51 protein-coding genes (1 of these 51 running past the window's edge) are annotated in these 56,660 nt (G+C 71.2%); 26 read left to right on the top strand and 25 right to left on the bottom strand.

Annotated elements, in window-relative coordinates:
• Positions 1-146: 146 nt before the first annotated feature.
• From ACFZAM_RS26535 to ACFZAM_RS26550, 4 genes are all read right to left on the bottom strand, one after another.
• Complete coding sequence (locus ACFZAM_RS26535; RefSeq protein WP_391049805.1) at positions 147-2,510, bottom strand: glycosyl hydrolase family 65 protein; 2,364 nt, start codon at positions 2,508-2,510, stop codon at positions 147-149.
• Positions 2,507-3,250 (bottom strand): beta-phosphoglucomutase family hydrolase, encoded by a 744-nt coding sequence (locus ACFZAM_RS26540; RefSeq protein WP_355349243.1) that lies wholly within the window; start codon positions 3,248-3,250, stop codon positions 2,507-2,509. The genes ACFZAM_RS26535 and ACFZAM_RS26540 overlap by 4 nt, the downstream gene beginning before the upstream one ends.
• Positions 3,251-3,415: 165 nt before the next feature.
• Positions 3,416-4,072 carry a methyltransferase domain-containing protein gene (locus ACFZAM_RS26545; protein WP_391049808.1) on the bottom strand — a complete coding sequence of 219 codons (657 nt, stop codon included), beginning with the start codon at positions 4,070-4,072 and terminating at the stop codon, positions 3,416-3,418.
• A gap of 185 nt (positions 4,073-4,257) precedes the next feature.
• The gene (locus ACFZAM_RS26550; protein ID WP_391049810.1) at positions 4,258-5,295 is read right to left on the bottom strand and encodes an FAD-dependent oxidoreductase; all 1,038 of its coding nucleotides are present in this window, start codon (positions 5,293-5,295) and stop codon (positions 4,258-4,260) included.
• A 132-nt stretch (positions 5,296-5,427) separates the two neighbouring features.
• Between ACFZAM_RS26550 and ACFZAM_RS26555 the strand changes: the two genes are divergently transcribed.
• On the top strand, positions 5,428-6,408 hold the full coding sequence (locus ACFZAM_RS26555; protein WP_391049812.1) for an aldo/keto reductase: 981 nt from the start codon (positions 5,428-5,430) through the stop codon (positions 6,406-6,408).
• Between the two features lie 106 nt (positions 6,409-6,514).
• Here the strand turns inward: ACFZAM_RS26555 and efeU are convergent, their stop codons facing one another.
• The 10 genes from efeU to map all read right to left on the bottom strand — a co-directional run bounded on the left by efeU (position 6,515) and on the right by map (position 17,332).
• On the bottom strand, positions 6,515-7,372 hold the full coding sequence (gene efeU, locus ACFZAM_RS26560; protein ID WP_391049813.1) for an iron uptake transporter permease EfeU: 858 nt from the start codon (positions 7,370-7,372) through the stop codon (positions 6,515-6,517).
• 55 nt (positions 7,373-7,427) lie between these two features.
• Positions 7,428-8,834: an iron uptake transporter deferrochelatase/peroxidase subunit gene (efeB, locus tag ACFZAM_RS26565; protein WP_355349230.1), complete on the bottom strand. Its 1,407-nt coding sequence runs from the start codon at positions 8,832-8,834 to the stop codon at positions 7,428-7,430.
• Between the two features lie 120 nt (positions 8,835-8,954).
• Positions 8,955-10,097 (bottom strand): iron uptake system protein EfeO, encoded by a 1,143-nt coding sequence (gene efeO / locus ACFZAM_RS26570; RefSeq protein WP_355349227.1) that lies wholly within the window; start codon positions 10,095-10,097, stop codon positions 8,955-8,957.
• 256 nt (positions 10,098-10,353) lie between these two features.
• Positions 10,354-10,887: a GNAT family N-acetyltransferase gene (locus ACFZAM_RS26575; RefSeq protein WP_391049816.1), complete on the bottom strand. Its 534-nt coding sequence runs from the start codon at positions 10,885-10,887 to the stop codon at positions 10,354-10,356.
• 76 nt (positions 10,888-10,963) lie between these two features.
• Positions 10,964-11,953, bottom strand: a complete 990-nt coding sequence (locus ACFZAM_RS26580) for an alcohol dehydrogenase catalytic domain-containing protein (RefSeq protein WP_391049818.1) — start codon at positions 11,951-11,953, stop codon at positions 10,964-10,966.
• Complete coding sequence (locus ACFZAM_RS26585) at positions 11,950-12,828, bottom strand: ABC transporter permease subunit (RefSeq protein WP_391049820.1); 879 nt, start codon at positions 12,826-12,828, stop codon at positions 11,950-11,952. Before ACFZAM_RS26585 ends, ACFZAM_RS26580 begins: the two co-directional genes overlap by 4 nt.
• Positions 12,828-13,793 (bottom strand): sugar ABC transporter permease, encoded by a 966-nt coding sequence (locus tag ACFZAM_RS26590; RefSeq protein WP_355349217.1) that lies wholly within the window; start codon positions 13,791-13,793, stop codon positions 12,828-12,830. Before ACFZAM_RS26590 ends, ACFZAM_RS26585 begins: the two co-directional genes overlap by 1 nt.
• Positions 13,794-13,895: 102 nt before the next feature.
• The gene (locus ACFZAM_RS26595) at positions 13,896-15,260 is read right to left on the bottom strand and encodes an extracellular solute-binding protein (RefSeq protein WP_391049822.1); all 1,365 of its coding nucleotides are present in this window, start codon (positions 15,258-15,260) and stop codon (positions 13,896-13,898) included.
• Between the two features lie 213 nt (positions 15,261-15,473).
• Positions 15,474-16,235, bottom strand: a complete 762-nt coding sequence (locus tag ACFZAM_RS26600; RefSeq protein ID WP_188284604.1) for a DeoR/GlpR family DNA-binding transcription regulator — start codon at positions 16,233-16,235, stop codon at positions 15,474-15,476.
• A gap of 329 nt (positions 16,236-16,564) precedes the next feature.
• On the bottom strand, positions 16,565-17,332 hold the full coding sequence (gene map, locus ACFZAM_RS26605; protein WP_355349210.1) for a type I methionyl aminopeptidase: 768 nt from the start codon (positions 17,330-17,332) through the stop codon (positions 16,565-16,567).
• A gap of 87 nt (positions 17,333-17,419) precedes the next feature.
• On the opposite strand from map, the gene ACFZAM_RS26610 reads away from it, so the two are divergent.
• On the top strand, positions 17,420-17,698 hold the full coding sequence (locus ACFZAM_RS26610) for a helix-turn-helix transcriptional regulator (protein ID WP_355349207.1): 279 nt from the start codon (positions 17,420-17,422) through the stop codon (positions 17,696-17,698).
• Between the two features lie 143 nt (positions 17,699-17,841).
• Here ACFZAM_RS26610 and ACFZAM_RS26615 read toward each other — a convergent pair whose 3' ends face one another.
• Complete coding sequence (locus ACFZAM_RS26615; protein ID WP_391049825.1) at positions 17,842-18,450, bottom strand: redoxin domain-containing protein; 609 nt, start codon at positions 18,448-18,450, stop codon at positions 17,842-17,844.
• A gap of 606 nt (positions 18,451-19,056) precedes the next feature.
• On the opposite strand from ACFZAM_RS26615, the gene ACFZAM_RS26620 reads away from it, so the two are divergent.
• Both ACFZAM_RS26620 and ACFZAM_RS26625 read left to right on the top strand, forming a co-directional pair.
• The gene (locus tag ACFZAM_RS26620; protein WP_391049827.1) at positions 19,057-20,739 is read left to right on the top strand and encodes a xylosidase; all 1,683 of its coding nucleotides are present in this window, start codon (positions 19,057-19,059) and stop codon (positions 20,737-20,739) included.
• A gap of 287 nt (positions 20,740-21,026) precedes the next feature.
• On the top strand, positions 21,027-22,070 hold the full coding sequence (locus ACFZAM_RS26625; RefSeq protein WP_391049828.1) for a hypothetical protein: 1,044 nt from the start codon (positions 21,027-21,029) through the stop codon (positions 22,068-22,070).
• Between the two features lie 35 nt (positions 22,071-22,105).
• On the opposite strand, the gene ACFZAM_RS26630 is transcribed toward ACFZAM_RS26625, so the two are convergent.
• On the bottom strand, positions 22,106-23,074 hold the full coding sequence (locus tag ACFZAM_RS26630) for an alpha/beta hydrolase fold domain-containing protein (protein ID WP_391049830.1): 969 nt from the start codon (positions 23,072-23,074) through the stop codon (positions 22,106-22,108).
• A 260-nt stretch (positions 23,075-23,334) separates the two neighbouring features.
• Between ACFZAM_RS26630 and ACFZAM_RS26635 the strand changes: the two genes are divergently transcribed.
• From ACFZAM_RS26635 to ACFZAM_RS26650, 4 genes are all read left to right on the top strand, one after another.
• Positions 23,335-23,811, top strand: a complete 477-nt coding sequence (locus ACFZAM_RS26635; protein ID WP_355349192.1) for a MarR family transcriptional regulator — start codon at positions 23,335-23,337, stop codon at positions 23,809-23,811.
• 290 nt (positions 23,812-24,101) lie between these two features.
• On the top strand, positions 24,102-25,139 hold the full coding sequence (locus tag ACFZAM_RS26640) for a glycoside hydrolase family 11 protein (protein ID WP_391050051.1): 1,038 nt from the start codon (positions 24,102-24,104) through the stop codon (positions 25,137-25,139).
• 151 nt (positions 25,140-25,290) lie between these two features.
• A complete protein-coding gene (locus ACFZAM_RS26645; RefSeq protein WP_391049832.1) occupies positions 25,291-26,331 on the top strand; it encodes a polysaccharide deacetylase family protein in 1,041 nt (346 codons plus the stop codon).
• Positions 26,332-26,514: 183 nt separating this feature from the next.
• Positions 26,515-26,856, top strand: a complete 342-nt coding sequence (locus ACFZAM_RS26650) for a DUF5713 family protein (protein ID WP_355349186.1) — start codon at positions 26,515-26,517, stop codon at positions 26,854-26,856.
• A 94-nt stretch (positions 26,857-26,950) separates the two neighbouring features.
• On the opposite strand, the gene ACFZAM_RS26655 is transcribed toward ACFZAM_RS26650, so the two are convergent.
• On the bottom strand, positions 26,951-27,769 hold the full coding sequence (locus tag ACFZAM_RS26655) for a glucose 1-dehydrogenase (protein WP_355349183.1): 819 nt from the start codon (positions 27,767-27,769) through the stop codon (positions 26,951-26,953).
• An 87-nt stretch (positions 27,770-27,856) separates the two neighbouring features.
• Between ACFZAM_RS26655 and ACFZAM_RS26660 the strand changes: the two genes are divergently transcribed.
• Positions 27,857-28,708, top strand: a complete 852-nt coding sequence (locus ACFZAM_RS26660) for a helix-turn-helix domain-containing protein (protein ID WP_391049834.1) — start codon at positions 27,857-27,859, stop codon at positions 28,706-28,708.
• 32 nt (positions 28,709-28,740) lie between these two features.
• Here the strand turns inward: ACFZAM_RS26660 and ACFZAM_RS26665 are convergent, their stop codons facing one another.
• Positions 28,741-29,634, bottom strand: a complete 894-nt coding sequence (locus ACFZAM_RS26665) for a helix-turn-helix transcriptional regulator (RefSeq protein WP_355349177.1) — start codon at positions 29,632-29,634, stop codon at positions 28,741-28,743.
• 456 nt (positions 29,635-30,090) lie between these two features.
• Between ACFZAM_RS26665 and ACFZAM_RS26670 the strand changes: the two genes are divergently transcribed.
• The 6 genes from ACFZAM_RS26670 (at position 30,091) to ACFZAM_RS26695 (ending at position 36,261) form a co-directional block, all read left to right on the top strand.
• Positions 30,091-32,817, top strand: a complete 2,727-nt coding sequence (locus tag ACFZAM_RS26670; protein WP_391049837.1) for a ricin-type beta-trefoil lectin domain protein — start codon at positions 30,091-30,093, stop codon at positions 32,815-32,817.
• 299 nt (positions 32,818-33,116) lie between these two features.
• A complete protein-coding gene (locus tag ACFZAM_RS26675) occupies positions 33,117-33,881 on the top strand; it encodes a G1 family glutamic endopeptidase (RefSeq protein ID WP_355349171.1) in 765 nt (254 codons plus the stop codon).
• A 184-nt stretch (positions 33,882-34,065) separates the two neighbouring features.
• Complete coding sequence (locus ACFZAM_RS26680; protein WP_355349168.1) at positions 34,066-34,383, top strand: hypothetical protein; 318 nt, start codon at positions 34,066-34,068, stop codon at positions 34,381-34,383.
• A 136-nt stretch (positions 34,384-34,519) separates the two neighbouring features.
• The gene (locus ACFZAM_RS26685) at positions 34,520-34,855 is read left to right on the top strand and encodes a hypothetical protein (protein ID WP_391049839.1); all 336 of its coding nucleotides are present in this window, start codon (positions 34,520-34,522) and stop codon (positions 34,853-34,855) included.
• 93 nt (positions 34,856-34,948) lie between these two features.
• Entirely contained in the window at positions 34,949-35,452 is a 504-nt protein-coding gene (locus ACFZAM_RS26690; protein WP_391049841.1) for an N-acetyltransferase, read from the top strand.
• Between the two features lie 62 nt (positions 35,453-35,514).
• Positions 35,515-36,261: an RNase H family protein gene (locus ACFZAM_RS26695; protein ID WP_391049843.1), complete on the top strand. Its 747-nt coding sequence runs from the start codon at positions 35,515-35,517 to the stop codon at positions 36,259-36,261.
• 7 nt (positions 36,262-36,268) lie between these two features.
• Here the strand turns inward: ACFZAM_RS26695 and ACFZAM_RS26700 are convergent, their stop codons facing one another.
• Positions 36,269-37,399: a nitric oxide synthase oxygenase gene (locus tag ACFZAM_RS26700; protein ID WP_391050053.1), complete on the bottom strand. Its 1,131-nt coding sequence runs from the start codon at positions 37,397-37,399 to the stop codon at positions 36,269-36,271.
• Positions 37,400-37,735: 336 nt separating this feature from the next.
• Here ACFZAM_RS26700 and ACFZAM_RS26705 point away from each other — a divergent pair, with 336 nt between their 5' ends.
• Positions 37,736-38,164, top strand: coding sequence for a nuclear transport factor 2 family protein (locus ACFZAM_RS26705; protein WP_391049845.1), 429 nt, complete (start codon positions 37,736-37,738; stop codon positions 38,162-38,164).
• Positions 38,165-38,187: 23 nt separating this feature from the next.
• On the opposite strand, the gene ACFZAM_RS26710 is transcribed toward ACFZAM_RS26705, so the two are convergent.
• Positions 38,188-39,147: an NAD(P)-dependent oxidoreductase gene (locus tag ACFZAM_RS26710; protein WP_391049846.1), complete on the bottom strand. Its 960-nt coding sequence runs from the start codon at positions 39,145-39,147 to the stop codon at positions 38,188-38,190.
• Between the two features lie 56 nt (positions 39,148-39,203).
• A complete protein-coding gene (locus ACFZAM_RS26715) occupies positions 39,204-39,887 on the bottom strand; it encodes a TetR family transcriptional regulator (protein WP_391049848.1) in 684 nt (227 codons plus the stop codon).
• Between the two features lie 119 nt (positions 39,888-40,006).
• Between ACFZAM_RS26715 and ACFZAM_RS26720 the strand changes: the two genes are divergently transcribed.
• Entirely contained in the window at positions 40,007-41,002 is a 996-nt protein-coding gene (locus ACFZAM_RS26720) for an SDR family oxidoreductase (RefSeq protein WP_391049850.1), read from the top strand.
• A 13-nt stretch (positions 41,003-41,015) separates the two neighbouring features.
• On the opposite strand, the gene ACFZAM_RS26725 is transcribed toward ACFZAM_RS26720, so the two are convergent.
• Positions 41,016-43,007, bottom strand: coding sequence for a glycoside hydrolase family 76 protein (locus ACFZAM_RS26725; RefSeq protein ID WP_391049852.1), 1,992 nt, complete (start codon positions 43,005-43,007; stop codon positions 41,016-41,018).
• A gap of 386 nt (positions 43,008-43,393) precedes the next feature.
• On the opposite strand from ACFZAM_RS26725, the gene ACFZAM_RS26730 reads away from it, so the two are divergent.
• The 6 genes from ACFZAM_RS26730 to ACFZAM_RS26755 all read left to right on the top strand — a co-directional run bounded on the left by ACFZAM_RS26730 (position 43,394) and on the right by ACFZAM_RS26755 (position 52,031).
• Complete coding sequence (locus tag ACFZAM_RS26730) at positions 43,394-44,749, top strand: M20/M25/M40 family metallo-hydrolase (protein ID WP_391049854.1); 1,356 nt, start codon at positions 43,394-43,396, stop codon at positions 44,747-44,749.
• 182 nt (positions 44,750-44,931) lie between these two features.
• The gene (locus tag ACFZAM_RS26735; protein WP_355349249.1) at positions 44,932-46,386 is read left to right on the top strand and encodes a YfcC family protein; all 1,455 of its coding nucleotides are present in this window, start codon (positions 44,932-44,934) and stop codon (positions 46,384-46,386) included.
• A gap of 171 nt (positions 46,387-46,557) precedes the next feature.
• On the top strand, positions 46,558-47,598 hold the full coding sequence (locus ACFZAM_RS26740; RefSeq protein WP_391049856.1) for an alpha/beta fold hydrolase: 1,041 nt from the start codon (positions 46,558-46,560) through the stop codon (positions 47,596-47,598).
• Between the two features lie 123 nt (positions 47,599-47,721).
• Entirely contained in the window at positions 47,722-48,213 is a 492-nt protein-coding gene (locus tag ACFZAM_RS26745; RefSeq protein ID WP_355349138.1) for a DUF5709 domain-containing protein, read from the top strand.
• A 295-nt stretch (positions 48,214-48,508) separates the two neighbouring features.
• Positions 48,509-50,686, top strand: a complete 2,178-nt coding sequence (gene glgX / locus ACFZAM_RS26750; protein WP_391049858.1) for a glycogen debranching protein GlgX — start codon at positions 48,509-48,511, stop codon at positions 50,684-50,686.
• Positions 50,687-50,912: 226 nt separating this feature from the next.
• Positions 50,913-52,031: a P1 family peptidase gene (locus ACFZAM_RS26755; RefSeq protein WP_391049860.1), complete on the top strand. Its 1,119-nt coding sequence runs from the start codon at positions 50,913-50,915 to the stop codon at positions 52,029-52,031.
• A gap of 112 nt (positions 52,032-52,143) precedes the next feature.
• On the opposite strand, the gene ACFZAM_RS26760 is transcribed toward ACFZAM_RS26755, so the two are convergent.
• Positions 52,144-53,421 carry a glycosyltransferase gene (locus ACFZAM_RS26760; RefSeq protein WP_391049862.1) on the bottom strand — a complete coding sequence of 426 codons (1,278 nt, stop codon included), beginning with the start codon at positions 53,419-53,421 and terminating at the stop codon, positions 52,144-52,146.
• Between the two features lie 318 nt (positions 53,422-53,739).
• Here ACFZAM_RS26760 and ACFZAM_RS26765 point away from each other — a divergent pair, with 318 nt between their 5' ends.
• Entirely contained in the window at positions 53,740-54,015 is a 276-nt protein-coding gene (locus tag ACFZAM_RS26765) for a GlsB/YeaQ/YmgE family stress response membrane protein (RefSeq protein ID WP_391049864.1), read from the top strand.
• A 311-nt stretch (positions 54,016-54,326) separates the two neighbouring features.
• Positions 54,327-55,412 (top strand): substrate-binding domain-containing protein, encoded by a 1,086-nt coding sequence (locus tag ACFZAM_RS26770; protein WP_355348987.1) that lies wholly within the window; start codon positions 54,327-54,329, stop codon positions 55,410-55,412.
• Between the two features lie 127 nt (positions 55,413-55,539).
• Here the strand turns inward: ACFZAM_RS26770 and ACFZAM_RS26775 are convergent, their stop codons facing one another.
• Complete coding sequence (locus ACFZAM_RS26775) at positions 55,540-55,935, bottom strand: YkvA family protein (RefSeq protein WP_355348990.1); 396 nt, start codon at positions 55,933-55,935, stop codon at positions 55,540-55,542.
• Positions 55,936-56,282: 347 nt separating this feature from the next.
• Here ACFZAM_RS26775 and ACFZAM_RS26780 point away from each other — a divergent pair, with 347 nt between their 5' ends.
• Positions 56,283-56,582, top strand: a complete 300-nt coding sequence (locus tag ACFZAM_RS26780) for a WhiB family transcriptional regulator (protein WP_355348993.1) — start codon at positions 56,283-56,285, stop codon at positions 56,580-56,582.
• On the opposite strand, the gene ACFZAM_RS26785 is transcribed toward ACFZAM_RS26780, so the two are convergent.
• Positions 56,563-56,660: the final stretch of a RecQ family ATP-dependent DNA helicase gene (locus ACFZAM_RS26785; protein WP_391049867.1), read on the bottom strand. It continues 1,786 nt past the right edge of the window; 98 of the gene's 1,884 nt are visible here — the last part of the coding sequence; its start codon lies off the right edge, out of view; its stop codon occupies positions 56,563-56,565. The genes ACFZAM_RS26780 and ACFZAM_RS26785 overlap by 20 nt on opposite strands.

A 56,660-nucleotide genomic window follows, 5' to 3' on the forward strand; every position in this document is an offset into this window, starting at 1 on the left:
GCCCCCGCCGGTGCGGGGCGGTTGGCGTCAGCCGCGTCCAGAGGCTTCCCCACCCCGGAGCCGCCCCCTGCCTTGTCGACCACTAACGCGGGGGGGGGGCCCCCCCCCCCCCCGCGCCCCCACCCCACTGCGTTCCCCGGACGGCCCTAGCCGGGCCGCTGATTGCGGCGGCGCGGCGCCCGGCCCGGGGGCTGCGAGGGCTGCGGGCGGTGCTCGATCTCCGGCAGGTCGCGGCTGACCGGGTGCTCCGCGGTCAGCATGAAGGACTTCTCGTAGTGCAGGACCTCGATCGGCTCGCCCTCCGCGAGGGTGTACGTGGCCTCGCTCCTGGTGACCTCGACGTGCAGCCGGCGCCCGCGGAAGGCCAGCCGGAAGGCGATCCGGCTGAGCGCGTCGGGCAGCCGGGGCGCGAAGCGGATCGGGTCGCCGTCGAAGAGCCGCATCCCGCCGAGCCCCGACACCAGCGCCGTCCACGTACCGGCGAGCGCCGCGATGTGCAGGCCGTCGCGCGAGTTGTTCTCCAGGTCGCCGAGGTCGATCAGCGCCGACTCGCCGAGGTAGTCGTAGGCCAGTTGGAGATGGCCGACCTCGGCGGCGATGATCGACTGGCAGTACGCCGACAGCGAGGAGTCGCGGACGGTCAGCGGCTCGTAGTACGCGAAGTTCCGTACCTTCTGGGCGTGTTCGAAGGCGTCTCCGCGCAGGAACATCGCCAGCACCAGGTCGGCCTGCTTGACCACCTGCTTGCGGTACAGGTCGAAGTAGGCGTAGTTGAGCAGCAGCGGATAGTGCGCCGGATCGGTCTCGGCGAAGTTCCACACCTGGTGCCGGGTGAAGCCCTTGGACTGCTCGTGGACCCCCAGCTCCTCGTTGTACGGCAGGGACATCGCCGCCGCCGCGTCCCGCCAGGCCGCCGTCTCCTCGTCGGTGACGCCCAACTCGGCGGCCCGGCGCGGATGGCGCTCGGCGGCGTCCGCCGCCGCGACGAGATTCGCCTGCGCCATCAGGTTGGTGTACGCGTTGTCGTCGCTGATCGCGCTGTACTCGTCGGGCCCGGTCACGCCGTCGATGTGGAAGGCCCCCGCGTGGTCGTGATGACCCAGGGACCGCCACAACCTGGCGGTTTCCGCGAGGAGTTCGAGGCCGATGTTCTCCTCGAAGTCCCGGTCGCCGGTGGTCGTCACATAGCGCACCACCGCGTCGGCGATGTCGGCGTTGATGTGGAAGGCCGCCGTGCCCGCGGGCCAGTACCCCGACGCCTCGGCGCCGTTGATTGTCCGCCACGGGAACGCGGCACCGGCCAGGCCCAGTTGATGGGCGCGCTCCTGGGCCGCAGGCAGCGTGTTGTGGCGCCAGCGCAGCACCTCCGAGGTCGCGCGCGGCGCGGTGAAGGTCAGCACCGGCAGCACGGCCGTCTCGGCGTCCCAGAAGGTGTGACCGTCGTAGCCGGAGCCGGTCAAGCCCTTGGCGGGGATCGCCCGTTCCTCGGCCCGCGCACCGGCCTGCAGGACGTGGAAGAGCCCGAAGCGCACCGCCTGCTGGATCTCGGTGTCGCCGTCGACCTCCACGTCCGCCCGGTCCCAGAAGTCGTCCAGGTAGGCGCGCTGCTGCTCCAGCAGGCCGTCCCACCCGGTGTCGCGGGCGCCGACCAGCGCCGCGTCCGCCTGGTCGCGCAGCGCGGGCAGCGACCGGGTCGCCGACCAGCCGTACGCGACGAATTTCTCCAGCCGCAGCCGCTGCCCGGACTCCAGTACGGAGGTGATGGTGAGCCTGCTGACGTCGTCGTCGGACTCCGAGGAGACCTTCGTGGTCGCCTCGGGGCCGTCCACGCGGTGATCGGCGGCGGCGGCCAGCCGCAGTCCGCTGCGGGCCGTGGAGTGCACCAGCCGCAGCCGGGTGCCGGACGCGAAGTTCTCCTCCGGCACCAGCGGGTTCTCCAGCGCGGCGGCCCGCCGCGGGTCGCCCTCGCTGCGCGGCACCTCCTCGTTGGCCACCAGTTCCGATTGCACGACCACCCGCAGGCTGCCGTCCAGCGGCTCCACCTCGTACGCGACGGCGGCCACCGCGCGCTGCGTGAAGGACACCATGCGCGTCGAACGCACCCGCACCGCGCGGCCCGCGGGGGAGACCCACTCGCACACCCGGCGCAACACCCCGGCCCGCAGGTCCAGTTCACGCTCGTGCGAACGGATCGTGCCGTACCGCAGGTCGAACGGCTCGTCGTCCACCAGCAGCCGGATGATCTTGCCGTTGGTGACGTTGATGACGGTCTGCCCGGACTCCGGGTCGCCGTAGGCCGCTTCGGCGTACGGCAGCGGGTGCGTCTCGTGCAGCCCGTTGAGGTACGAGCCGGGCAGGCCGTTCGGCTCGCCCTCGTCGAGGTTGCCGCGCCAGCCGATGTGCCCGTTGGAGACGGCGAAGACGGACTCGCTCTGCGGCAGCACGTCCAGATTCAGTTCGGACTCGCGCAGGCTCCAGGGGGCGACCTCGTAGGCGGGGTCGGTGATCACGCGGTCACTCCGATCAGGTCGGCGAGATCCTTCACGACGGTGTCGGCGCCGTGCTCGCGCAGCGCGTCGGTCTGTCCGACCCGGTCCACGCCGACGACGAAGCCGAAGTGCCCGGAGCGGCCCGCGTCCATGCCGACCAGCGCGTCCTCGAAGACCGCCGCGCGGGCGGCGTCGAAGCCCAGTTCCTCGGCCGCGGCCAGGAAGGTGTCCGGGTGGGGCTTGCCCGGCAGATGCCGCTCCTTGGCGACAACACCGTCCACCCGTACGTCCAGCAGGTGCTCGATGCCCGCGGAGACCAGCACGTCACGGCAGTTCGCGCTGGACGACACCACCGCCGTGCGCAGACCCGCCGCCCGTACCGCCTCCAGATAGCGCACCGAGCCGGGGTAGGGGCGTACGCCTTCGGTGCGGATCTTCTCCAGCACGACGTCGTTCTTGCGGTTGCCGAGGCCGTTGACGGTCTGCCGGTCCGGTGGGTCGCCGTCCTCGCCCTCGGGCAGTTCGATGCCGCGGGCCTGGAGGAAGGTGCGCACGCCGTCGGCGCGCGGACGTCCGTCCACGTACGCGTCGTAGTCCGCCTTCGCGTCGAAGGGGCGGAAACCCTCGCCGTCCCTGTCCCGCAGGAAGTCGTCGAAGGTCTCCTTCCACGCGGCCGCGTGCACTAGCGCGGTCGGCGTCAGCACGCCGTCCAGGTCGAAGAGGCACGCTCGTACGCCATGGGGCAGTCCGATCTCCGTCATGCCGCACAGGTTCCCACTGATAGCCGACACCATGCCGACCAGGGGGTGAAGACCCCCCGTGTCGCCGAACGCCGGGCGGGCGGGAGGCGCGAAGTCCGCGACCCCGCCCGCGTCGCGCGTGTCGTGCGCCGGGTCCGGGTGCCGCCCGGCGTGTCGTGCGCCGGGTCAGCCGGACACGGGGAGCCTGCGGACCTTCACGGTGTTGTCGGTACGCGTGGTCGGGCGCCCGTCGGGGTCGTTCTGGATCCGCTCGTGCTCCGCGCAGAGCAGCACCTCCCACGCGCCGTCCGCCAGTTCGAGGCAGGCCAGCACCTCCTGCGGCGAGGGCAGATGCACCTCGGGGTGCGGGTTCTTCTCCCAGGCGGGGAAGCCCGAGTGGCCGACGACGAGCAGGACGCCGCCGGGCGCGACGGCCGCCGCCGCTGTCCGCAGGATCTCCTCGCGCGGCATCTCGCCCGGGGTGTGCAGGAATTGGGCCGAGACGAGGTCGAACGCGCCCTCGGGGAAGGACACGCCGAGGTCGTGCCGCTGCCAGTCGATCCGGTCGCCGACGCCCGCCTCCTCGGCGTGCCGCGCCGCGCGGTCGAGCGCGACCCCCGAGATGTCGGTGGCGGTGACCCGCCAGCCCTGCCGGGCGAGCCAGATCGCGTCGCCGCCCTCGCCGGAGCCCAGGTCGAGCGCCCTGCCGGGTGGCAGCCCGGCCACCTCGCGGACCAGGACCGTATTGGGATCGCCGCTCCAGATCCGCTCGCTCCCGGAGTAGCGGGCGTTCCAGAACTCCTCGCCCTGGAGTTCCTCGGTCGCCGGAGTGTTGTCGGTCATCGGCCTGTCCTTGCCCTTCGTGAGTCTTGTGATCTTCGTGGAGCGTGCCCGCACGGGCGTGTCGCCGTCGTCCGCGCGGTGGCGTCGGCGCGCCGTTCCCTTACGGGTCGGTGCCGTCCTCGTACCGCTGGAAGCCGTCCTCGTACCGCTCGGTGCCGTCCTCGTACCGCTGGGAGCCGCGCGCCCTACGCGGTCGGCGCGGCACCCGCCGAAGCGCGGCGCGCGGCCACCGCGGCCAGCGTCTCCTGCTCGGTCAGATCCGCGTTGATCGCCGCGGCGGCCCTGACACCCGCCGTGGCGCCGCCGATGAGGATCTCGACAGGTGAGGCCACATTGCCCGCGACCCAGACGCCCGGCACGGCGGTGGCGCCGGTCGGATCGGCCTCGACCCGGGTGCCGATCGGCACCCCGCCGATCTCCTGCTCGACCGTGGTCAGACCGAGGTCCGCCAGCAGATCCGTCCTGGCGTCCAGGCGGGTGGACACCACCAGCGCCTGGCAGGGGATCACCCGGCCACCGGCCAGTGTCATACCGGTGAGCCGGTCGTCGGTCACCTCCACGGCGGCCACCTCGCCCTCGACCACGGCGATCCCGCGGGCGGCCAGCCGCTCGTACTGCTCGTCGTCCGGCTCGGGCGCGGTGTGCACGAAGAGGGTGACGTCCTGGCTCCACTGCCGCCACATCAGCGCCTGGTGCACCGCCAGCGGGCCGGTGCCCAGCACGCCGATCGCCTGGCCGCTCACCTCCCAGCCGTGGCAGTACGGGCAGTGCAGCACCTCGCGCCCCCACCGCCCGGCCAGCCCCCGCACCTCGGGCAGCCCGTCCACCAGGCCGGTCGCCAGCAGCAGCCGCTCGGCGCGCACCGCTGAGCCGTCGTCCAGCCCGACGCGGAAGCCGCCGCCGTCGAGCCGCGCGGCCGACACGGCCCGGCCCTCGGCGGTCTCACCGCCGTAGCGGGCCACCTCCTCCCGGCCGGTGGCCAGCAGCTCCGCGGGCGTCGCGCCCTCGCGGCCCAGATAGTTGTGGATGCCGTCGGCGGGCGCGTTGCGCGGCTCGCCCGCGTCGATCACCAGCACCGAGCGGCGCGCCCGGCCCAGCGTCAGGGCCGCGCTCAGCCCGGCCGCCCCGCCGCCGACCACCACGACGTCGAAGCGCCGCTCCCCGGCCGCCTCCGTACGCGCCGCCGCCTGCCCGTTTCCGTTCCCGCTCACCTTGTCAGTCATGGTGACCACCTCCGAGCACGGAGCATCGGACACCTGACGTGCGGGCAGCAAACATTGTTGCCGGAACAGCAATATTGATCCGGGTCGGCCGGGGTACCCGTGGACAAGGGGACCACGACGCGAGGAGACGGCATGGAGTACACCCGGCTGGGCACGACGGGCCTGAAGGTGTCACGGATCGCCCTGGGGATGATGAGCTACGGCGACCCGGCCAACCGGGCGTGGATGCTCGACGAGGAAGCGTCCGAGCCTCTGGTGCGGCGGGCCGTCGAAGGCGGTGTGACGTTCTTCGACACCGCCGACATGTACTCGCTCGGCCGCAGCGAGGAGATCACCGGACGGCTGCTGAGCAAGCTCTTCGCCCACCGCGACGACTACGTGCTCGCCACCAAGGTCTGCCTGCCGATGGGACCGGGCCCCAACGACGGAGGGCTGTCCCGCAAGCACATCCTGGCGGGCATCGACGCCTCACTGCGTCGGCTCGGCACCGACCACGTGGACCTCTACCAGATCCACCGCTGGGACTACGAGACCCCCATCGAGGAGACGATGGAGGCGCTCGCCGATGTGGTCCGCTCGGGCAAGGCCCGCTACATCGGCGCGTCCAGCATGTTCGCGTACCAGTTCGCCACCGCCCAGTACACGGCGAAGGCGGCGGGACAGCCGCGCTTCGTGTCGATGCAGAACCACTACAACCTCGTCTACCGCGAGGAGGAGCGGGAGATGATCCCGCTCTGCCGGGAGCAGGGCGTCGGCGCCATCCCCTGGAGCCCGCTGGCCCGCGGCCTGCTCGCCGGATCACGCGGCAGGGACGGCGAGCGCAGGACCGTACGCTCCGGCAGCGACGCCTACGCCGACGAGCTCTACACCGAGGCCGACTTCGACGTGGTCGACGCCGTCCGCTCCGTCGCGGACGAACGCGGCGTGCCCATGGCCCGGATCGCGCTCGCCTGGCTGCTCAGCCGACCGGCCGTGACCGCCCCCATCGTCGGCGCCACCAAGCTCGCCCACGTGGACGACGCCGTCGGCGCGGTCGAGGTGACCCTCACCGACGACGAGATCGCCCGTCTCGAAGCGCCTTACGTCCCGCACACGATCCGCGGCCACCGGTGACGTCCGTCGGCCGCGCGCGGGCCCCGGCCACGGGACCGCACGCGGTCCCGGAGCGGGCCGGTGCCTGAGGTCAGCGCGCGGTCCCGGAGCGGGCCGGTGCCTCAGGTCAGCGCGCGGTCTCCGGCTGCGACGGCTCGGGGGAGACCCGCGCGGCCGGGGCGGGGCGACCGCCGGAGCGGCGGAAGAAGAAGTACAGCGTGGGCACGAGGTAGACGCCCCAGGCGCAGACCTGGAGCACCGTCGGGTCCGGCTGGAAGTTGAAGACGCCCTTGAGCAGGGTGCCGTACCAGCTGTCCGGCGGGATCGTGGAGCTGATGTCGAAGGCCAGGCTGTTCAGGCCGCCGATCCAGCCCGCCTCCTGGAGGTCGTGCAGACCGTACGCGAGCACACCGGCCGCGACCACGACCAGCATGGCACCGGTCCAGGTGAAGAACTTCGCCAGATTGATCCGCACCGCGCCCCGGTAGAACAGCCAGCCCAGGATCACGGCGGTGACCAGACCGAGCATCGCGCCGATCAGCGGACGGACGCCGTCGTCGCTCGACTGCACGGCCGTCCACACGAACAGCGCCGTCTCCAGGCCCTCGCGGCCGACGGACAGGAAGGCCGTGACGACCAGCGCGGTCGTGCCCATCGCGAGCGCGGCGTCCAGCTTGCCGTGCAGCTCGGCCTTCAGATGCCGCGCGGTGCGGCGCATCCAGAACACCATCCAGGTGACCAGCGCGACCGCGATGATGGACAGCGAACCGCCCAGCGCCTCCTGGGCCTTGAAGGTCAGCTCCGACGAACCGAACTGGAGCAGCGCGCCGAAGCCGAAGCTCAGCAGCACGGCGGCGCTGATGCCGGTCCAGACCGGCGGCAGGCTCTCGCGCCGCTCCGACTTGACCAGGTAGGCGATCAGGATGCAGACGATCAGGCTGGCTTCCAGGCCCTCTCGCAGGCCGATCAGATAGTTGGCGAACACGGCGGTACTCCAGGGGCCGGGACGGGTGGGACGCTGGTCGGGGGGAGGGGCGGGGTCAGCCGAGCAGGGACTGCCCCCACCATTCGCCGGATTTCCGGACGCCGGGCGGGCAGGCGAAGTGTGCGGAACCGACGTGCTGGATGTACTCGTTGAGCGCGTCGCTCGCGGCGAGCCGCCGCTGCAACGGGACGAACGCCTTACGGGTGTCGCGCTGGTACGCGAGGAAGAAAAGCCCCGCGTCCAGCCGCCCCAGACCGTCCGAGCCGTCGGTGAAGGAGAAGCCGCGGCGCAGGATCATCTGCCCGGCGTTGCTGTCCGGATGGGCCAGGCGTACATGCGCGTCCTTCGGCATCAGCCCGAGGTCGGGCGTGTCGCGCTCGCGCTGCTTGCCGTACGGCGCGCCCTCGCCCTTGGTGCGGCCGAACACGTCCTCCTGCGCCTGGAGGCCCTCGCGGTCCCAGGTCTCGATGTGCATACGGATCCGGCGCGCGACCAGGTACGAGCCGCCGGTCATCCAGTCGGGACCGTCCCCCGGCCCCGCCCACACATGGCCGTCCAGCGTCGATGTGTCGGTGCCCGACACATTGTGCGTGCCGTCCTTGAAGCCCATCAGATTGCGCGGCGTCTGCGCGTCCGGCGTCGTCGAGGACGTCTTGCCGAAGCCGAGCTGCGACCAGCGCACCGACACCTTGCCCATGCCGATCCTGGCGAGATTGCGGATCGCGTGCACCGCGACCTGCGGATCGTCCGCGCATGCCTGGACGCACAGGTCGCCGCCGCTGCGGGCCGGGTCGAGATTGTCGCCGGGGAAATGCGGCAGGTCGATCAGCGCCGCAGGGCGCCGGGCACGCAGACCGAACCGGTCGGTGCGCGTGCCGTCCTCGGCGACCTGCTCGAACAGACTCGGGCCGAAGCCGACCGTGAGGGTCAGCCGGGAGGCGGGCAGGCCCAGCGCCTCACCGGTGTCGTCCGGCGGCGCCTCGGCCGGCCCGTCCACCGCGCCCGTGCCGACCTCGCGTCCCGCCGTCATCGCGGCGGCTGCGCTCGTCCACTCCTTGAGCAGCGCGGCCAGCTCAGCCTTGTCGTCGGTGAGGACGTCGAACGCCGCGAAGTGCAGCCGGTCCTGGACGGGGGTGGCGATGCCCGCCTGGTGCTCACCGTAGAAGGGGACGGAGCCGTCGGAGGACGCGGAGCCGCCGTTCGTACCGCTGGTCACCGCCGCCGCGACCGAGCCGCCGCCCGCCGCGCCGAGGGCGAGTCCGGCACCGGCCCAGCCCATGACCGCGCGGCGGCTGAGCGCCCGGTGGGTACGGTCGTCCGCGGATGTGTCGGTGCTCGTGCTCGTGTCGGTATCCGTGCTCGTGTCCGCGGTCGTGCCCTGTGGGGCGGTCGAGGCGGGCTCGGCGCCCTCGGGGTCTGCGGGGGTGGACTCGGTGCCGCCGGTACCGGCTGCTTCGTCCATGAACGGTGGCCCTTCTATCGGTTCTGCGTCGTGCGTACCGCAGCCGTGACCCTCCCTGTGCGGGAGTGCCACGGCTCGGTGAGCTGCGGTTTCGGCGCCCGGGCAGCCGGGCGCCGAGGGTTACTTGGCGGGTGCGACAGCCGCGGCGAGCTTGGACAGCGGCTCGGCGAGCGAGTTGACCGCGTCGGAGAACGCCTTGCGCTCCTTCTCGGTGACCTTGTCGTACGAGACGAAGCCGTCGCCCTGCCGGTACTTGTCCAGCAGCGTCTGGATGTCGGCGAATTCGGTGTCCAGGGTCTTGGACAGCGCCGGGTCCTTCTCGGCGGCGACCGGCTTCAGCAGCTCGTACGCCTTGCGGGCGCCCGCCACGTTCGCGTCGAAGTCCGACAGGTCGGTGTGGCTGTAGCGGTCCTCCTCACCGGTGACCTTGCCGGTGGCGACCTCGTCCAGCAGCTCCTTGGCGCCGTTGGCCATGCTGGTCGGCGTGATGTCGGCGGTGCCGACCCGCTTCTGCCAGTCCTTGAGGTCGGCCACCAGCGCGTCGGCGAGGGTGCTGTCCTCGGGGGTCAGCTTGCCGTCGGCCCACAGCGCCTTCTCCAGCCGGTGCCAGCCGGTCCACTTCTGGCCGTCCTCCAGACCGTCCTCGCGGGTGTCGGTCTTCGGGTCGATGTCACCGAAGCTCTCGGCGACCGGCTCGGTGCGCTCCCAGCCGACCCGCGACGGGGCGAAGGCGGCCTTGGCCGCGGCCACGTCACCGGCCTTGATCGCGTCGGCGAACTTCTGCACCAGCGGGATCGTCAGGTCGGCCTGCTCCTGCGCGTACTTGCGGTACGAGGCGACGGCCTCGTCGAGCCGCGGGTCACCGGGCTTGGGCGCGTTGGCGCCGGTCACGGTGATCTTCTGCCGGATGCCGTCGCCCTTCATGCCCGGCTTGCAGGCCACCTCGTACGTGCCCGCCTTGATCTGCGCGGTGATGGTGGCGCTGGTGCCGGGGCCGATGTTCTCCCGCTCGGTGACGATGCGGTCGCCCGGCGCGTAGACGTAGACCTCGGTGACCTTGGAGCCCTTGTTGTGCACGTCCAGGCTGACGGAACCGGCGGGGAACTCCGTGCGCGAGACCTTGCAGGAGCTGTCGGCCGCGTCCACCCGTATCGCGCCGTCGGACGAGGCGTCGTTCTTCTTCGCGCAGCCGGTGACGGCGGCCGTGCCGAGGACGACCAGGGAGAGCAGGGCGACAGCGGAGGCTCTGGGCACGGCAGGCATGGGTCAACAACTCCACGGGCGGGAAAGGGGCGAAGACGACGACGGGTGTGCAGGCAGGGAAAAACACACGGTTTGCCTTAGGCAAGGCAAACCTTAGTGAAAAGCCTGTGACGTGTCCATGTGATCAGCGTCGCTCCCCGACAGGCCGACAGGCCGACAGGCCGACAGGCCGGCGGACCGGCGGACCGACTGACCGACCGGCGGGCCGACCTGGCCGACGGGCCGGCCGACCGATCCGGGCCCGGTCCTCCGCGGCTCAGGCCCGGTATTCGGTCAGGTCGATCGCGTGCACCCGCACCGGGCGGCCGGACACCGGGTGGGTCGTCGTGCGGTCCGGGACCATGCCGAGCTTGCGCATCACGTTCTCGGAGGCGTCGTTGCCGAGCTGCGCGATGCTGATCACGCGGTCGAGGCCGCGGTCCTGGAGGGCGAACTCCAAGGTGGCGTGAGCGGCCTCCGACGCGTAACCCTGCCCCCAGAACTGGCGGCCGAGCCGCCAGCCGATCTCCACCGCGGGCAGTACCTCGGGCAGGAACGTGGGCACGGACAGCCCCGTGAACCCGGCCAGTTCGCCCGAGGCGAGGAGTTCGACGGCGAAGAGGCCGAAGCCCTCGTCGTCCCACTCCTCCTCCCACCGCTCGATGGACTCCGCGGTCTGCTCCAGGTCGCGGGGCTGCCCGTCGCCGATGTAGCGCATGACCTCCGGGTCGGCGTTGATCTCGGCCATCGGCGCGATGTCGTCCTCGCGCCAGCGGCGCAGGACCAGGCGGGGCGTGCGGATCTCGGTCATGGCCCCATCCTGTCGAAGTCCGCGGCCGGGTCACAATCGGCTTCCCCGGCGGACACGGCCGCGGCGCCCGCAGGGCTCAGGGCACCACCTGGATCTTCCGGCCCTTGCCTGCCTTGAACCGCTCGAGCGCCGACGCGTAGTCGACCAGCGGCAGCCGGTCGCTGATGAAGACCTCCGGGTCGAGCACCCCGCCCGCGAACAGCTCGGCGGCCCGCTCGTAGCTGTGCAGGACGGCCATCGAGCCGGTGATGGTGATCTCCTGGTTGTAGATGCGGTACGGCTCGATCGTCGCGCGCGCGGCGTAGTCGGCCACGCCGAACTGGAGGAAGGTGCCGCCCTTGCCGACCCGGTCCAGCGCGTCCTGAATGGCCTGCGCGTTGCCGGTCGCGTCGATCACGACGTCCCAGCCGCGCGGGCGGGCGATCTCGTCCGCGTTGGTCGCCACCTGCGAGCAGCCGAGCGACGTGGCCGTGGTCAGCCGCTCCTCGTTGATGTCGACGACGTCGACGGTCGCGGCGCCGGTCCGCTTGGCCAGCTCCAGCATCATCAGGCCCATGGTGCCGGAGCCGTAGATCAGTACGTGGCTGGCCAGTTGGCTGCGCAGGATGTCGTAGCCGCGTACGGCGCAGGACAGCGGTTCGATCAGCGCCGCGTCCACCGTCCGTATGTGCTCGGGGAGTTTGACGCAGTTGGCGACCGGGGCGACGGCGAATTCGGCGGCGCCGCCGGGGACGGTCACACCGATCGCGGCCCACCGCTCGCACAGATTGCTCCGCCCGATCCGGCAGTAGTGGCACTCGTGGCAGTACAGCGACGGGTCGACCGCCACCTGGTCGCCCACGGCCAGCTCGCGGACCTCGGAGCCCACGGCGACGATCTCACCGGCGAATTCGTGCCCCGGCACGATCGGCAGGGTCGGGGCGAACTCGCCCTGGAGGATGTGCAGATCGGTGCCGCACAGACCGCAGGCCGCGACCTGGACCACGACGTCCCGGGGGCCGGGAGCCGGGTCGTCGACGGTCTCGATGCCGACGACACCGGGGGAGCTGATGACGGCTGCTTTCACTTGACGGCTCCAAGAGAGAGGCCCTGGACGAGCTTGTCCTGGGCGGCGAATCCGGCGGCCAGTACCGGCAGGGATATACAGACGGCGGCGGCGCACACCTTGGCGAGGAACAGGCCCTGGCTGGTGACGAATCCGGTGAGGAACACCGGCGCGGTACCGGCCACCACACCGGTCAGCACCCGCGCGAAGAGCAGTTCGTTCCAACTGAAGATGAACGAGATCAGCGCGGTCGCGGCGATCCCCGGGGTGACGACCGGGGCGATGATCCGTACCAGGATGGTCGGCAGGCCCGCGCCGTCGATCGAGGCGGCCTCCAGGATCTCCACCGGGACCTCGGCGAGGAACGAGCGCATCATCCACACCGCGATCGGCAGATTCATCGAGGTGTAGAGCAGGATCAGCAGCCAGATGTTGTCCAGCAGACCGGCGTTCTTCGCGATCAGATAGACCGGCAGCAGGCCCGCGACGGCGGGCAGCATCTTGGTCGACAGGAAGAAGAACATCACGTCGGTCCACTTGCGCACCGGCTTGATCGACAGCGCGTAGGCGGCGGGGAAGGACAGCACCAGTACGAGGGCGGTGGAAACCGCCGCCGCTGTCAGGGAGTTGACCAGCGGTGGCCACGGGCTGACGCCGGTGCCGGAGCCGAAGAACTCCCGGTAGCCGTGGAGCGTCAGCGACGCCCCGAGCTTCGGCGGGTTGGTCGCCGCGTCCTGCTCGCTGTGGAAGGAGGTGAGCACCATCCACGCGAAGGGCAGGAAGAAGACGATCCCGCAAAGCCAGGCCAGCAGGCCGAGCAGTGAGCGGTTGCGCCGCTCCTTGCGGGCGGCGGGTGCCGTACGGCGGCGGGCGGTGGTCACGGAGACGGTAGCCATCACCGGGTCTCCTCTCGGAACAGCGACGAGACGGTGCGCAGCGCGAAGGTGGCCACGATGATCGACAGGATGACCACGATGACGCCCGCGGCGGACGCCTGCCCGTAGTCGTGCGCCTGGTAGAAGGTCGTGTAGACGGTGTAGGGGAGGTTGGCGGTGCCGAGACCGCCGGAGGTGATGGTGAACACGGCGTCGAAGTTCTGCACCACGTACACCGACCCGAGCAGGGCCGCCAGTTCGAGATAGCGGCGCAGGTACGGGAAGGTCAGATAGCGGAAGATCTGCCAGGTGCCCGCGCCGTCCACCCGCGCCGCCTCGGCGATGTCCATCGGCCGGCTCTGGAGCCCGGCGAGCAGGATCAGCATCATGAACGGCGTCCACTGCCACACCAGCGACGCCTCGACGGCCAGCAGCGGGTGGGTGGACAGCCAGTCCGGCTGCGGCGCGTTGTCGCTGCCGAACAGCTTCCACAGCCAGTTGAGCGAGCCGTTGATCAGGCCGTACGACGCGTTGTACAGCGCGTGCTTCCACAGCAGCGCGGACGCCACCGGTACCACCAGGAACGGCGTGATGAGCATGGTGCGCACGATGCCCCGGCCGAGGAACTTCCGGTCGAGCAGCAGCGCGAGGCCGAGGCCGAGCAGCAGGCTGACCAGGACCACGGAGACGGTCAGCACGACCGTGGTGGTCAGGGCGTGGCGCAGTTGCGGGTCGGTGAACTCTTCCTTGTAGTTCTGGAGGCCGGCGAAACCGCGGTCACCGGGGTCGAGGGCGTTCCACCGCATGAACGAGATCACCAGGGTGCCGACGAACGGCAGTTGGGTGACCACGATCATGAAGACCAGGGCCGGCAGCAGCGGGGCCCGCCGGACCCAGGCGCCGGGGGAGCGGCGCGCGGCGGGCGGCGCAGGCTCTTGCTCGGTCTGCGGCGCGCGGATGCGTCTGGTGAGGGATGGGGTGCTCATGGTGTCAGTCGTCTCTCTCCGCTTCGCGCCCCGGGCCCGCCGCCCGGCCCCGTCGTGCGGGGGGCCGGGGGCGGCCGGGACCGTCGGGTGGGGCGGTGGCGGTCAGTTGCCCGCGTACTTGTCGGCGACCTTCTCTGCGAGCTTCTGGCTCGCGGACAAGGCGCTCTTCACGCTGGTCTGGCCCGCGATGGCGGAGCTGATCTGCTGCGAGACCTGGGTGCCCAGATCGGTGAACTCGGGGATGCCGACGAACTGGATGCCGGGCGCGGGCCGCGGCTGGATGCCCGGGTTCGTCGGGTTGGCCGCCTCGAGCGCGGTCTCGGTGGCCTTGGCGAACGCCGAGGCGGAGGCGACGTAGTCCGGGTTCTGGTACGTGGAGGTGCGCTTGCCGGCCGGGACCCGCGACCAGCCCAGTTGCTTGCCGACCAGTTCCTCGTAGCCCTTGCCCGACGCCCACGAGACGAACTTCCAGGCGTCGTCCTGGTGCTTGCTGGCCTTCTGCAGGCCCCAGGCCCAGGTGTAGAGCCAGCCGGAGCTCTTGGTCTGGTCGACCGGAGCGGGCGCGTAGCCGAGCTTGCCCGCCACCGGGGAGTCCTTGGCCTCCAGCGAACCGGCCGCCGACGTCGCGTCGTACCACATGGCGACCTTGCCCTGCTCCAGGTCGTTGAGGCATTCGGTGAACCCGGCCTGCGGGGCTCCGGCCTCACCGTGGGCGCGCACCAGGTCCACGTAGAACTGCGTCGCCTTGGTGAAGGCGGGGCTGTTGACCTGGGCCTTCCAGTCCTTGTCGAACCAGGTGCCGCCCATGGTGTTGACCACGGTCGTCAGCGGGGCGATGACCTCGCCCCAGCCGGGCTGGCCGCGCAGGCAGATGCCCTTCATGCCGGACCGCGCGCCGTCGACCTTCGCGGCGAGGTCCGCGACCTGCGCCCAGGTCGGGTTGGCGGGCATCGTCAGGTTCTTCGCCGCGAAGACGTCCTTGCGGTACATCAGGAACGACGACTCGCCGTAGAAGGGCTCGGCGTAGATGTCGTTCTTGTACGTCAGCGACTGCTGGAGCGCGGGCAGGATGTCGCTCTGCGCGAAGGCCGTGTCGGACTTGGTGTGCGCGGTGAGCGGGGCGAGCCAGCCGTTCTTGGCGTAGATCGGCGTCTCGTAGTTGCTGATGGTCGCGACGTCGTACTGGCCGGCCTGGCTGGAGAAGTCCTGGGTGATCTTGTCCCGGACGTCGTTCTCGGGCAGCACCGTGAAATTGACCTTGATACCGGTGGACTTGGTGAAGTTGGCGGCGGTGAGCTTTTGAAGGTCCTCCATCTGCGGGTTGTTGACCATCAGTACGTTGATGGAGTGACCGCCGGAGCTTCCGCCGGAGCCGCCGGCGCCGGAACAGGCCGCGAGCAGGGTGCCGCAGACGGCGAGGGCAAGCGGGGGCAGAAGGCGGGGAAGGCTTCTCGTTCTCGGTGTCATGATTCGTCCCTTTCATGACCGGGGATGAGGGTGGGTGGAGCGGAGTCGTGGTGCGGGAGGGCAGGGGGTAGCCCGGATCGGCGTACCGGGGAGGTGCGGAAGGCGGGGGGAGCGCCGGGACTGCGGGGGGGGGCGGGGCCTGCGGGGAGCTCGGAGATCGCGGGGGAGGTGGGGGGAGGGGAAGGGGGGAGCGGCGCGGGGCGGGCCCGCGGGTCAGACTCTGAAGACGCGGGGTCCCAGAAGTGCGTAGCGGTGCGCCTCGGCGCTGGACAGACCGGTGTCGGTGACGATCGCCTCGAAGTCGCCGACCTGGGCGAAGCGGCAGAAGCTGCTCGCGCCGAATTTGCTGTGGTGGCCCATGAAGATCCGGCGCCGGGAGACCTCCAGCGCCTTGGCCTTGACGTCGGCGACCACGGGATCCGGTGTGGTCAGGCCGAGTTCGCGGGAGATGCCGTTCGACCCGACGAAGGCCAGGTCGATGACGAAGCCCGCGAGCATGTCGCAGGCCCAGGAGCCGACGGTGGCCAGCGTCCGGGCCCGGACACGGCCACCGAGCAGCAGCACAGTGGTGTTGGCGGAGTCCGCGACGGCCGCCGCGGTGGTCAACGACGCGGTGACCACCGTCAGCGGCCGGTCGCTGGGCAGCAGCGCGGCGAGCAGTTGAGGGGTGTAGCCCTCGTCCACGAAGACGGTCTCCGCCTCGCCGAGCAGCTTGACCGCCTCGGCCGCGATCCGTCGCTTGTCGGCGACATGCAGCGTCACCCGCTGGGCGAGGTCGGTCTCGAACCCCGCGCCCTCGACGGGATAGGCGCCGCCGTACGTCCTGCGGACCAGACCGCGGCTCTCCAGTACGCCCAGATCGCGGCGGATGGTCTCCGGCGCCACCTTGAGATCGGCGGCCATCACGGTGACCTCGACCTGACCCTGGTGGCGCGCGAGCGCGAGGATCCGATGTTGGCGTTCTTGTGCTCTCACGGTCACCACCTGTCTCTTCGCCGGTCCGGGCAAGGCGTGCCCGGTTTTGCCCGTGGAAGAGTTATACCAACGCCACTTTGACAGGGACCGGCCCATAACGGACAACAAACTGCCCGGTGTTGCCCGGACCGGTCGGCAAGAGTGCCAGTTCAGAGGGTGTGTTGGCGATCAGGTGGTGTGGTGGTTGGCCATACGGCCCGTGGAAGTGCCCGTTTCGGACGACGGGCAGGCAACGGGCGGCCGCGGGGCACGCGGCGTGCGCCGGACGTGCGAGCGGCGGGCGGCCGACGGGTGGTGGACCGCGGGCGGGCGGCGGCGCCCGGGACGGATCAGACGAGCGTGAGGACGCGCGGGCCCTGCTCGGTGATCGCGACGGTGTGCTCGATGTGCGCCGCGCGGCTCCCGTCGACCGTGCGCAGCGTCCAGCCGTCCGGGTCCGTACGGTATTCGTCGCGCCCGCCGGACATCAGCATCGGCTCGATCGCGAGGACGAGCCCGTGGCGGAGCGGGAAGCCGCGCCCCGGCCGCCCGCGGTTGGGCACGTGCGGGTCCTCGTGCATCTGGCGGCCGATGCCGTGGCCGCCGAAGTCGGTGGGCATGCCGCAGCGCGCCGTGCGCGCCACCGCGCCGACCGCGTGCGAGATGTCGCCGAGGCGGTGGCCGACGACGGCCGCCGCGATGCCCGCGTCCAGGGCACGCTGGGTGGCGGCGATCAGCTCCACGTCCTCGGGCCGGGGCGTGCCCACGATGAAGCTGACCGCGGCGTCTCCCGCCCAGCCGTCGAGCACCGCGCCGCAGTCGATGCTCACCAGGTCGCCGTCGCGCAGCCGGTAGTCGGTGGGGATGCCGTGCACGAGCGCGTCGTTCACCGACGCGCAGATCACCGCGGGGAAGGGGGAGGGGGCGAAGGACGGCTGGTAGCCGAGGAAGGGGGACGTGGCGCCCGCCTTGTCCAGGACGGCGTGGGCCGCCGCGTCCAGGTCCCGAAGCGATACGCCGACGGCCGCCGCCTCCCGTGCGGCGGCGAGCGCCTGCGCCACGACGCGCCCCGCCTCGCGCATCGCGTCGAGCGCCGCGTCGGTCTTGATCTCCACCATGTGCTGTGACTCCTCGTCGTGCGGGCGGCCGGACTCCTTCCGGCCGCGGCCTCGCCCAATACTTATACCGGTATTAGTATCACGGGCATGGTGAGAACACCCCTGACCCCCGAGGAGCGCGCCCGCGGCGAACGCTTCGGCGCACTGCTCCGCGACGCCCGCGGCGACCGCAGCATGGTGGACGTGGCGGCGGCCGCCGGGGTCTCCGCGGAGACCCTGCGCAAGATCGAGACCGGCCGGGCCCCGACCCCGGCCTTCTTCACCGTGGTCGCCCTGGCGGCGGCGCTGGGCCTGTCCCTGGACGTGCTGGCCACGGCCTGCGCCCCGGAGGAGATCGGGGAGGCGGTGCGGGCACTGTCGGCGTGAGGGCGCGGGAGGTGCCGTGGGCGGGCGGTACGACGGGAGCCGGCCGGTCGTACGGCCTCAGGTGCGGCGGGCGCGCCGCTCGCCGTGCCGAGCGGACGCGCCCGGCGCCGCGGGGACCCGGCCGGTCCGTGGCGCGACGGCCGTCAGGCCGGGGCCTCGGTGGGGTCGGCCGGCGCCGTGGCCGCCGCCTGCGCCGCGTGCGCGAGCATTTCGTCCACCGACCACTGGTCGTACGCGTGCTCGCCGTACTTCGCCGCGACGATCCGGCCGTCCGGTGCGATCAGGAAGTCGGCGGGCAGACCGAGGCTGCCGCCGGTCGGCACGACCGGGGCCGTACGGTTGCGGCGCCGGACCGTGCCCCACATCGAGCTGCCGACCGCGCGCGCGATGGCGGGCCAGACCCGCGGATCGGCCACCGCGCGGATCGAGGTCTCGACCCCGAACTCGCGGTAGAGCGTCTTGTCCGGGTCGCCCACCACGGCGAACGGCAACTCGGCCTCGTACTTGAGCAGTTCCTCGTCGGGGGCGTGGAAGACCACGACCTCGTGGATTCCGGCGGCCCTGATCTCGTCGGCCCGCCGGACGAAGGAGCGCAGGTGCAGATTGCAGACCGGGCATCCCGCGAACCGCCGGAATTGCAGGTGCACCGGATATCCGGCCTCGGGAACGGCGACGGTCTCCCCGGTCATCGTGGTCAGGACGTGTGACGGGGCTAAATCCCCCGCGGTGAAGGTCGTTTCGGTCTTCCGCACCGGCTTGTCTCCTGTCGGTAAAGCGTCGAGAGGCATCGGGAGGCGTCGGGAGGCGTCGATTCGGCGGAGGTGCCGCGAAGGTACGGCAGCGCTGTCGCGGACGGGCGCGATGAGTGGCGACGCTGCCGCTGTCGAGAATAGTCGGCCGAGCGGCGGCGCGTCCGGCCGAACGCTGGGGCCGATTGTCAGCCGAGATATTTGACGATGCCTGACACTATCTGAATCATCCCCTCCGACCTTTCGTGCCCGATACGGACGTTCAACGCGCCTTTCCTGGGCGCCATTCGGGAGAATTCCGGAGGAACCGTCAATCAGGTCTAGACCCTTGACGCACCATTGGATTCAGCAGTTGAATCGACGCGTGCCCGATACCGCTTGTGCACGGAAGATCGGCGTGAAGGCGCGTGTCAAGGGACTGTGCGCGCCGGACCCCACCGCAAGTCAGCGTAATTCGAGCGGAATTCACCGGGCTGGCCGCGCGCGCCCCGCGCGGCCCACCACGGAACACTGAGTTCATCTGTTGAACAGGCCAACAGCATGAACCCCCACACTCAGTCCACCGATACGCCCGGCGGTCCCGCCGCGCGTCGCCGTTCGGAGTCATCCATGGCAGTGTCACGTCGCAAGTTCGTGAGCGTCACCGCGGCCGGTACGTCCGCCGCCGCCCTCGGCGCCCTGGGCCTGGCCGCGAGAGCCTCGGCGTCCGCCGTCTCCCCGTCCGCGTCGGCCGCCCCCGCCGCGAGCGGGCCGGGAGACGTGGTCGGGAAGGTCACGGTCGGCTATCAGGGCTGGTTCGCCTGCATCGGCGACGGCGCCCCGATCAACGCCTGGTGGCACTGGAGCCCCAACTCCAGCCAGCCCCCGTCGCCGTCCAACACCGGCATCGTCGCCTGGCCCGACATGCGCGACTACACCAAGACGTACCAGACCGCCTACGCGAATCTCGGCAACGGCCAGCCCGCCACGCTCTTCTCGTCCTACGACCAGCAGACCGTGGACACCCACTTCCAGTGGATGCAGCAGAACAACATCGACACCGCCGCGCTCCAGCGCTTCAACCCCGTCGGCGGCGAAGGCCCGACACGCGACGCGATGGCCACCAAGGTGCGCAGCGCGGCGGAGTCGCACAGCCGGAAGTTCTACATCATGTACGACGTCACCGACTGGACCAACATGCAGTCGGAGATCAAGACCGACTGGACCAACAAGATGAAGGCCCACACGGCCTCGTCCGCCTACGCGACGCAGAACGGCAAGCCGGTCGTCTGCATCTGGGGCTTCGGCTTCAACGACGACAAACGCCCGTGGGCGCCCGCGCCCTGCCTGGACGTCGTCAACTGGTTCAAGTCCCAGGGCTGTTACGTCATCGGCGGCGTACCCACCTGGTGGCGGACCGGCGACCGCGACTCCCGCGCCGGATTCAGCGACGTCTACCACGCGTTCAACATGATCTCGCCGTGGATGGTCGGCCGGATCGGCAACGTCTCGGACGCCGACAACTTCTACAACGTGGCGACCGTCCCCGACCTCGCCGAATGCGCCGCCCACGGCATCGACTACCAGCCGTGCGTCCTGCCCGGCGCCGTCACACTCCGCCAGCGCGCGCACGGCGACTTCATGTGGCGGCAGTTCTACAACATGTGCCGGGCCGGGGTGCAGGGCATCTACATCTCGATGTTCGACGAGTACAACGAGGGCAACCAGATCGCCAAAACCGCCGAGTCCCAGGCTTTCGTGCCGACCAACTCCGGGTTCCTGGCGCTGGACGAGGACGGCACGGCCTGCTCGTCGGACTACTACCTGCGGCTGACCGGCGACGGCGGCAAGATGCTCAAGGGCCAGATCGCCCTCACCGCGACCCGCCCCACCCAGCCGACGACCACCACACCGGGCGGCGGCACCGGTACCGTGATCAGCCTGCGCGCCCGCGTGAACAACAACTACGTGACCGCCGAGAACGCCGGAGCCGCGGCCCTCATCGCCAACAGGACCGCCATCGGCGCCTGGGAGCAGTTCGACATGACCGACGCGGGCGGCGGCAACATCGCGCTGCGCGCCCACGCCAACAACCGCTACGTCAGCGCGGGTTCCGGCAATCTCATCGCCGACTCCACCACCGTCGGCGCCGCCCAGACCTTCACCCTTATCCACAACTCCGACGGCAGCGTCAGCCTCCGCGCCCAGGCCACCAACCAGTACGTGACCGCCGAGAACGCGGGCGCCGCGCCGCTGGTCGCCAACCGGGCCGCCATCGGCGCCTGGGAGAAATTCGACCTGATCACCGGCTAGGCCCTAACGGCAGCGGCTCGCGCACCTGGCGCCTTTCTGCCCGGCACCGCCATCCCCGGGCAGGGAGGCGCCCCGCCATGTCCGGGCCCCGGCGGCCCGCGCGGGCGGACGGTCCGATTCCGCCCGCCGCGGCGGCGGAGTCCGGCCGACCCGTCGGGAAACCCTCCCGGCGTGGCGCGCGAAACAGGGTGGCCGATCGCCGGAGCAGGTGATCTGATGGACGTCGGGGACTGCCGACGCGGGGGCGCGGCGGCACCGAAGAGCCGGTCGAGGACAGGGGCGGGTCGATGTCGCAGGGGGATCCTGCCGGAGCGGTGCCGGAGTTGGAACCGCGGTCGGGCGCGGGGACCGACGAAGAGCACAAGAGCCAGTTGCTCGTACGGGAAGCGCTCTCGGTCATCGGCGCGGTCGTCCAGACGCTGATGGGACTCGTCGCCGACCTCCAGGCGTGGTGCGCGGTCCTGGAGCGCCGGGCGAATGAGGCGGTCGGCATCGACGCCCCGCCGCGGCGCAGGGAACTGGCCGACCACCAGGACCGGTTGGTCGCCGCGGAGTCCCTGCTGGCCAGAGCCCGCAGGGAACGAGAGGCGGCGGAGGAGCTGGCCGTCGGCGTCCGGCGGTCGGCCGTGGAGCAGGGCCGGGCCCGTACGCGACCTGGCCCGTCCCGCACCCCGGTCGTGGACGACGGTCCCGGCTCCGGGGCCGACGAGGGCTCCCGGGTGGGCGCCGCGATCGCCCGGCTGCGGGAATTCGACCTCGCGCTGGAGAGCGCCGACGAACAGCTCGAGGCGTACGACGCCCGGGCCGCCGCCGTACGCGTACTCGTGGAGCCCGGCCCCGAACCGGGTCCGGCCGACGACACCGCCGACGCCGTGACCGGATCGGCCGCGACGCCGAAGACGGCGGACGGCCGCGCGGACGGCTACTCGAAGGACGACCGGGAGACGGACGAGGCGGACCCGCCGGAGGACCGGAAGCCGCCGGCCCCGGTCTGGACGACCTGGTGCACCGTCCTGACCGGCTGCGGCCTGCTGCTCGCGGCCATACTGGCCGGCACCAGCTTCACCTACGCGCGCTGGGAGCACCCGGGCGCCGAGGCCGTGACCTGGTACGCGATCGGTGACCTGCTCGCCCTGTGCGTCGTCGTCTTCGTCGGCCTGATGGTGCTCGGCACCCTCGTGGAGCGCTACGAGCTGTCCACCCTGGGGGAGACCTCACTCGTCCTGGCGATCCTCCTGGTGGTGCCCGTGCTCGGGGTGGGGATGTGGCACCCCGAGGCGTTCGGCCATATGGGCATGTGGGGACGGTCGTTGGCGCGCTCGCTGGTGTGAGGCGCAGGCGAGCGCGTCGCGGGCCGCCGTGACGGTCAGTCGGTGCCGAGCGCTGAACGCAGCACGGTGACCGCCTGGTTGATCGCACCCTCCGCGGCCTGCGTGCCGCGCAGCGCGTTGAGCATCACGAAGTCGTGGATGATCGCGGGGTAGCGGGTCGCGGTGACGGCGACACCCGCCTGCCGGAGCTTGTCGGCGTACGCCTCGCCCTCGTCGCGCAGCACATCGGCCTCACCGGTGACGACCAGCGCGGGCGGCAGCCCGGTGAGCTGTTCCGTGGTGGCGCGCAGCGGGGACGCGGTGATCTCGGCGCGCTGCGCGGGGTCCTTCGTGTACTGGTCCCAGAACCACTGCATGCCGTCGCGGCGCAGGAAGTAACCGGTCGCGAACCGGTGGTACGAATCGGTGTCGAAGCTCGCGTCGGTGACCGGGTAGAACAGCACCTGCTGGACGAGCGGCACATCACCGCGCTCCTTGGCCATCAAGGTCAGCGCGGCGGCCATGTTGCCGCCGACCGAGTCACCGGCGACCGCGATGCGGCTCGCGTCCAGACCCTTGGCCGCGCCGTCGGTGACGACCCAGCGGGCGACGGCGTAGTTCTGCTCGATCGCGACCGGGTAGCGGGCCTCGGGGGACAGGTCGTACTCGGGGAAGACCACCGCCGCGCCGACACCGGCCGCCAGTTCGCGCACCAGCCGGTCGTGGGTGTGGGCGTTGCCGAACACCCAGCCCGCGCCGTGGATATAGAGGATCACCGGCAGCGTTCCGACGGCGCCCTTGGGACGGACGACGCGCACCCGTACGGACTCGGTCGGGCCGTCCTCGACGGTCACCCACTCCTCGTCCACCTCGGGCGCGTCGATCTCGCCGGACTGCACCTCGTCGACCGTCTTGCGGCCCGCCACGGGGCCGAGGTCGAACAGATACGGCGGGTTGGCCGTGGCGGCGGCGAATTCCGCGGCGGCCGGTTCCAGGACGGGTGCTGCGGGAGTGGACTCGGACATGACGGGGGCTCCTCGTGGGACGGAAGGGGAGGGACGGACGGTGTGGGCGTCGGCTCCGGGTGCGCTCCGGGCCGGCGCGTCGTGGTGGATCGTGCTCGGCCGTGCCCTGTCGTGCTCGGCAGGGCGAGCCGGCCACACCCCAGAAGACTAGGACACGATTAGCTCGTGTACAAGCTAATCGTGCGCGTTGAAATTGCCTCATGGTGAAGCTAGGCTGATCGGTCGACCCCGTCACCCGTCCCCGAGGAGGGCCGCCCCGCATGGACAGCACGGAAGCCGCCGACGCCGAGCCCGCGTTCACCCTGCTCCTGGACGACCAGCTCTGCTTCGCGCTGTACGCGGCCTCCCGTGCGGTCACCAGCCGCTACCGTCCGCTGCTGGACGAGCTCGGCCTCACCTATCCGCAGTACCTGGTGCTGCTGGTGCTCTGGCAGCACGGCGACGTCCCGATCAAGGATGTCGGCGCCGCCCTGCAACTCGACTACGGCACCCTCACCCCGCTGATCAAGCGGCTGGAGGCGGCCGGCCTGGTCCGCCGCGAGCGCAGCGCCGAGGACGAGCGCACCGTCCGCGTCATCCTCACCGAGCGGGGCGACGCGCTGCGCGACCGGGCCCGCGACGTACCCCCCGCGATAGGCGCGGCGATGGGTCTGTCGCCCCGGGAGACCGAGGCCGCCATGACCCTGTTGCGCCGTCTCGCGGACAACGTCTCGGCCGACCTCGCCCGCCGGTCGTAGACCTCGCGCCCGCACTCGGAAGGCTTTCCGAAACATTCGGGATTTCATCCCCTTGGGGATGATCTCGCGGGTCGGCGGTTTTGTGGGTCAACCAATTCCTCCGGCTATTGATGCGCGTCTGCCTGCGGGAATGGCTGGTGCCGTACGTCTGACTGGTTGCGAAGCTTTCGTAATCGATGCCGAAAGTGTTGACACGTGACGTGCTCCGCTCAACACTGTCGCGGCAGACGGTCCTCACGAGACGAGGAGGAAGCACGCACATGAACGACGCACCCGCACCCGCACCCGACATGAGCCGCAGACGGCGGCCGTTAGGGCTGCTCAGCCGTTTCCGGCTGCTCATCAGCGGCGCCTGCGCGATAGCGCTGGTCGGCGCGGCCGCGCTCATCCTGCCCGGCACCGCCAACGCCGACACGATCATCACGTCGAACCAGACCGGCACCAACAACGGCTACTACTACTCGTTCTGGACCGACGGCGGCGGATCCGTCTCCATGAACCTGGGCTCCGGCGGCAACTACAGCACCTCGTGGAGCAATGCCGGCAACTTCGTCGCAGGCAAGGGCTGGGCCACCGGCGGACGCCGGAGCGTCGCCTACTCGGGCAGCTTCAACCCCTCGGGCAACGCCTACCTGTCGCTGTACGGATGGACGACGAATCCGCTGGTCGAGTACTACGTCGTCGACAACTACGGCACCTACCGGCCGACCGGCACGTACAAGGGCACGGTCACCAGCGACGGCGGCACGTACGACATCTACGAGACGACACGGGTCAACGCCCCGTCGATCGAGGGCACCCGGACCTTCAACCAGTACTGGAGCGTCCGCCAGTCGAAGCGGACCGGCGGCACCATCACCACGGGCAACCACTTCGACGCGTGGGCCAGCCACGGGATGAGTCTCGGCAGCTTCAACTACATGATCCTCGCCACCGAGGGCTACCAGAGCAGCGGCAACTCCAACATCACGCTGGGAAGCACCGGCGGCACCACCGGAGGGTCGACCACGGGCGGTTCGACCACCGGCGGGTCCACCACCGGGGGCTCCACCGGAGGCGGGGGCAGTTGCACGGCCGCGCTGTCCGCCGGTGAGCAGTGGAGCGACCGCTACAACCTCAACGTCTCGGTCTCGGGCTCCAGTTCGTGGACGGTGACGATGAACGTTCCGGCGCCGGAGAAGATCATCGCGACGTGGAACATCAACGCCACGTATCCCAGTGCCCAGGTCTTGACCGCCAAGCCGAACGGCAGCGGCAACAACTGGGGCGTGACGATCCAGACCAACGGCGCCTGGACCTGGCCGACGGTCTCGTGCAGTCCGAGCTGACGCCGTACGCCGGTACGCGCGTAGCCCGTACGCCCGTATCCCCGGACCGCGTTGCCCGGTACCGCGTTTCCCGGCACCGCGTGTACCGGTACTGCGTGGCCCCGTCATCCCCCCACGGAGTTCGCAACGCCACCACAAGGAGGCCCCCCACATGCGAACCAGACCGCACATGTCATTGCGTTCCCTGATCACGGGACTTGCCGTCGCCGCCACGGCGGTGGCGAGCGTCGTCACCTTCACCGTCGACGCCACCCCGTCGCACGCCGCCACCTGCAACGGGTACGTCGGACTCACCTTCGACGACGGTCCGTCCAACGACCACACCCCGAGCGTCCTCAACGCCCTTCGGCAGAACGGCCTGCGGGCCACGATGTTCAACGAGGGACAGTTCGCCGCGTCCTATCCGTCCCAGGTCCAGGCCGAGATCAACGCGGGGATGTGGGTCGGCAACCACAGCTACACCCACCCCCACCTGATCCAGGAGAGCCAGGCACAGATCGACTCGGAGGTCTCCAGGACCCAGCAGGCCATCGCAGCGGCGGGCGGCGGCACACCGAAACTGTTCCGTCCGCCGTACGGCGAGACCAACGCGACCTTGCAGTCGGTCGAGGCCAAGTACGGTCTGACCCAGATCATCTGGGACGTCGACTCGCAGGACTGGAACGGCGCGAGCACCGACGCGATCGTGCAGGCCAACGCCCGGCTCACCAACGGCCAGATCATCCTCATGCACGAGTGGCCCGCGAACACGCTCGCCGCGATCCCGCGGATCGCGCAGGGCCTGGCGAGCCGCGGCCTGTGCGCGGGCATGATCTCGCCGCAGACCGGCCGCGCCGTCGCCCCCGACAGCGGCGGTACGAGCGGCGGCGAGACCGGCGGCACCACCGGAGGCACGACCGGAGGCACCACCGGGGGCGGTGGCGGGGGCAGTTGCACCGCGACCCTCTCCGCCGGTCAGCAGTGGAGCGACCGGTACAACCTGAACGTGGCGGTGTCCGGGTCGAGTTCGTGGACGGTGACGATGAACGTTCCGGCGCCGGAGAAGATCATCGCGACGTGGAACATCAATGCCACATATCCCAGTGCCCAGGTCTTGACCGCCAAGCCGAACGGCAGCGGCAACAACTGGGGTGTGACGATCCAGACCAACGGCGCCTGGACGTGGCCGACGGTGTCGTGCAGTCCGAGCTGACCTGAGCCAGCCCGCGACGAGCGGCGCCGGACCGCGCTGAGGCGCGGGCTCACGCGACCGGGGCGCGGCGGCCGACGGCCGTCGCGCCACCGGCGTTGTCAGTGGTGTGGTGCACGATCGGAGACGTCGGACATTCCACACTGGACGCGGGGCTGATCCAGGGCAGAAGGCGAGGGCGTCGCCATGACGATCACCAACCAGCAGGTCAAGGAACGGGCGTTCCTCGAGGTGCTGTACGAGGACGAGTATTTTCCCGACCACGTCCTCGACAAGGGGAAGGCCATCCTGCTGGACCTGTGCGAGCGGATCGAGGCGGAGCGGCCCGCGGACCTGAAGGCGCTGTACGCGCTGACGGCGGTCGCGACGGAGCGGTTCAACGCTCTGGAGGCGGAGTTCGACGCCGCGGGCAGCGAGATCGAGACCGTCGCACGGGAGGAGATAGGCGGGGACATCTGGTTCGTGGCGACGGCCTACGGCTTCGAGGACGCGGACGTCGAGGAACTGATCGCCGCCCGCGAGTGGTGACGGCCCGAGTGGCACCGCCGCCCGCCGCCCGGTGACACCCGCCGATAACCGGTGACACCCGCCGACGACCGGTGACGGCCGCGGGCCGCGCGGCTCAGGCCGCCGCGCCGCCGTCCACCCGCAGGACGGTGCCCGTCACGTAGGACGCGCGGTCGCTGAGCAGCCAGGCGGCGGCCTCCGCGATCTCGGCGGGGTCGGCGGCCCGGCGCAGCGGGGTGTGCGCCGTGATCCGGTCGAGCAGACCGGGGGACTCCGCCGCCCAGGCGTGGATCATCTCGGTCAGTGTGCCGCCGGGAGCGATGGCGTTGACGCGGATGCCCTCGGGACCGTATGTGACGGCGGCCGACTCGGTGAGGCTGTTGACCGCCCGCTTCATCGCGCCGTAGGCGGGCAGTTCGGGGTTGCCCCGCAGGCTGCCGACGCTGGAGTTGTTGACGATGGCGCCGGTCCCCGCGGTCGCCCGGATCGCGGCGACCTCGGCGGCCATCGCGAGCCACGGACCCCGGAGGTTCACGGCGTAGAGGCGGTCGAAGTCGGCTTCCGGTACCTGGTCCAGCGGGCCGGGTGACGCGTTCGTGGCGCCGTTGTTGAAGGCGACGTCGAGGCGGCCGAACCGCTCCACCGTACGGTCGACCGCCGCGCGTACGCTCGCCGCGTCGGCCAGGTCGCACACCACGTGGTCGGCGGTGCCGCCCGCCGCCCCGACCTGCTCGGTCACGGCCTTGAGCTGCGCCTCGGTACGGGCCGCGAGCATGACGCGGGCGCCCTCGCGGGCGAAGAGCAGGGCCGCGGCGGCGCCGATGCCGCGACCCGCGCCGGTGATGAGGGCGACCTTGTCCGCCAGCAGCCCGGTGGCGGCGCCGGTCGCGGTGGTGTCGGTGGTGGGTGTGTCGACGTTGGGTGTGGTGTTCATGGCATCGAGCGTGCGCCGGACCGCCGGGCGCAGCCAGGCACCGGCTGTACCTGGCTGCGCCCGGCGGCACGCGAGCACACTGGGGAGGTGGACAGACGAGAACTGGCCGACTTCCTGCGCAGCAGACGCGAGCGGATCACCCCTGCCGAGGTGGGGCTGCCCGCCGGGACCCGGCGCCGCACACCGGGGCTGCGCCGCGAGGAGGCGGCCCAGCTCGCCTTCATCTCGACCGAGTACTACACGCGGCTCGAACAGGCCCGCGGCCCCCGCCCGTCCCGCGAGGTCCTGGCGGGGCTGGCCCGTGCGCTGCGGCTGACGGACGTCGAGCGCGACCATCTCCACCACCTCGCGGGCGCCCCGCCGGGACCGCCCGCAGGACCCTCGCGCGAGGTGCGCCAGAGCATCCTCGACCTGCTGGACCGCCTGCCGCAGGCCGCGGCGACCGTGATGTCCGCGACCGGAGAGGTCATCGCCTGGAACGACCTGGCGGCGGCCCTCATGGAGGACTTCTCCGCCCTGCCGCGCCGCGACCGCAACTTCGTCCGCCGCGCCTTCCTCGGACCGCACCGGCAGGGCCAGCGGCTGTACGGAGTGTCGGACGTGGACCGTTTCGCGAGCAACGCCGCCCAGCGGCTGCGTACCGTCGCCGCCCGCTACCCTGACGACCCCGAGGTGACGGAGTTGGTCGCCGAGCTGCGGGCCGGGAGCGCGGAATTCCGCGAGCTGTGGGCCTCCCACGACGTGCGCAGCGAGCCCACCCTCCGCAAGACCTTCCAGCACCCGCTGGTCGGGCCGGTCACCGTCAACTGCGACGTCCTGGACATCACCGACCGGGACCAGCAGGTCGTGATCTACACCGCGACGCCCGGCTCGCCGTCCGAGGAGGCGCTGCGGCTGCTGTCCGTCATCGGCACCCAGCGCATGGACGTGACCGGCTGAAGCCACCGCCCGGCCGGGTGCGGGCCGGCGTGTCAGCCGAGCGGGTGCTCCTCAGCGGCCGATGCGGGGGTGTCACCCGCCGGGAGGTGGGACGCGGCCCACGAGGCGAGGAAGCGCAGGCCCTCGTGGGTACGGCTGCCCGGCTCCGCGGTCCAGACGATGAGCTGCTGGTCGGGGTCGGTACTCGCGGTCAGGGTGTCCCAGTCCAGACTGAGCTCCCCGGCGACGGGATGGCGCAGGGCCTTGGTGCCCACGCTGAGCGTGGCGACCTGATGGGTGGCCCACCACTGGCGGAACTGCTCGTCCTGCACGGACAGTTCACCGACCAGTTCGACGAGCCCCGGGTCGTCGGGGTACTTGGCGGCCTCCATCCGCAGCTGCGACACGCAGGTGCGCGCCACTTTCTCCCAGTCCGCGTAGAGCGATTTCATCGACGGATCGGTGAAGATGATCCGCACGTAATTCCGGTGCTTTTCCGGGATGGCCGAGAAATCGGTGATGAGCGCCGAGGCGAGCGAATTCCACGCGATGATATCCATGCAACGTCCCATGACAATGGCGGGTGTCGCACCGAGGTCGTCCAGAAGCCGTCGCAATTGCGGCTGGACTTTCTGCCGGGTGCGGCGGCGCGGTCGCACGAGTGTCTTCCCGGCCAGCCCGAAGAGGTAGTCGCGCTGGTCGTCGTCCAGTCGCAGCACCCGGGCCAGGGCGGCCAGCACGGACACCGAGGCATGGATACGGCCCTGCTCCAGGCGGGTGTAGTAGTCGGTGCTGATCGCGGCGAGCTGCGCCACTTCCTCCCGGCGCAACCCGGGCACCCGCCGGGGTGTGCCGGGGTCCGGCAGCCCCACGGTGCGCGGGCCGAGCTCGGCCCGCCGGGCCTTCAGGAACTCGCCCAGCTCATTCATGTGCGCGTCGCCGGTCATGCCAGCCATTGTCGCACCGGCGGCCGGCCGTGTGAGGGGGAGAGTTTCCTCCCCGGATGTCCTCCTCCCGTGAGCCGGCGCTCCCTTTTCGTATTCCCGTGAGGTATGTGACCACGGCCGTCGAACGGCCGCGGCGGTGAGACGGCCGATCTCCGGGGGCCGAAGGCCCTTTCTCCGGCCTACCGGGCCGCGCTGATCAACTCCCGCCTTCACCGCTCCCGCCTTCACCGCTCTCGCCTTCACCGCTCCCGTTCTCTCCGCTCACGCCCCCCGCTGATCCACTTCGAGCGCGGTGCGACGGCGCGGCCCGCTGACGACGACTGCCGACGTTTGTTTCTGTTTTCTTCGTTCGCCATATTGACCAAGAAGTGAACATGACAACACACTGAACGCCATCCCCCCACGGTGAAGGGTTCAGTCATGTTACGAACATGGAGATTTGCCCCGTTGTGGGTCATGGGGCTGCTCATCGCACTGCTGACCGTCGGCGTCGCCCCCGCGAACGCGGCCACCACCACGATCACGGTGGACGGGACACAGGGCGGCCGGACCTTCGACGGCATCGGCGCGATCAGCGGCGGAGGCGGGAACTCCCGGCTGCTGACCGACTACCCGGCCGCGCAACAGGCGCAGATCCTCGACTACCTGTTCAAGCCCGGCTACGGCGCGAACCTGCAACTGCTGAAACTGGAGATCGGCGGCGACGCCAACTCCACCGACGGCTCGGAACCGTCGATCGAACACGTCAAAGGCCAGATCAACTGCGATGCCGGATACGAATTCTGGCTCGCGGAACAGGCCAGGGCCCGCAATCCGAACATCGGTCTCTACGGCCTCGCCTGGGCCGCGCCCGGCTGGATCAACGGCGGCTTCTGGTCCACCGACACGATCAACTACCTGATCTCCTGGCTCGGCTGCGCCAAACAGCACGGCCTGACGATCAAGTACCTCGGCGGCTGGAACGAGCGCGGGCACGACGCCAACTGGTACGTCCAACTGCGAGCGGCGCTGAACACCGCCGGATACTCCGGTGTGCAACTCGTCGCCGACGACAGCGGCTGGGGGGTGGCCGACGACATGGCGAACAACGCGGCGTTCAACAACGCCGTCTCGATCATCGGCACGCACTACTCCTGCGCGGGCGGCGACGGCGGCAGCGCCGACACGTGCAGCAGCACCACCGCCGCGCAGAACAACGGCAAGCCGCTGTGGGACAGCGAGAACGGCTCGCAGGACATGAACACCGGAGCCCCCGCCCTGATCAGGGCCATCACCCGCGGCTACACCGACGCCAAGATGGTCAGCTACTTCAACTGGCCGCTGCTCGCCGCGATCTACCCCAATCTGCCGTACAACACGGTGGGCCTGGCCACCGCCAACTCGCCCTGGTCGGGGAACTACACCATCGGCGCCAGCACCTGGGCCACCGCCCAGGTCACCCAATTCACCCAGCCCGGCTGGAAGTTCATCGACTCCGCCTCCGGCTACCTCGGCGGCGCCGAGTCCAACGGCACCTACGTGACGATCAAGTCGAACACCACCTCCGACTACTCCACCGTGCTGGAGACCACGACCGCCACCGCCGCGCAGACCGTGAACCTCCACGTCCAGGGCGGCCTGTCCACCGGGACCGTGCACGTCTGGGCCACCCAGGTGAACGCGCCGAGCGCGGCCACCTCCTTCGTCCACACGCAGGACATCACCCCTTCGGGCGGCTCGTACTCCCTGACGCTGCAACCCGGTTACGTCTACACGGTCACCACGACCACCGGCCAGGGCAAGGGCACCGCCACCGGCCCGGCGGCGCACGCGCTGCCGCTGCCGTACTCCGACACCTTCGACGCCGTCGCCACCAACACCGAGGCCCGGTATCTCTCCGACATGCAGGGCTCCTTCGAGGCGCGGCCCTGCGCCGGCGGACGGACGGGGCAGTGCGTGCAGCAGGTGACACCGGTCAAGCCGATCGAATGGCAGGAGGACTCCGACGCGTTCACCCTCGTCGGCGACACGACCTGGTCGAATTACACGGCTGGAGTCGACGTCAACCTCCAACAGGCGGGCACCGTGACCCTGTTGGGCCGGGCGGGTACCCAGTCGCGGCCCCAGAGCCACCAGGCCGCCTACCAGTTGCGGCTCTCCAACACCGGAGCCTGGTCGATCGCGAAGAGCACCAGCTCGGGCAACCTCAGCACGCTGACGTCCGGCAGCCACGCCGCGCTCGCGCTCAACACCTGGCACACCGTGTCGATCGGCTTCTCCGGCGACCAGATCACCGCGACCCTCGACGGCGCCACCCTGGGCACCGTCAACGACGGCTCGTACGCCAGCGGCCAGGTCGGTTTCGGTGTCGTCGGCTACCAGACCGACCAGTTCGACAACCTCGCGATCACCCCGAAGGCCGCGGGCAACGTCAGCGGCTTCCTCAAGGACCGGCACTCCGGGATCTGCGCCGACGTGCCCGCCCGCGGTCAGGCCAACGGCACCGTGGTCACCCTGTGGGACTGCAACGGGGACACCAACCAGACCTGGACCGCCACCCCCGCCAAGCAGCTCATGGTCTACGGCACCAAATGCCTGGAGGCGGCGGGCGGCGGCACCGCGGACGGCACGGCCGTCGACATCTCCGACTGCACCGGCGCAACAGGTCAGCAGTGGAACGTCAACGCGGACGGCAGCGTCGTCAACGTCGGCTCGGGCAAGTGCCTCGACGTGACCGGCGCCGGCACCGCGAACAGCACCCCGCTCGAACTGTGGACCTGCAACAACGGGGCCAACCAGAAGTGGGACCGCGGCGCCGTCGCGGCCTCCCTCACCGGCCAGGACTCCGGCCGCTGCGTGGACGTGCCCGCCGCGAGCCAGGCCGACGGCACGAAACCCGCGCTGTGGGACTGCAACCGCGGCAATCAGCAGACCTGGACGTCCACCGCCACCAACCAGTTGACCGTCTACGACACCAAGTGCCTGGGCGCCATCGGCCACGCCACCGCGGACGGCACCGGCCTGGAGATCAACGCGTGCGACGGCAGCGCCGCCCAGCAGTGGCGGGTCCGCTCCGACGGCACGGTCGTCAACGTGGCTTCCGGCACCTGCCTGGACGCCGTCGGTACGGGTACGGCCAACAGCACGCCGTTGGACATCTGGACCTGCAACAACGGCGGCAACCAGAAGTGGGCGCGCAACTGAGCGATGCCGGAGGCCGGTTCTCGCAGGTCCGCCGCGCGTGAGGCCGTCCCCGCGTCCGACACCCGGACGCCGGGACGGCCCCTTTTCGCCCCTGTTCGAGTGCCGTAGAGATCAACTGGACATGCCCACAAGGCGACTTGGCGTGAGTTTTGCCGATCGTTTGATTCCGCCTGCACCTACGCGCCGCGCTTGTCAGCACACTGTCAAGCACCACTGGTGCCACGCACCCCTCAGGGGCCACACACCCCTCCGGTCGCGCCGGTGACACCTGTACCGCGAGACCCGCGAGAAGGAGCAGCATGTCGGCAACAACGCGCATCACCGCCGTATCCGCCGTGGCCGCAGCAGTCCTGTCCGCCCTCGCGACCGCGCCCTCCGCGGTCGCCTCGGCCGACTCATCGGTCCGCCTCACCCCCATGGGCAGCCACCGCCTGATCGGCCCGAACAGCCGCATCGTGCACAGCACCAGTTCCAACTGGGCCGGTTACGCGGCCACCGGCTCCACCTTCACCAGCGTCTCCGCGAGCTGGGTCCAGCCGTCGGTCACCTGCACCGGCGCCACCACGTACTCCTCGTTCTGGATAGGTCTCGACGGCGACGGCAGCAACTCCGTGGAGCAGACCGGCACCGAGGCGGACTGCTCCGGCGGTCGCGCCGTGTACTCCTCGTGGTACGAGATGTACCCGGCCTATCCCGTGAACTACTCCAACGCGGTGAGCCCCGGCGACCACTTCACCTCGACGGTCTCCACCAACGGCAGCGGCTCGTTCACGCTCACCCTCAGCGACACCACCAAGAACTGGACGAAGACCACCAAGAAGACGCTCCAGGGCGCCTCCCTGGCCTCCGCGGAGATCATCGCCGAGGCGCCGTCCAGCTCCACCGGCGTCCTGCCGCTCGCGCACTTCAGCACCGCGTCCTTCACCAACGCCACCGCCAACGGCCAGGCGATCGGCACCTACGGCCCCGACAAGATCAACATGGCCTCCGGCAGCACCACCAAGGCGACCACCTCCGCGCTCTCCGGCGGCAACGCCTTCAGCGTCACCTGGAACCACAGCTAGGGCCTCCGGACGCCCACCGCGCAGGTGACCGCGCCGTACGGATTCCGGCACCGCGCACGGCTCCTCCGTCCGGATGACCTACCCACGTCAGCCGTACCGCGAGGTGCCCGACACGCCGCACGCCGGCGGGCCGGGCACCTCGCGGGTGGGATGGCGGGCGGCGGAACGGGCAGACGTAACCCTCATGACCACCTATGTTGTGACCGTCCCCGGCACCTTCCTCGACGCGCCGACCGCCGAGGCCCGCTCGACGCTCGTCCGGGCCCTGCGCCCCGTCGACCCGCAGAGCACGGACTTCGGCGAGGACGAGGAGCTGGACATCCTGACGATGTACGGCGACTCCAGCGCCTTCAGCGTGCGTGTCGCGGTCGACGCCGACAATCCGCCCGCCGCCGAGGGGGCCGCGCGCGACCTCGTCAACGACGCGCTCGGCGTCGCGGGCTTCACCGAGGAGACCGCCCGGCTCGGCGACCCCGTCATCACTGGCATCGACGCGGAGTGAACGGGCCCGCGGGCGCGGCGGGCCGGTCCCCGACGACGGTCCGCCGCCGCTGTCCGCGCGCCCGCGGAACTGAGTACGGGAACCCACGCGCCCGCCACCGCCCGGCGGGCATGATCGTGGGCATGACCCGAGCCCGATGCCGCAGAGCCGCCCTCGTCCTCCCGCCGTCGCTGACCGCCGTGGCGGCGCTCGCGCTGACCGGCTGCGGCACGCGGACCGTGGACAGCGCGGGGGCCGAAGCGCCGTCCGGGCGGCCCACCGCGGCCGTCACCTCCGCCTCGGCCTCGTCGCCCTCGGCTACGCCCCCGAGTCGGTCAGCGTCTCGGCCTGCGGCTCCACCTATGTGGGCTTTGTCGTCGACTACAGCCCGATCTGCCTCAAGGGCGCGCTGAACACGGCCGTCACCGAGGTCGACGCCTTCGCCGGTTACGCCGACGGCACCGGCTGCCAACAGCCGCAGGGCGGTCACTGACCGCCGACGGGCCTTCGCGGACCGTCCGCCGCCACGTCGCGGCGGCGATAAATCCGGTGCGGTGCGACGTTCCACCGCGCTAGCCTCCGCCGCATGACCTGGCTGCCCGCTGACTTCGTCCACCCCGTCCGCGTCCCCGTGCCCGGCGGCCACCATCTGCGCCCGATCGCCGGATCCGACACCGCGCTCGACTACCCCGCGGTGATGGGCTCGCGCGACCGCCTCTGGTCGATCTTCGGCCCGGCCTGGGGCTGGCCGCCCGCCGACATGACGTACGAGGCCGATCTCGCCGATCTCGAACGGCACGCGACCGAGATCGCCGCGCACCAGTCCTTCAACTACGCGCTCTTCGACGACGCGAACACCGCGCTGCTCGGCTGTGTCTACATCGACCCGCCGGAGAAGGCGGGCGCCGACGCCGAGATCTCGTGGTGGGTGGTGGACGACCGGGTGGGCACCGACCTGGAGCGGGCGCTGGACGCCCTGGTGCCGCGCTGGATCGCGGAGGACTGGCCCTTCGAGCGCCCGCGCCACATCGGCCGCGACCTGTCGTGGAAGGAGTGGCTCGCCCTGCCGGACCACTCGCCCGAGCCGTAGCCCCCCTCACCCCTGCCGGGCGCCTCCTCGGGCCGGGGCCGTACGACCGTCCGCGGGCTGGCATGATCTCTGGCATGGCAGAACGCATCATCGCCGCGTGTGACGGGGCATCGAAGGGGAATCCGGGACCGGCCGCGTGGGCCTGGGTGATCGCCGACGGTACGGGGGAGCCCGACCGCTGGGAGGCGGGCCCGCTGGGCACGGCCACCAACAACGTCGCGGAACTCACCGCCCTGCTCCGGCTGTTGGAGACCGTCGACCCCGCCGTGCCGATGGAGATCCGGATGGACTCCCAGTACGCGATGAAGGCGGTCACCACCTGGCTGCCCGGCTGGAAGCGCAAGGGCTGGAAGACCGCCGCGGGCAAGCCCGTCGCCAACCAGGAACTCGTCGCGGGCATCGACGCGCTGCTCACCGGCCGTGACGTCGAGTTCACGTACGTCGCCGCCCACCAGGTCGACGGCGACCGGCTCAACGACTACGCCGACCGCGCCGCCAGCAACACCGCCATCACCCAGCAAGCCTCGGGCACCCGCTACGACTCCCCGCCGCCGCCCCGCAACCCCGACACCCCCCGCGCCTCGTCCGCCCCCAAGCGCAAGCCCTCCGGAAGCGGAAGCGGCAACGGCGGCGGGACCGGGACAGCGAGCGGCGCCACCGGCACCACGTCCGCCTCCTCGCGCACCCTCAACGCCAAATTCCCCGGCCGCTGCCGCTGCGGCCGCTCCTACGCCGCGGGCGAGCCGATCGCCAAGAACCCCGACGGCTGGGGCCACCCGGAGTGCCGCGACCAGGACGGAACGCGGTAGCGCCGGATCAGGCGTACGAGGCGCCGTCCGCCGCTTCCCGCGGGTGGCGGACGAAGCCGGGGCTGAGGACGCGGTCGTCGTAGGTGCGGTGGAAGACCGGGGTGGTGGCGCCGGACATGGGCGGGACGATCCAGGCCCAGTCGGCCTGGACCTCGCGGCCCTTGCGCCGTTCGCGGTCGAGGTGCTGGAGGAAACGTTCCGCCTCGGTGTGGTGGTCGGCCAGGGTGACTCCGGCGCGGTCGAAGGAGTGCAGGACGGCGCGGTTGAGTTCGACCAGGGCGCGGTCCTTCCACAGGGAGCGGACGCTGCCGGTGTCGATGCCGAGACTGTCCGCGACGCGCGGCAGGAGGTCGTAGCGGTCGACGTCGGCCAGATTGCGGGCGCCGATCTCCGTCCCCATGTACCAGCCGTTGAAGGGCGCGGCCCCGTAGCAGACGCCGCCGATCTCCAGGCACATGTCGGAGACGGCGGGGACCGCGTGCCAGCGCAGTCCCCACTGGGCGCTCCAGGGGCGCTCGGGGTGGTCGAGCGGCACGTGCAGGACGGCGTCGGAGGGCAGGTCGAACAGCCGGGGCTTGTCGTCGACGCCCTCGACGATCAGCGGGAGCACGTCGAAGGCGGTACGCGGGCCGCCGGGCCAGCCGAGCCGCGCCGCGAGGCCGGTGATGTCCGCGGTGCGCGGGTCACCGGTGACCGTGCCGTCGGCCGCCCGGTATCCGGCGTAGCGGATGAGCTGCTCGTTCCTGATCCGCGGGCCGCGCCGCTCGGGGGCGTCAGGGGCGAAGACCGAGATCAGCGGCCTGATCCGGCCGCCGTTGGTGGCGATCCGCAGATGCGTCGCGCACTCCTCGGCGATCTCCTCCGCCTCCGTGACGTGCCGCAGGTCGCGCACCTGCAAGGACCGCCAATAGAGCCGCCCGATGCAGCGGTTGCTGTTGCGCCACGCGACCCGCGCGCCGAACGCCAGCTCCGCCGCGGTGTGTTGATACGTGCCTGTGTCGCCGATCTCCGCGCGCACCGCCGTGAGCCTGCTGTCCAGGTCGCCCGCGGCGGGCTCCTCGCTGTGATAGAGCCGCAGGAACTCCTCGGCCTTGCGCCCGAGTTCACGCGCCGCCCTGAGCTTCGCGCGCCCCGCCATCACATCGACGGGGGCTGCCGGTGGCAGCGGCTCGCGCCCCGCGTCGTCCTGCCCTGCCGTGTCGCGCTGCCGGAGTCCCGGTCTGTTCAGGATTCTGAGTATCACAGGCACCTCGGATCGACGAAGGGCTGACCTCGATCGACGGTCCCGGAATTCACCCCCCGGTGTGACACGACCGTCGGCAGTGATCACAGTTGGCCGGACTCCGTCCGAACCGCGTCGCCTTCTGCCCGCCGACACGTCCGGGTCCGACCGCCGCCGGACCGTACGGCGCCGGTCGCGTGCGCACTACGTTGGCAGACCGGTCGGGACGGGCCCGGCCCGAGAGGAGTCCCGTTGCCGCTCACCACCGAGGACCGCGTCGCCGTCGCCGAGTTGATCCACCTGCACGGCCACCTCTTCGACGGCGGCGAACTCGACCGGCTGGACGAGCTGTTCACCGCCGACGTGGTCTACGACATGAGCGACTACGGCGGCGGAGCGCTCGTCGGCATCGCGGCCGTCCGGGAGGCGGCGCTCACGCTCGGCGACCGCAATCCCGTCGCCCACCACGTCACCAACGTCGTCATCACCGAACTGCCCGACGGCGCTGTCCGCGTCCGGTCCAAGGGCTTCGGCGTCAACACCGACGGCACGTGCGGGAGTCTGACGTACGACGACCGGGTGACGCGCGGCGCGGACGGCTGGCGGATCAGCCACCGTACGCTGCTGGCCCGGCGGATCCCGCTGAACGGCGTCGGCCGGGAGCCGGGACCCAGCGCCTGAGCCGACCCCCCTTCACCTCGGCGTCAGTCGAGGCGACGGACCGGCGCGCCCGCCAGATACGCCCGGATGTCCTCGACCGCCTGCCCGTAGTACGTACGGTAGTTGGCCTCGGTGACATAGCCGAGGTGCGGCGTGGCCAGCAGCCGGGGCGTGGAACGCACGGGGTCGTCGGCCGGAAGCGGCTCGATGTCGAAGACGTCCAGGCCCGCTCCGGCGATCCGGCCCTCGCGCAGGGCGGCGAGCAGCGCCGCCTGGTCGACGATCGCCGAGCGCGAGGTGTTCACCAGATACGCGGTCGGCTTCAGCAGCGCCAGTTCCGCCGCGCCGATCAGGCCGCGACTGCGCTCGCCCAGGGCGAGGTGGACGGAGACGAAGTCGCTGGTGGCCAGCAGCTCCTCCTTGGTGGCCAGGCGCGCCGCACCGACCTCGGCCGCCCGCTCGTCGGTCAGATTCCCGCTCCAGGCCACCACGTCCATGCCGAAGGCGAGCCCGACGGCCGCCACCCGCCCGCCGATCCTGCCGAGCCCGAGCAGACCGAGCCGCGCGCCGTGCAGGTCGGCGCCGACCGTCGTCTGCCAGGGGCCGCCCGCGGCGAGGTTGGCGCTCTCCGGCACGATGCCCCGTGCCAGCCCCAGCAGCAGCGCCCACGTCAGCTCGACCGGCGGGGTGCCGGCGCTCTCCGTACCGCACACGGTCACGCCGTGCTCCCGCGCGGCGGCGTAGTCGATCACCGAATTGCGCATCCCGGAGGCGATCAGCAGCTTCAGCCGGGGGAGCGCGGCCAGTACCGAGGCGGGGAAGGGCACGCGCTCGCGCAGGGTCACGACGATGTCGAAGTCGGCCAGGGCCGCGACGAGTTCGGCCTCGTCCGCGACATGATCGGGGAAGCCGACGACCTCGACCTCGTGGGTCAGCGAGGACCAGTCGGCGAGCGTCGTGGCGACGCCCTGGTAGTCGTCCAGCACGGCGCAGCGCAGTCGCATCTCGCTCTTCTCTCCGTCAGGGTGCGGGGGTCGAGGGCTTGGACGGTGTCCCGGCGCTACTCGGGCACGCGGCGTGCCTGCAGCCCGCTGGCCAGGACTTCCAGCGTCTCGCGGACCGTCGCGGCGAAGTCCAGCCGCAGCGCCTTGAGCGCCGGGTCGGCGTCATAGGCGGCCAGCATCGCCGCCGACGGGTGGGCGTGCGTCCACACGGCGCCCGTGACCATCACGGCCGCGCCCGCGTACCGCAGCGCGTCGCCCTCGCCCAGTTCCGGCACGTGCCGCCGCACGAGCTCGGCCAGCGCGTACACGTTCCGGACGGCGGTGCGCTTGTAGTCGGCGGCGACCTCGGGCGAGACATTGCGCTCCAGCACGGCGGCCTGGGCGCCGGTCAGGTCGCAGAACACCGGGCGGACCGCCAACGACCCGGCGAGGACGGCCGCCACCTGGTCGCCGCGATGCCGGGGCGGCGCGCCGGGGTCGACCTCGTCGTCCAGTTCGGGTCCGAGGTGCGCCAGCCACTCCCGGAAGGCGACGTCGAGCAGTTCGAGCAGCACGGCCTCGCGGGACTCGAAGTAGCGCAGCACATTCGACTTCGCCAGGCCGACGCGGCGGCTCAGCTCGTTGAGGCTGACCTCGGCCACCGGCATCTCGGCGAGCATCGCGGACGCGGTGTCCAGGATCGCCTGGCGGCGCTGGGCGCGCTGCTCCTCGCTGCGGGCGCGCTGGAAAGTCGTGGGCATGCCCACATTCTACGGACCTGCGGTCTGTTGTTATCGGACTGCCGGTCTGATAGCGTGGAACATAACAGACCACCGGTCCTTTATTGAGGTGTTCCGGCACGGACGCCGAAGGAGTCACCATGTATGTCGTCCCCGACCTGACCGGCCGGAAGGCCGTCGTGACCGGCGCCAACAGCGGCACGGGCAAGGAGGCCGCCCGCCGCCTCGCCGCCGCGGGAGTGCAGGTGATCATGGCCGTACGCACCCCGGAGAAGGGGGAGCGGGCCCGCGCCGAGATCCTGGAGCGGCACCCGCACGCCCGCCTGGAAGTGCGCCGCGTCGACCTCGCCGACCTGGCGTCGGTCCGCGCGTTCGCCGACGGCGTGCTCGCCGACCCCACCCCGCTCGACCTGCTGGTCAACAACGCGGGCGTGATGGCCCCGCCGACCCGGATGACCACCGCCGACGGCTTCGAGCTGCAATTCGGCAGCAATTTCCTCGGCCCGTTCGCCCTGACCGTCCGGCTGCTGCCCGCCCTGCTCGCCGCCACCGCGCCGCGCGTGGCGACCATGAGCAGCGGCACGGCCGCCTACGGGCGGATCGGCTTCGACGACCTCCAGCGGGAGCGGCGCCGCTACCGCCCGAATCTCTCGTACGCCCAGTCCAAGCTCGCCGACCTCATCCTCACCCGGCAGTTGGCCGCCCTCGCCGCCGACCGCGGCTGGAATCTGCTGAGCACCGCCGCCCACCCCGGCTACACCACCACCAACCTGCAAACCGCGGGCGCGAGCCTGGGCGGCGAGCCGTCACGGCTGCACAGGCTCGGCAGGCGGCTGGACTTCCTGCCCCGCCAAGGGGTCGAGCAGGGCACGGAACCGCTGCTGTTCGCCGCGGCCGATCCCGGAGCCGTCGCGGGCGGCTACTACGGCCCGGGCCGACGCCTCGGCCTGGTCGGCCCGACCACGACCGCGCGCATCACCCGCAGAGCGCTCGACCCCGCGACCAACGCCCGGCTGTGGGCGGCGGCCGAGCGCCTGACCGGTGTCACCGTGCCCGAGACCGCGCCGACCGGGACGACCGGGCCAGGGACGACCATCCGCGAGACGACCGCGCCCGCGACCCCGCCCGGACCCTGAGGTCCGCGCCGCCTCAGCCCGCCGCCAGCAGCGCGCTGAGCGCACTGGCCTGCGTACGCCAGTCGCGCACATTGGGATGGTCCGTGCTGCCCTGGCCCGACCAGCGCTCGCCGAGACGGTTGAGCGAATCGCGGTCCGCCGACCAGATCGAGTTGCCCTGGGTGATGGCGAAGCCGCGATAGGCGCCGCCGGTCGCGCCGTTGAGGTCCTGGAGGTAGCGCATGAAGACGCCCTTGAACTGCTTGGCGTTGTCGTCGCAGGTCGCGTTCAGCGCGTCGCACTGCTCGGTGAGCAGCCCCGAGGTGACCAGCGACGATGCCGCGACCGCGGCGTCGGCCAGTTGGCGCGCCTTCGCCAGCGCCGTACCGTCACCCGTGGCCCGCCAGATCTCCACCGCGGCCCCGATCGCCAGGCCCTGGTTGTAACTCCACACCGTCTGGCCGTTGTTGGCGCAGCCGCCGGTCAGCCCGTCGTTGACCAGCCCGGACGCGTTGATCAGACCGCTGTTCCTGAACCAGTTCCAGGACGTGGTCGCCCGGCCCAGCCAGGTCGTGTCCCCGCTGATCCGGTTGTGCAGCTCCGCGGTCAACCGCACGTACAGCCCGTTGGTCACCGCGTTCTTGTACGTCCGTTCGCGGTCCCACCACACCCCGCCCCCGCAGGTGCTCGTGTCCCACAGCCCGTTGACGTACGTGGCGATCGTGACGGCCTCGTTGAGATACGTGACGTTGCCGGTCAGGTCGTAGGCGTCGATCCAGGCCAGGGCCCACCACTCGGCGTCGTCGGTGGCCAGGCTGATGAAGTCGCCGTCGATCGGGTCGGAACTGCGGGCCCCGGCGGGGAAGGCGGCCTTGTTCACCTGGAAGGTGCGCGCCACCACCCACAGATAGCGGGTGTCGCCGGTCTGCCGCATGTAGTCGATCACCGTGCTGAGCGCCACCGCGGAATTCCACCAACTCGACGGCCAGTAGGCGGTGTTCGGGTCGTAGGAGTACATGAGGGCGTCGGCCGCCGCCGCGCTGCGGACCGTCGTCGGCCGCGCCCACGCGGTGCAGCTCCCGTTCTGGCCCTCGACGGCCCGGCCGCAGGCGCGCACCGCGCCGCCGTAGAGCTTGCCGAGCGGATCGGAGGTATTGAACTCCGCTGTCCTGGTGCCCGACGCGCCGGACGGCACGGATGTCCGCCCCTTCGACGATCCGTCGGGCCAGCTCGCGCCGCCGTCCCACGAGCGGTCGAGCCAGATCTCGTCGCCCGCGCCGCCGCCGGAGACCGTGCCCCAGGCCATCCCCGAGTTGTCCATGTGCAGCGCGATGGTCCGCCCGTTGAGCGTCGCGTCCGCCACCGGCCGGGTGTCACCGGTGCCCGTGGACACATCGGCGCCGTCGCAGCGCGCGGCACACACGCTCAGCCGCGCCCAACCCGTACAGCCCACGCCCTGCGCGTCACCGCACGCCCGCAGTACGGCGCGCCGGTGGTGGGTGGGGTCGTAGAGGTTGTACATCAGGGTGCGCGTGCCGGTCCAGGTCGACGGGATCGAGGCCCTGCCCAGCAGCCCGTCCCAGGTCGTCCCGCCGTCCCACGAGCGGTCCAGCCACACCGAGTCGTTGAGCTGTCCCGCGTCGATGGACGCCCAGGCCATGCCGTCGGCGTCCGAGACGTGCAGCGAGACCCGGCGGCCGTTGAGGGTCTTGTCCGCCACCGGGAAGGTCTCCTGCCCTGCCAGTGACGGGTCGCGGGTGTCGCAGTAGACCGCGCACACGGTCGTGGCGTCGTTCGGCGCGGCGAGCGCGACCGGCGACACCGTAAGCGACGGCTCCGCGGACGGCGGCTCCGTGGACGGCGGCTCCGTGGGCAAAGGCCCCGTGGACGACCGTCCCGTGTGCGACGACCCCGCAGCCGCGGAGGACGACGAGCCGCCCGCAGGCGAGGCCGACGCGATGCCCGGCTGCGCGGCCAGGACGAGCAAGGCGAGGAGAAGAACGCGCCACAACCACCGTCTGCTCACACGACACCCCTGTCCGGGACCGGGCGGAACGGGTCACGCCGCGCTCGACCGCGCGGCACGGCAACTCCGGTCGAAGCGCGGGCACTTCACCGTTTCTCACGTTGCAATTCCACATTGAGACAGCGTTGTCATGCACAGTCAACCCCTTGGGTCACCCGCGTCCCACGGCAACCGTCCGCCGCGGCCACCGTGGCCCGTTCGGCCCATTAACGGCTGCGCCTCACCCGGACAGTCGACAGAGTGCTCGAAAGGACCGTCATGGCCCTGACCGCACCGGGGATTTCGGACGGCAGGGCGCGTCGGACCACGGAAGCGATCGCACGAGAGCGCGACCGCGCCACGGAGCGGTCGGAAGACAGAGAACTCGGGATGAGGAGCACGCCGGTATGGATCTCGCCGCCACCGTCGACAGTCTGATGGAACAGCTCACCGCCGACCTGGTGCGGCTCGCCGAGATTCCCTCGATCGCCTTCCCTGGCTACCCCGCCACGGAGGTGAACCGGGCGCACGACCTGCTGGTCGAGCTCCTGAGGGACGCCGGGGTCGAGCACATCGAGCGGATCGACCTGCCCGACACCTCACCGGTCATCTACGCCGAGATCCCGCCGCCGACCCCCGACGCGCCGACCGTACTGCTCTACGGGCACTACGACGTCCAGCCGTCCGGCGACGAGTCGGCCTGGCAGTCGCCGCCCTTCGAGCCCACGCCCATCGAGGGCGGCCTGCGGGCCCGCGGCATCGCCGACGACAAGTCGAACGTCATGGCCCACCTCGGCGTCCTGCGCGCGTACGGCGGCCGGCCGCCGACCGGCGTCAAGATCGTGCTGGAGGGTCAGGAGGAGTACGGCAGCGCCTTCGACGACTACCCGCCGACCGACCCCGAGCGCTTCGCCTGCGACGCCATGGTCATCGCCGACATGGGCAATCTGCGGCCCGGCACCCCCACCCTGACCACGGGTCTGCGCGGAGTCGCCGAGGTCGTCGTGGAGGTGCGGACGCTCGCCGAGGCCCGGCACAGCGGCGAATTCGGCGGCGCCGCGCCCGACGCGCTGCTGGCCCTCATCCAGGCGCTCGCCTCGCTGCACGACGCGGCCGGTGACGTCACGGTCGAAGGGCTGCGCCGCGAGCCGTGGGACGGGGCCTCGTACACCGAGGAGGAGTTCCGCGCGCTGGCGACCGTGCCCGACGGCACACCGCTGATCGGCACCGGCAGCCTCGGCGAGCGGCTGTGGAGCGGCCCTGCCGTCACCGTGATCGGCATGGACACCCCCACCGTGGACGGTGCCGCTTCGGCCGTGGTGCCGTACGCGCGCGCCAAGCTCAATCTGCGCGTACACCCCTTGCAGGACCCGAAGGAGGCCACCGACGCGCTGGTCAGGCACCTGCGCGAGCACCGGCCCTTCGGCATCGAGCTGACCGTGACCCCCAGCGACGCGGGCCCCGGCTTCGAACCGGCCACCGACGGCCCCGCCTACCGCGCCGCCCGCACCGCGCTGCGCGAGGGCTGGGGCGAGGAGGCCCAGCTCGCTGCCAGCGGCGGCTCCATCCCGCTGGTCAACGGCCTCGCCAAGGCCGTACCCCACGCGGAGGTGCTGCTCTTCGGAGCCCAGGACAGCATGTGCAATCTGCACGCCCCCAATGAGCGGGTGCTCTTCTCCGAGCTGCGCGGCGCCGTCATCGCGGAGGCGGCCTTCCTCCGGGAGTACGCGGCGGACTTCCGCGCGGCGGGCGGGGCGCGGTGAGCGGCGATACGGCGCCCGGCGCCGACGCGGCCGATGCCAACGGATCCACCGCGTACCGGGACACCGGGACGGCGGGGACCGCGGACGGGGACTCCGCCGGCGGTTCCGGCACCGGCACCGCGGGTGACGGCGACCCGGGCCGACAGCCGCCCAAGAAGCACAAATTCACCTTCCCCAGCGCCCTGACCATCCTCGCCCTGGTCACCCTCGCGGTGTGGGCGCTGGCGTTCCTGATCCCGTCGGGCGAGTACAAGCGGAAGGACACGGGCGCGCCCATCCAGGGCACGTACCACCGTGTCTCGTCCGGACTGAGCTTCGTCGACCACCTCAAGGACCTGTTCCTCTCGCCGGTCAACGGCCTGTACGGCATCCAGAACGCCAAGACCGGCTTCGTCGCGCCCGACAACTCCGGTGACCTGTACGGCAGCGCGGGCGTCTTCCTGTTCGTGCTCGCCATCGGCGCGTTCATCACCGTGGTCTTCGCCACCGGCGCCCTGGACCGCGGCATCGCCCGCCTCGCGCACGCCCTGCGCGACCGCGGCGCGCTGCTCATCGCGGGCATCATGGTGACCTTCTCCGTGCTCGGCACGGTCGAGGGCTTCGCCGAGGAGACCCTGGGCTTCTACGGCCTGATCGTGCCCCTGATGCTGGCGCTGGGCTACGACCGCATGGTCGCCACCGGCGCGATCATCCTCGGCGCGGGCGTCGGCGTGCTGTGTTCCACGGTCAACCCGTTCGCGACCGGCGTCGCCTCGTCGGCCGCCGACATCTCGCTCGGCGACGGCATCGTGCTGCGCTTCGTGATGTGGATCGTGCTGACGACCGTGACGGTCGCCTACGTCGTCCGCTACGGCAAGCGGGTGCAGAAGAACCCCGACCGGTCCCTCGTCGGCTTCCTGCCCGGCGACCGGGAGCAGGGCGTCGACCGCGACCAGGAGCCGCCCGAGCTGACCGGCCTGCACAAGGCCGTACTGATGGCCGTCGGCCTGGTCTTCGCCTTCATGATCTTTTCGGTGGTGCCCTGGTCGAGCGCGCTGACCGGCAAGGCCGACGCGACCCCGTACGCCTGGGAACTGGACTGGTCCTTCGCCGAACTGGCCGCGCTGTTCCTGGTCGCCGCGGTGATCATCGGACTGGTCGGCCGCATGGGGGAGCAGAAGCTCAGCGCCACGATCATCCAGGGCGCGGCGGACTTCATCTCTCCCGCGCTGGTCATCGTGCTGGCCCGCGGCGTCACCGTGATCATGAACAACTCCAAGGTCACCGACACCGTGCTGCACTCCATCGAGGGCGTCGTCTCCGGCACGTCCAACTCGGTGTTCGGCATCATCGTCTTCCTGGTCAACCTGCCGCTGGCCTTCCTCATCCCGTCCACCTCGGGGCACGCCACCCTCGCCATGCCGATCCTGGCCCCGCTGGCCGACTTCGCCGGGGTCTCGCGCTCAGTCGTCGTCACCGCCTGGCAGTCGGCCAGCGGCTGGATGAACCTCTGGGTGCCGACCACCGCCGTCACCATCGGTGGTGTGGCCCTGGCCAAGGTCCGCTACGACCAGTACCTGCGCTTCATCTGGCCGCTGCTGGCCATCCTCTTCGTCATGATCTGCGGCTTCGTCGCCGTCGGCGCGGTCGTCACCTGACGCCCGGCGGGACGCCGTTTTGCCGGAACGGCAACGGAATTGGCCTGCGCTCCGGCCGCGCCCGCACACTCGCGGCAACGGCTCACGGCGTGCCGGGTCTTCCGGCCCGTGCACGACGTACGCCGCAGGTCAGACCGCCGCGAGCGCGGCCCGAAGCTCCGGGAGGAAGCAATGGCGCAGCCCACCCGTCCACAGCCGACCCGTCCGCACTCCGCGGCCACCGAGGACCCCGCGGCCGACGCGCGGCACCGGCTGGTCGACGTGCCCGGCGGCCGCATCCATCTGGTCGAGCAGGGCGCGGGACCGCTGGTCCTGCTCGTGCACGGCTTCCCCGAGTCCTGGTACTCCTGGCGCCACCAGCTTCCGGCCCTCGCCGCGGCGGGCTACCGCGCCGTCGCCGTCGACGTGCGCGGCTACGGCCGCTCGTCGAAGCCCGCGGAGCCCGAGGCGTACCGCATGCTCCAGCTCGTCGTCGACAACGTGGCGGTCGTCCGCGCCCTCGGCGAGCGGACCGCGACGGTCGTCGGCCACGACTGGGGCTCGCCCGTCGCCGCCAACTCGGCGCTGCTGCGGCCGGACGTCTTCACCGCCGTCGGCCTGCTCAGCGTGCCCTACGCGCCGCGCGGCGGCCCCCGGCCCACCGAGGCGTTCGGCGCGATCGGCGGCGACGAGGAGTTCTACGTCAGCTACTTCCAGGAGCCGGGTCGGGCCGAGGCGGAGATCGAACAGGACGTGCGCGGCTGGCTCGCGGGCTTCTACGCGGCGCTGTCGGCCGACACGATGCCCGCGGCGGGGGAGAGCGACCCGCACTTCGTACCGCCCGCCGCCAAGCTCTCCGACCGCTTTCCCACCGGACGGCTGCCCGGCTGGCTGACCGAGCGCGACCTGGACTTCTACGCGGGCGAGTTCGAGCGGACCGGACTGACCGGGGCGCTCAACCGCTACCGCAACGTCGACCGCGACTGGGCGGACCTCGCGCCCTGGGACGGCGCTCCGATCCGGCAGCCCTCGCTGTTCATCGGCGGCGACCTCGACGCCTCCACCACATGGATGGCCGGCGCCATCGACGCGTATTCGAGCACACTGCCCGGACTGGTCTCCTCGCACATCCTCAAGGGCTGCGGGCACTGGATCCAGCAGGAGCGCGCCGAGGAGGTCAGCGGCCTGCTGACCGACTGGCTGGCCGCGCTGCCCGCACCGCGCGAGGATTGAGGGGTACGCCGCACGGCCGCGGTGGGATGTCCACCGTTTCCGCCGCCGCACCACGGGCAGGCGACCGTCCGTGATGCCACCACCGGCATCGCGAATCCGCCGACCGACCAGGAAGAGGACAAGATGTCCGACCGCATGACGGACGACGGCATGGGGGACGACGTCTACCAGCCGGACGGGAGCGAGATCCAGGAGGACGCGGGCCCGCTGGAGCCCGAGGACACCCTGGTCGACCGGGGCGTCGAGGACGTCCTGGACGAGGGGTACTCGCCGCCCGAGCGGCCCTTGGCCGTCGAGCAGAACGGCACCACGGCCGAGGAGCAGCACGAAGGCGACTCGCTGGACCAGCGGCTGGCCAGGGAGCGCCCCGACACCCCGCAGTTCCCCGACGGGGACGGCCTCGGCGACGCCGCCGACACCGACGGGGAACTGCTCGACCCCGAGGCGGGCGACCTGCGCGCGGGCCGGCTGACCAGCCCGGAGCAGTGGGTGGACAGCCCGGTCCAGGACGGTGTGGCCGACGACGTCGGCATCGACGGCGGCGCCGCCTCGGCGGAGGAGGCCGCCGTGCACCTCCTGGACGACCCGGAGGCCCTGCCGGGCGACGACGCCTGACATCCCCCGGCGCCCGAACCCGGACTCCTGACCCCCGGCGCCTCCACCCTGCGACAGCCGAACCCCCTCGACAGCCGAACCCCCTCGACACCCGAACCCTCGCGACACCCCGAGCCCGACGCGGCTCGCGACAGCGACCTCCGGCCACCGCCGGAGGTCGCTGTCGTACGGTCCGCGACCGGTCCGCGCGGGCCTTCTGCGACCGTTCACTTCACGAACCCATGGCCTGAGATCAACGGGGTATGAGTGGGAGGACGTCGGATCGTCGCTCACGCAGGGTCGAGAGGGTCAGTGAATGCAGCAGTGGAACGGTCGTCCCTATCCGCTCGGAGCCACGTACGACGGCTCGGGCACCAACTTCGCCCTGTTCTCCGAGGTGGCGGAGAAGGTCGAGCTGTGCCTCGTCGATGACGCGGGACGGGAACAGCGCCTCACGCTGACCGAAGTGGACGGATTCGTCCGGCACGCGTATCTGCCGGGCGTCGGCCCCGGCCAGCGTTACGGCTACCGCGTGCACGGCCCGTACCGGCCGGACGAGGGGCATCGCTGCAATCCGGCGAAGTTGCTGCTCGACCCCTACGCCACGGCAGTGGAAGGCCAGGTCGACGGTGACGAGTCGGCGTTCGGCCACCGCTTCCACGCGCCCGAAGAGCAGAACACGATGGACAGCCTCGGTCACGCCATGCTGTCGGTGGTGACCGATCCGTCCTTCGACTGGGGGGACGACCGCGCGCCGGGTCACTCGTACCACGAGTCGGTGATCTACGAGGCGCACGTGAAGGGTCTGACGATGACCCACCCGGGCCTGCCGGAGCGAATACGCGGCACCTACGCGGGAGTCGGGCACCCGGCGGTCATCGAGCACCTGAAGGAACTGGGCGTGACGGCGATCGAGCTGATGCCGGTGCACCAGTTCGCGCAGGACGGCCATCTGCGCGACCGGGGCCTGTCGAACTACTGGGGCTACAACACCATCGGCTTCTTCGCGCCGCACAACGCGTACGCGTCGAGCGGGGTACGCGGCCAACAGGTCACGGAATTCAAGGAGATGGTGAAGGCCCTGCACAAGGCGGGCATCGAGGTGATCCTCGACGTGGTCTACAACCACACCGCCGAAGGCAACCACATGGGGCCGACGCTCTCCTTCCGCGGCATCGACAACGCCTCGTACTACCGGCTGGTGGACGACGACCCGCGGCACTACTTCGACACCACCGGCACCGGCAACAGCCTGCTCATGCGGCATCCGCACGTCCTCCAGCTCATCATGGACTCGCTGCGGTACTGGGTCACCGAGATGCACGTGGACGGCTTCCGCTTCGACCTCGCGGCCACGCTGGCCCGGCAGTTCCACGAGGTGGACCGGCTCTCGTCCTTCTTCGACCTCGTGCAGCAGGACCCGGTGGTCAGCCGCGTCAAACTGATCGCCGAGCCGTGGGACCTGGGCGAGGGCGGCTACCAGGTGGGCAACTTCCCGTCCCTGTGGAGCGAGTGGAACGGCGAATACCGCGACACCGTCAGGGACTTCTGGCGCGGCGAGGACGGCACACTGCCCGCCCTCGCCTCCCGGCTCACCGGCTCCTCCGACCTCTACGAGGACGACAACCGCCGCCCGCGTGCCGGGATCAACTTCATCACCTGCCACGACGGCTTCACGCTGCGCGACCTGGTCTCGTACAACGACAAGCACAATGAGGCCAACGGCGAGGACGGCAACGACGGCGAGAGCCACAACCGTTCGTGGAACTGCGGAGCCGAGGGCGAGACCGACGACCCCGGAGTGCTCGCGCTGCGCGCCAGACAGCAGCGCAATCTGCTGACGACGCTGCTGGTCTCGCAGGGCGTGCCGATGATCGCACACGGCGACGAGATGGGCCGCACCCAGCGCGGCAACAACAACGTCTACTGCCAGGACAACGAAACCGCCTGGGTGAACTGGACGTTGGACGCCGAGCAGCGCGAACTGTTCGACTTCACGCGCCGGTTGATCAAGCTGCGCGCCGAGCACCCGGTGCTGCGCCGCCGCCGGTTCTTCCGCGGCGACACCGGGGGATCGGCCGTCGCGGACGCCGTGTGGTTCCGGCCGGACGGCGGTGAGATGTGCGAGGAGAACTGGCACCGCGGCGACGCGCGCGCCGTCGCCCTGCTGCTGAACGGCGACGCCATCACCGAGTCCGACCCGAAGGGCGGCCGGATCTCCGACACGTCCTTCCTGATCCTGCTGAACAGCCACTACGAACCGCTCGACTTCGTGATCCCCGAACGCGAGTACGGCGGCCTGTGGCAGGTCGCCGTGGACACCGCGGCCGAGGCCGACGGCACCGACGAGTCCGAAGTGAAGGCCGGCGGCCGGATCCGGGTCCAGGACCGGGGCATGATCGTGCTGATCGCCGTGCAGCGGCCCACGGGCGGTCGCCTGCGGCGCGCCATCAAGGCGTCCCGCATGCCGAGACGGCGAGGAGCGCGCACCTGACACCGAGGCGGCAGTGACCGTCGATTTCACTCTTCGGTCAACTTGTTGCGTAAAAAACATTGAAGTTTACGTCGTTCTTCTGATGGGATACCCCTTGCTCCGGCGCGCCCTGACACGCGCCGGAGCACACCGACGTTCGGCCGCGGTCTCGTACGGTGAGGGGGCGGGCCGCGAGTACGCGGATGGCGCGGGCCCGCGTGATCGTGGCTACCTCACGGAGGACGACATGAGCGGCAGCGCACGGCCGGGTCCCGGCAACGGCCTCACCGACGTGGAGGGAGTGCGCGTCGGTCACGCCCAGCGGACCGGCGACGGCTGGCTCACCGGGACGACGGTGGTGCTGGCCCCCGAGGGCGGCGCGGTCACCGCGGTCGACGTACGCGGCGGCGGTCCCGGCACCCGCGAGACCGACGCCCTCGACCCGCGCAATCTCGTGCCGTACATCGACGCCGTGGTGCTCACCGGAGGCAGCGCCTTCGGGCTCGACGCGGCGGGCGGCGTGGTCGGCTGGCTGGAGGAGCGGGGCCGGGGCTTCCGGGTCGGCGGTCCCGGCCAGGTGGTGCCGGTGGTGCCCGCCGCCGCGCTGTTCGACCTCGGCCGCGGCGGCTCGTGGACGGCGCGACCGGGAGCGGAGACGGGCCTTGCGGCGGTACGCGCCGCGGCGGCGGCCCCGGAGGGCGCGCCGGTGCCGCAGGGCTGCGTCGGCGCGGGTACGGGCGCGGTGGCCGGCGGCCTCAAGGGCGGGGTGGGGACGGCCAGCACGGTCCTGGAGTCCGGCGTGACGGTGGCCGCGCTCGCGGTGCTCAACGCGGCCGGTTCCGTGGTCGACCCGGACACGGGCGCGCTCTGGGGCGCGAGGCCGGGCCCCGCCGCCGCGGAATTCGCCCCGTACGGCCCGCCCGTCGCGGCCGACGCCCTGGAGCGGGCCCGACGCCGTACGGCCGCCGCTGCCGCCGAGAACGCCGAGCGGCGGACCCACCCGCTCAACACCACGCTGGCCGTGGTCGCGACGGACGCCGTCCTCACCCGCGCCCAGGCGCGGAAGCTGGCGGGCACCGCGCACGACGGACTCGCCCGCGCCGTCCGCCCCGCCCACTCCCTGTCCGACGGCGACACCGTCTTCGCCATGGCGACCGGCCGCCGCCCCCTCGTCCCGCCGGGGACGGCCGACGCCGCCGACCCCGCCTTCGGCGTGCACATCGAGGCGGGCGCGATGAACGCCGTCCTCGAGGCGGGCGCCGACGTGCTCACCCGGGCGCTCCTGCACGCCGTCCTCGCCGCCGAGACGGTGGACGGACCGGGCGGCCTCTTCCTCTCGTACCGGGACGCGTACTACGGCGCCTGACGGCTTCGGCGCGGCTTCGGTACGGCTTCGGTACGGCTTCGGTACGGCGCGGGGGAGCGGTGGGGCTCCCGCCGCGCCGTACCGCGTACTCCGGCTTGCCGTCCCGGCGGGCTCAGGCTCCGTACGGGACCCCCGCGCGGGTCCTGGTCCTGCGACGGGCCGGACGGACCGCGCGCACCGCGTCCTGGTGCACCCGCTCGATGAGCGCGCCGTAGGCGGTCACCATGCGGGTCTGGCTGAAGCGCTCGCGGCTGCGGGCCAGCGCCGGGGCGAAGTCGGCGGCCAGCGCCGCCGCCCGCGACCAGGCCGCGGCGATCGGCTCGGCCTCCGCCGGGGTGAGGAAGCCGTGCCCGGCGACCAGCTCCGCGCAGTCCCCGACATCGGTGGCCACCGGCACCGCGCCGCACATCATGCCCTCGATCAGGCACAGCGGCGCCGCCTCACCCGACGACGACGTCAGCGAGACCACGTCCGCGGCGGCGTACACCGTCTCCATGTCCTGCCGCACGCCCAGCAGCGACAGCCGCCGCAGCAGGCCGGGAGCGTCACCGAAGGCGGCGGTGATGTCCGCGGCCAGCTCCGGGTTCTCCGCGGTCATCCCGGCGCCGCACATCAGGACGTGCGCGCCGGGGTCCCGCCCGAGATGGACCCTGGCCGCCCGCAGGAACAGCGGCACGTTCTTCATCTCCGCGTAGCGGGCCGCGAAGACCGTGACGGGCGCGTCCGCCGCGATACCGAGCGAGGACCGCGTCGCGGCCCTGCGGACCGCGTCGGGCCGGAACCGCAGCAGATCGACGCCGTTGGGGATGACGTGCATCAGCTCGGCAGGGATGCCCGCGGCCACGTACGCGGCCCTGGTCGACTCCGCGCAGCAGACGCAGGCCCGCACCCGGCCCGCCGCCACCGCGGCGCGCAGCGCGTCCAGCGCGGGGCCCTGATTCTCCGGATCGGACCTGTGCAGGCACACCACCACCGGCCGGTACGGCAGCCCGGCCTGATTGAGCAGCGCGAGCGGCTGTTCCTTGAGCGAGAGGAGTACGTCAGCCGCCGCCGTCGCCCTGGCGGTGGCCGCGAGCTCCGACCGGCTGAACACGCCGCCGCCGCTCTCGTGCCCGCCCTCACGGCTGCCCGCCTCGGCGTCCTCCCGGCCTTCGCCGCCGAAACGGTCGCGCAGGGCCGACACCGGTACACCCGCCGCCGTGAGCGCCCGGTAGCAGGCGTCCTCGGACATCGGCTGCCTGGTCGCCTCGCGGTGCATCTCACCCTCGATGCTCAGCACCGCGTGCCGCTGCGCGCCGCCGCTGAGACCGCGCACGACGTCGCTGTGCAGAATCCTCGCACCGCCGGAAAAGAAGCCCTCGTAGATCGACAGCACACGCAGTTCGTTCATGACGCGCACCCATCGCAGGTCCCGCTCTGCGGGAAATCGACAAACCTGGTTGACCAGCGGATTAGCCGCGATGGGACCACCTAAAACTTGCGCGCGTGTGAATTCCAGATTTCACGGAGTGACGCTTTCTGTAACGTGCGGTGCGGATATGGAAATATGCACACCGAGGGGCGCCCGGCGGCCGGGCGACAACCGTGCCGTATTCCACACGGCCGGACCGGGCGGCGTGCCCCGACTCCGGTGCCCGCGCCCGGTGTTGACCCCCGCGCGGTGCGCACTCGTGTGTGTGACCCGCGGGTCGCAGGGCAGACGGCCCCTATGGGAATCATCAGTTGGGTCATCCTCGGTCTGCTCGCCGGGGCCGTCGCGAAGATTCTGCTGCCCGGTCGCGATCCGGGCGGCCTGATCGGAACCACCCTGATCGGCGTCGCAGGGGCGTTCGTCGGCGGCTGGCTGTCCGCCAAAATCCTCGACAAGCCGGTACAGCACCACTTCTTCGACGCCGCCACCTGGGGCGCGGCGATCGGCGGGGCGCTCGTGCTGCTCATCCTCTACCGCATCTTCTTCGGCGACTCGCGGGACGCGAGGCGCTGACCACCGGTCACCCGGGCGCACGGCCGGAGGGCGGCACCCCCGCGATGGGGGTGCCGCCCTCCGGCCGTGCGCCCGGTCCTGTCGTGAGCGGTATGACACATATCCGACCCGTGAAAGCGCATTGCCCCGAACGCCCGGCTTCGGATTCACATGTTGTAGGCGTTGCCTCATGAGGCGACGACAGGAGAGCCCAATATCGATTCAATGAATCGATCCGATGTTTACTTCTTGACGTACGGAGCGTCACGAGAGTTGACTCGCCTGCACCCGGGTCGCGGTGTTGCGGCCCAGTCAGGGAGGGGCAACCGCGCATGAAGGCAATGACGCGACGGCTCATCGTCGGAACCGCCGCCGTTTCGCTCGCGCTCACCACCGTGGCCGCCTGCGGCAAAACCCATGACAAGTCGTCAGGCGGCGGCAAGGACAAGACGATCGGCCTGCTGCTCCCGGACACCACGACCACCCGGTACGCCAAATTCGACCGTCCCCTGATCGAGGCCAAGATCAAGGAACTGTGCTCGGACTGCAAGGTCAGCTACGACAACGCCTCGGCCGACCCGGCGAAGCAGGCGCAGCAGGTCAGCAGCATGATCGCCAAGGGCGTCAAGGTGCTCATCCTGGACGCGCAGGACTCGGTGGGCATCCAGTCCTCGGTGCAGGCCGCGGTCGACAAGGGCATCAAGGTCGTCGCGTACGACCGCCTCGCGCAGGGCCCGGTGTCCGCCTACGTCTCCTACGACAACGAGAAGGTCGGCGAGTTGCAGGGGCAGGCGCTGCTGGACGCCATGGGTCCCAAGGCCGTTCCCACCTCGAAGATCGTGATGATCGACGGCGACCCGGCCGACCCGAACGCCGCTGCCTTCAAGGAAGGCGCGCACAAGATCCTCGACGGCAAGGTGAACATCGCCTACGAGCAGTCGGGTCTGTGGAAGGACACCGTCGCCAACCAGAAGGTCACCGCGGCGATCACCCAGCTCGGCAAAGCCGCCATCGCCGGTGTCTACTCCGCCAACGACGCCATGGCGGGCGGCATCGCCACCGCCCTCAAGGGTGCGGGCATCAACCCGCCGCTGACCGGTCAGGACGCCGAACTCACCGCGATCCAGCGGATTCTGGCGGGCACTCAGACCAGCACCGTCTACAAGGCGTACAAGCCGGAGGCGGACGCCACCGCGCAGATCGCGATCGACCTGCTGAACGGCAAGGACGTCAAGTCCGTGGCCGACGGCACCGCCAAGAGCGGTTCCGGCCAGGACGTCCCGGCGAAGCTGCTGGACGCCATATCGGTGACCAAGGAGAACATCAAAGACACGGTCATCAAGGACGGTCTCTACACCACCGCCCAGATCTGCACCGCCGAATTCGCCCAGGCGTGCAAGGACGCCGGCATTCAGTAGGAGACGCTTCGAGCGGGACGCGCATCCGACGGATGACGCGTCCGGCGAGAAACCTCCGGCAGCGGTTTCGACCGGCCGGGTCAGGGGTGCGTACCGCGTACGCCGTATCCCTCGGCCCGGCCGGTGGTCACACCGCCGAACCCTTCGGGGGCAGCGCGCCGCCGCGCGGACCGTCGGACTCCCAGCTCACGAAGCGCCCCGACTCGCGGACCAGACCGGTCATGAACCACAGCACCACCGCCGAGTCGTCCGTCCACCCGAGAACCGGGATGACGTCCGGGATCGCGTCCAGCGGCGAGACCACGTAGATCGCCGCCAGGACCGTGAAGGCCAGCAGCTTGGCGCGCGACAGGCCCGGATAACGGCGGTGCAGAACCGCGCTGACCAGACGCGGTGTCGCCACCAGCCGCCGGAACAAGCCCGGTTCGCCCGGGCGGCGCGTCTCGCGGTACAGGCCCCACGCGGAGCGGCCGGTGCGCAGCGGCACGGGCGCCCTGCTCGGCTTGCGGTCGCTTCTGGCCATGGCGGCGGCTCCTTCGGCGTACGGACGGACATGGATACGGGGCGAGGCCGAGTGGAGACCTGACGGCCTCCGGTCGGGCGGGGACCTCACGGCCTCCGGTCGGTCGGGAACCTCCCGGCCTCACTGTCACCGCCTACCCCCGATCCGGCCGTGCGTGACGCCGCCACGCCCGACGGGAGGCGTCCGAGAGCGAATCGGGTCATCGGGTTGTCGGATGTCCGTAAGGCTTCGGGCGCCGCCGCCCTCACAAACTCCTCACGTTGAGCGCCGACCGCCTGGGCAGGCGAGTACCCATGGGCCCGGTACGTGGGCCCGACACTCCGCACCCGACGAAAGGCGGTGTCTCCGTGAGCTGGCAACACCAGGCCGCATGCCGCACCGAGGACCCCGAACTCTTCTTCCCCGTGGGCAACGCCGGACCGGCCAAACTCCAGGTGCAGAAGGCCCAACGGGTCTGCGCGGACTGCCCGGTCAGGGAGACCTGCCTGAGCTACGCCCTCGACATGGGCGAAAGCCTCGGCGTGTGGGGCGGCACCAGCGAGGAGGAACGCCGCACCCTGAAACGTCGGAGGTCTCGGCAGCAGGCCGCGGTGGCCCGCGCGTCGGCGGGCACCGCGGAGCCGCATGTCACGCACCGCGCCCCTTGACCGGCGTCAGCAGATCCCGCTCCAGGACGACGGACAGCGACAGGGTCCGGTATCCGGCGGATTCGAAGAGCACGGTGA

The organism is Streptomyces sp. NPDC008079 (genome assembly GCF_042957385.1).
GTDB lineage: Bacteria > Actinomycetota > Actinomycetes > Streptomycetales > Streptomycetaceae > Actinacidiphila.

Excerpts from the sequence above, each read along its gene's own strand:
- ACFZAM_RS26595 (WP_391049822.1), bottom strand. The coding sequence starts at position 15,260 with ATGACACCGAGAACGAGAAGCCTTCCCCGCCTTCTGCCCCCGCTTGCC.
- efeB (WP_355349230.1), bottom strand. The coding sequence starts at position 8,834 with ATGGACGAAGCAGCCGGTACCGGCGGCACCGAGTCCACCCCCGCAGAC.
- ACFZAM_RS26745 (WP_355349138.1), top strand. The coding sequence starts at position 47,722 with ATGTCCGACCGCATGACGGACGACGGCATGGGGGACGACGTCTACCAG.
- ACFZAM_RS26670 (WP_391049837.1), top strand. The coding sequence starts at position 30,091 with ATGGGGCTGCTCATCGCACTGCTGACCGTCGGCGTCGCCCCCGCGAAC.
- ACFZAM_RS26740 (WP_391049856.1), top strand. The coding sequence starts at position 46,558 with ATGGCGCAGCCCACCCGTCCACAGCCGACCCGTCCGCACTCCGCGGCC.
- ACFZAM_RS26730 (WP_391049854.1), top strand. The coding sequence starts at position 43,394 with ATGGATCTCGCCGCCACCGTCGACAGTCTGATGGAACAGCTCACCGCC.
- glgX (WP_391049858.1), top strand. The coding sequence starts at position 48,509 with ATGCAGCAGTGGAACGGTCGTCCCTATCCGCTCGGAGCCACGTACGAC.
- ACFZAM_RS26635 (WP_355349192.1), top strand. The coding sequence starts at position 23,335 with ATGGACAGCACGGAAGCCGCCGACGCCGAGCCCGCGTTCACCCTGCTC.
- ACFZAM_RS26650 (WP_355349186.1), top strand. The coding sequence starts at position 26,515 with ATGACGATCACCAACCAGCAGGTCAAGGAACGGGCGTTCCTCGAGGTG.
- ACFZAM_RS26625 (WP_391049828.1), top strand. The coding sequence starts at position 21,027 with ATGTCGCAGGGGGATCCTGCCGGAGCGGTGCCGGAGTTGGAACCGCGG.
- ACFZAM_RS26640 (WP_391050051.1), top strand. The coding sequence starts at position 24,102 with ATGAGCCGCAGACGGCGGCCGTTAGGGCTGCTCAGCCGTTTCCGGCTG.
- ACFZAM_RS26755 (WP_391049860.1), top strand. The coding sequence starts at position 50,913 with ATGAGCGGCAGCGCACGGCCGGGTCCCGGCAACGGCCTCACCGACGTG.
- ACFZAM_RS26545 (WP_391049808.1), bottom strand. The coding sequence starts at position 4,072 with ATGACCGACAACACTCCGGCGACCGAGGAACTCCAGGGCGAGGAGTTC.
- ACFZAM_RS26695 (WP_391049843.1), top strand. The coding sequence starts at position 35,515 with ATGATCTCTGGCATGGCAGAACGCATCATCGCCGCGTGTGACGGGGCA.
- ACFZAM_RS26585 (WP_391049820.1), bottom strand. The coding sequence starts at position 12,828 with ATGGCTACCGTCTCCGTGACCACCGCCCGCCGCCGTACGGCACCCGCC.
- map (WP_355349210.1), bottom strand. The coding sequence starts at position 17,332 with ATGGTGGAGATCAAGACCGACGCGGCGCTCGACGCGATGCGCGAGGCG.
- ACFZAM_RS26715 (WP_391049848.1), bottom strand. The coding sequence starts at position 39,887 with ATGCCCACGACTTTCCAGCGCGCCCGCAGCGAGGAGCAGCGCGCCCAG.
- ACFZAM_RS26575 (WP_391049816.1), bottom strand. The coding sequence starts at position 10,887 with ATGACCGAGATCCGCACGCCCCGCCTGGTCCTGCGCCGCTGGCGCGAG.
- ACFZAM_RS26590 (WP_355349217.1), bottom strand. The coding sequence starts at position 13,793 with ATGAGCACCCCATCCCTCACCAGACGCATCCGCGCGCCGCAGACCGAG.
- ACFZAM_RS26645 (WP_391049832.1), top strand. The coding sequence starts at position 25,291 with ATGCGAACCAGACCGCACATGTCATTGCGTTCCCTGATCACGGGACTT.
- ACFZAM_RS26760 (WP_391049862.1), bottom strand. The coding sequence starts at position 53,421 with ATGAACGAACTGCGTGTGCTGTCGATCTACGAGGGCTTCTTTTCCGGC.
- ACFZAM_RS26770 (WP_355348987.1), top strand. The coding sequence starts at position 54,327 with ATGAAGGCAATGACGCGACGGCTCATCGTCGGAACCGCCGCCGTTTCG.
- ACFZAM_RS26540 (WP_355349243.1), bottom strand. The coding sequence starts at position 3,250 with ATGACGGAGATCGGACTGCCCCATGGCGTACGAGCGTGCCTCTTCGAC.
- ACFZAM_RS26720 (WP_391049850.1), top strand. The coding sequence starts at position 40,007 with ATGTATGTCGTCCCCGACCTGACCGGCCGGAAGGCCGTCGTGACCGGC.
- ACFZAM_RS26665 (WP_355349177.1), bottom strand. The coding sequence starts at position 29,634 with ATGACCGGCGACGCGCACATGAATGAGCTGGGCGAGTTCCTGAAGGCC.
- efeO (WP_355349227.1), bottom strand. The coding sequence starts at position 10,097 with ATGCCTGCCGTGCCCAGAGCCTCCGCTGTCGCCCTGCTCTCCCTGGTC.
- ACFZAM_RS26685 (WP_391049839.1), top strand. The coding sequence starts at position 34,520 with ATGCCGCAGAGCCGCCCTCGTCCTCCCGCCGTCGCTGACCGCCGTGGC.
- ACFZAM_RS26765 (WP_391049864.1), top strand. The coding sequence starts at position 53,740 with ATGGGAATCATCAGTTGGGTCATCCTCGGTCTGCTCGCCGGGGCCGTC.
- ACFZAM_RS26655 (WP_355349183.1), bottom strand. The coding sequence starts at position 27,769 with ATGAACACCACACCCAACGTCGACACACCCACCACCGACACCACCGCG.
- ACFZAM_RS26550 (WP_391049810.1), bottom strand. The coding sequence starts at position 5,295 with ATGACTGACAAGGTGAGCGGGAACGGAAACGGGCAGGCGGCGGCGCGT.
- ACFZAM_RS26690 (WP_391049841.1), top strand. The coding sequence starts at position 34,949 with ATGACCTGGCTGCCCGCTGACTTCGTCCACCCCGTCCGCGTCCCCGTG.
- ACFZAM_RS26630 (WP_391049830.1), bottom strand. The coding sequence starts at position 23,074 with ATGTCCGAGTCCACTCCCGCAGCACCCGTCCTGGAACCGGCCGCCGCG.
- ACFZAM_RS26700 (WP_391050053.1), bottom strand. The coding sequence starts at position 37,399 with ATGGCGGGGCGCGCGAAGCTCAGGGCGGCGCGTGAACTCGGGCGCAAG.
- ACFZAM_RS26710 (WP_391049846.1), bottom strand. The coding sequence starts at position 39,147 with ATGCGACTGCGCTGCGCCGTGCTGGACGACTACCAGGGCGTCGCCACG.
- ACFZAM_RS26620 (WP_391049827.1), top strand. The coding sequence starts at position 19,057 with ATGGCAGTGTCACGTCGCAAGTTCGTGAGCGTCACCGCGGCCGGTACG.
- ACFZAM_RS26675 (WP_355349171.1), top strand. The coding sequence starts at position 33,117 with ATGTCGGCAACAACGCGCATCACCGCCGTATCCGCCGTGGCCGCAGCA.
- ACFZAM_RS26680 (WP_355349168.1), top strand. The coding sequence starts at position 34,066 with ATGACCACCTATGTTGTGACCGTCCCCGGCACCTTCCTCGACGCGCCG.
- ACFZAM_RS26555 (WP_391049812.1), top strand. The coding sequence starts at position 5,428 with ATGGAGTACACCCGGCTGGGCACGACGGGCCTGAAGGTGTCACGGATC.
- ACFZAM_RS26775 (WP_355348990.1), bottom strand. The coding sequence starts at position 55,935 with ATGGCCAGAAGCGACCGCAAGCCGAGCAGGGCGCCCGTGCCGCTGCGC.
- ACFZAM_RS26610 (WP_355349207.1), top strand. The coding sequence starts at position 17,420 with ATGGTGAGAACACCCCTGACCCCCGAGGAGCGCGCCCGCGGCGAACGC.